51 protein-coding genes and 4 tRNA genes (2 of these 55 cut by a window edge) are annotated in these 57671 nt (G+C 64.3%); 37 read left to right on the forward strand and 18 right to left on the reverse strand.

Features of this window, described 5'->3' with window-relative positions; all coding sequences use genetic code 11:
- The 5 genes from BN3266_RS09830 to BN3266_RS09850 form a co-directional block, all read left to right on the forward strand.
- A protein-coding gene (locus BN3266_RS09830) for a response regulator transcription factor (RefSeq protein WP_059005015.1) crosses the window boundary here: on the forward strand, positions 1-157 show its end. 524 nt of this gene lie to the left of the window's left edge; the window shows 157 of its 681 coding nt (coding positions 525-681); its start codon lies off the left edge, out of view; it ends in the stop codon at positions 155-157.
- Complete coding sequence (locus BN3266_RS09835) at positions 145-1350, forward strand: HAMP domain-containing sensor histidine kinase (protein ID WP_059005016.1); 1206 nt, start codon at positions 145-147, stop codon at positions 1348-1350. The genes BN3266_RS09830 and BN3266_RS09835 overlap by 13 nt, the downstream gene beginning before the upstream one ends.
- A gap of 63 nt (positions 1351-1413) precedes the next feature.
- Positions 1414-2304, forward strand: a complete 891-nt coding sequence (locus BN3266_RS09840) for an ABC transporter ATP-binding protein (RefSeq protein WP_242861754.1) — start codon at positions 1414-1416, stop codon at positions 2302-2304.
- Entirely contained in the window at positions 2301-3587 is a 1287-nt protein-coding gene (locus BN3266_RS09845; RefSeq protein WP_059005018.1) for a hypothetical protein, read from the forward strand. The genes BN3266_RS09840 and BN3266_RS09845 overlap by 4 nt, the downstream gene beginning before the upstream one ends.
- Complete coding sequence (locus BN3266_RS09850) at positions 3532-4167, forward strand: hypothetical protein (RefSeq protein ID WP_059005019.1); 636 nt, start codon at positions 3532-3534, stop codon at positions 4165-4167. The genes BN3266_RS09845 and BN3266_RS09850 overlap by 56 nt, the downstream gene beginning before the upstream one ends.
- 60 nt (positions 4168-4227) lie before the next feature.
- Here the strand turns inward: BN3266_RS09850 and feoB are convergent, their stop codons facing one another.
- Positions 4228-6351, reverse strand: a complete 2124-nt coding sequence (gene feoB, locus BN3266_RS09855) for a ferrous iron transport protein B (protein ID WP_059005020.1) — start codon at positions 6349-6351, stop codon at positions 4228-4230.
- A 110-nt stretch (positions 6352-6461) separates the two neighbouring features.
- Positions 6462-6740, reverse strand: a complete 279-nt coding sequence (locus BN3266_RS09860; protein ID WP_021659743.1) for a FeoA family protein — start codon at positions 6738-6740, stop codon at positions 6462-6464.
- Between the two features lie 143 nt (positions 6741-6883).
- On the opposite strand from BN3266_RS09860, the gene BN3266_RS09865 reads away from it, so the two are divergent.
- Positions 6884-7324 (forward strand): metal-dependent transcriptional regulator, encoded by a 441-nt coding sequence (locus BN3266_RS09865; protein WP_059005021.1) that lies wholly within the window; start codon positions 6884-6886, stop codon positions 7322-7324.
- 70 nt (positions 7325-7394) lie between these two features.
- Here BN3266_RS09865 and BN3266_RS14085 read toward each other — a convergent pair whose 3' ends face one another.
- On the reverse strand, positions 7395-7952 hold the full coding sequence (locus BN3266_RS14085) for a DUF4364 family protein (RefSeq protein ID WP_059005022.1): 558 nt from the start codon (positions 7950-7952) through the stop codon (positions 7395-7397).
- A gap of 754 nt (positions 7953-8706) precedes the next feature.
- On the opposite strand from BN3266_RS14085, the gene BN3266_RS09875 reads away from it, so the two are divergent.
- On the forward strand, positions 8707-9696 hold the full coding sequence (locus tag BN3266_RS09875; protein WP_059005023.1) for a Gfo/Idh/MocA family protein: 990 nt from the start codon (positions 8707-8709) through the stop codon (positions 9694-9696).
- Between the two features lie 56 nt (positions 9697-9752).
- On the opposite strand, the gene BN3266_RS09880 is transcribed toward BN3266_RS09875, so the two are convergent.
- Positions 9753-10697, reverse strand: a complete 945-nt coding sequence (locus tag BN3266_RS09880) for a S1 RNA-binding domain-containing protein (protein WP_242861755.1) — start codon at positions 10695-10697, stop codon at positions 9753-9755.
- 230 nt (positions 10698-10927) lie between these two features.
- On the opposite strand from BN3266_RS09880, the gene BN3266_RS09885 reads away from it, so the two are divergent.
- The 8 genes from BN3266_RS09885 (at position 10928) to BN3266_RS09920 (ending at position 17195) form a co-directional block, all read left to right on the forward strand.
- Entirely contained in the window at positions 10928-11137 is a 210-nt protein-coding gene (locus BN3266_RS09885; protein WP_059005025.1) for a DUF951 domain-containing protein, read from the forward strand.
- A gap of 80 nt (positions 11138-11217) precedes the next feature.
- Positions 11218-12288 carry a peptide chain release factor 1 gene (gene prfA / locus BN3266_RS09890; RefSeq protein ID WP_044992721.1) on the forward strand — a complete coding sequence of 357 codons (1071 nt, stop codon included), beginning with the start codon at positions 11218-11220 and terminating at the stop codon, positions 12286-12288.
- A gap of 2 nt (positions 12289-12290) precedes the next feature.
- Positions 12291-13334 (forward strand): L-threonylcarbamoyladenylate synthase, encoded by a 1044-nt coding sequence (locus tag BN3266_RS09895; RefSeq protein WP_059005026.1) that lies wholly within the window; start codon positions 12291-12293, stop codon positions 13332-13334.
- Positions 13327-13926 (forward strand): dephospho-CoA kinase, encoded by a 600-nt coding sequence (gene coaE / locus BN3266_RS09900; protein WP_059005027.1) that lies wholly within the window; start codon positions 13327-13329, stop codon positions 13924-13926. The genes BN3266_RS09895 and coaE overlap by 8 nt, the downstream gene beginning before the upstream one ends.
- Complete coding sequence (locus BN3266_RS09905) at positions 13908-15323, forward strand: aminopeptidase (protein WP_353590444.1); 1416 nt, start codon at positions 13908-13910, stop codon at positions 15321-15323. The genes coaE and BN3266_RS09905 overlap by 19 nt, the downstream gene beginning before the upstream one ends.
- A 137-nt stretch (positions 15324-15460) precedes the next feature.
- Positions 15461-16687 (forward strand): MFS transporter, encoded by a 1227-nt coding sequence (locus tag BN3266_RS09910; protein ID WP_059005028.1) that lies wholly within the window; start codon positions 15461-15463, stop codon positions 16685-16687.
- 85 nt (positions 16688-16772) lie between these two features.
- A tRNA-Ala gene (locus tag BN3266_RS09915) sits at positions 16773-16848 on the forward strand.
- 271 nt (positions 16849-17119) lie between these two features.
- Positions 17120-17195, forward strand: a tRNA-Ala gene (locus BN3266_RS09920).
- Between the two features lie 109 nt (positions 17196-17304).
- On the opposite strand, the gene BN3266_RS09925 is transcribed toward BN3266_RS09920, so the two are convergent.
- The 4 genes from BN3266_RS09925 to BN3266_RS09940 form a co-directional block, all read right to left on the reverse strand.
- Entirely contained in the window at positions 17305-18171 is an 867-nt protein-coding gene (locus BN3266_RS09925) for an MBL fold metallo-hydrolase (protein ID WP_059005029.1), read from the reverse strand.
- 88 nt (positions 18172-18259) lie between these two features.
- Entirely contained in the window at positions 18260-18727 is a 468-nt protein-coding gene (locus BN3266_RS14450; protein ID WP_059005030.1) for a hypothetical protein, read from the reverse strand.
- A 929-nt stretch (positions 18728-19656) separates the two neighbouring features.
- On the reverse strand, positions 19657-20823 hold the full coding sequence (locus BN3266_RS09935; RefSeq protein ID WP_059005031.1) for an NAD(P)-dependent malic enzyme: 1167 nt from the start codon (positions 20821-20823) through the stop codon (positions 19657-19659).
- Positions 20824-20923: 100 nt separating this feature from the next.
- Complete coding sequence (locus BN3266_RS09940; RefSeq protein WP_059005032.1) at positions 20924-22312, reverse strand: aspartate ammonia-lyase; 1389 nt, start codon at positions 22310-22312, stop codon at positions 20924-20926.
- A 342-nt stretch (positions 22313-22654) separates the two neighbouring features.
- On the opposite strand from BN3266_RS09940, the gene BN3266_RS09950 reads away from it, so the two are divergent.
- From BN3266_RS09950 to BN3266_RS10010, 12 genes are all read left to right on the forward strand, one after another.
- Positions 22655-23092, forward strand: coding sequence for an Lrp/AsnC family transcriptional regulator (locus BN3266_RS09950; RefSeq protein ID WP_021659938.1), 438 nt, complete (start codon positions 22655-22657; stop codon positions 23090-23092).
- A 125-nt stretch (positions 23093-23217) separates the two neighbouring features.
- Positions 23218-23293, forward strand: a tRNA-Ala gene (locus BN3266_RS09955).
- A gap of 47 nt (positions 23294-23340) precedes the next feature.
- Positions 23341-23417: transfer RNA gene (locus tag BN3266_RS09960), tRNA-Val, on the forward strand.
- A gap of 587 nt (positions 23418-24004) precedes the next feature.
- Entirely contained in the window at positions 24005-24613 is a 609-nt protein-coding gene (locus tag BN3266_RS09965; RefSeq protein ID WP_021659937.1) for a TetR/AcrR family transcriptional regulator, read from the forward strand.
- 23 nt (positions 24614-24636) lie between these two features.
- A complete protein-coding gene (locus tag BN3266_RS09970; RefSeq protein WP_059005034.1) occupies positions 24637-26751 on the forward strand; it encodes an efflux RND transporter permease subunit in 2115 nt (704 codons plus the stop codon).
- A 16-nt stretch (positions 26752-26767) separates the two neighbouring features.
- Entirely contained in the window at positions 26768-28807 is a 2040-nt protein-coding gene (locus BN3266_RS09975; RefSeq protein WP_154669055.1) for a hypothetical protein, read from the forward strand.
- Positions 28808-29142: 335 nt separating this feature from the next.
- Positions 29143-30159, forward strand: a complete 1017-nt coding sequence (gene aroF / locus BN3266_RS09985; protein WP_059005037.1) for a 3-deoxy-7-phosphoheptulonate synthase — start codon at positions 29143-29145, stop codon at positions 30157-30159.
- Positions 30156-31166: a prephenate dehydratase gene (locus BN3266_RS09990; protein ID WP_059005038.1), complete on the forward strand. Its 1011-nt coding sequence runs from the start codon at positions 30156-30158 to the stop codon at positions 31164-31166. Before aroF ends, BN3266_RS09990 begins: the two co-directional genes overlap by 4 nt.
- A gap of 389 nt (positions 31167-31555) precedes the next feature.
- Positions 31556-32488, forward strand: coding sequence for an alpha/beta hydrolase (locus BN3266_RS09995; protein WP_059005039.1), 933 nt, complete (start codon positions 31556-31558; stop codon positions 32486-32488).
- Entirely contained in the window at positions 32488-33765 is a 1278-nt protein-coding gene (locus BN3266_RS10000; protein WP_059005040.1) for a hypothetical protein, read from the forward strand. The genes BN3266_RS09995 and BN3266_RS10000 overlap by 1 nt, the downstream gene beginning before the upstream one ends.
- Positions 33762-34427 carry a DUF6320 domain-containing protein gene (locus BN3266_RS10005; RefSeq protein ID WP_021659927.1) on the forward strand — a complete coding sequence of 222 codons (666 nt, stop codon included), beginning with the start codon at positions 33762-33764 and terminating at the stop codon, positions 34425-34427. The genes BN3266_RS10000 and BN3266_RS10005 overlap by 4 nt, the downstream gene beginning before the upstream one ends.
- A 224-nt stretch (positions 34428-34651) precedes the next feature.
- Positions 34652-34975, forward strand: a complete 324-nt coding sequence (locus BN3266_RS10010) for a hypothetical protein (protein WP_021659926.1) — start codon at positions 34652-34654, stop codon at positions 34973-34975.
- 67 nt (positions 34976-35042) lie between these two features.
- Here BN3266_RS10010 and BN3266_RS10015 read toward each other — a convergent pair whose 3' ends face one another.
- The 5 genes from BN3266_RS10015 to BN3266_RS10035 all read right to left on the reverse strand — a co-directional run bounded on the left by BN3266_RS10015 (position 35043) and on the right by BN3266_RS10035 (position 40361).
- Complete coding sequence (locus BN3266_RS10015) at positions 35043-35750, reverse strand: putative ABC transporter permease (RefSeq protein ID WP_052537660.1); 708 nt, start codon at positions 35748-35750, stop codon at positions 35043-35045.
- A 157-nt stretch (positions 35751-35907) separates the two neighbouring features.
- Positions 35908-37227, reverse strand: coding sequence for a magnesium transporter (gene mgtE / locus BN3266_RS10020; RefSeq protein ID WP_242861791.1), 1320 nt, complete (start codon positions 37225-37227; stop codon positions 35908-35910).
- A 426-nt stretch (positions 37228-37653) separates the two neighbouring features.
- Positions 37654-38559 carry a DMT family transporter gene (locus tag BN3266_RS10025; RefSeq protein WP_059005042.1) on the reverse strand — a complete coding sequence of 302 codons (906 nt, stop codon included), beginning with the start codon at positions 38557-38559 and terminating at the stop codon, positions 37654-37656.
- 6 nt (positions 38560-38565) lie between these two features.
- Positions 38566-39189 (reverse strand): trimeric intracellular cation channel family protein, encoded by a 624-nt coding sequence (locus BN3266_RS10030; RefSeq protein WP_059005043.1) that lies wholly within the window; start codon positions 39187-39189, stop codon positions 38566-38568.
- Between the two features lie 17 nt (positions 39190-39206).
- A complete protein-coding gene (locus tag BN3266_RS10035) occupies positions 39207-40361 on the reverse strand; it encodes a CapA family protein (RefSeq protein ID WP_044992824.1) in 1155 nt (384 codons plus the stop codon).
- A 192-nt stretch (positions 40362-40553) separates the two neighbouring features.
- Between BN3266_RS10035 and BN3266_RS10040 the strand changes: the two genes are divergently transcribed.
- The 4 genes from BN3266_RS10040 to BN3266_RS10055 all read left to right on the forward strand — a co-directional run bounded on the left by BN3266_RS10040 (position 40554) and on the right by BN3266_RS10055 (position 43752).
- A complete protein-coding gene (locus BN3266_RS10040; RefSeq protein ID WP_059005044.1) occupies positions 40554-41192 on the forward strand; it encodes a Crp/Fnr family transcriptional regulator in 639 nt (212 codons plus the stop codon).
- 111 nt (positions 41193-41303) lie between these two features.
- The gene (locus tag BN3266_RS10045) at positions 41304-42317 is read left to right on the forward strand and encodes an ABC transporter substrate-binding protein (protein ID WP_059005045.1); all 1014 of its coding nucleotides are present in this window, start codon (positions 41304-41306) and stop codon (positions 42315-42317) included.
- Between the two features lie 85 nt (positions 42318-42402).
- Positions 42403-43086: an ABC transporter permease gene (locus tag BN3266_RS10050; protein ID WP_195891618.1), complete on the forward strand. Its 684-nt coding sequence runs from the start codon at positions 42403-42405 to the stop codon at positions 43084-43086.
- Positions 43087-43752 (forward strand): ATP-binding cassette domain-containing protein, encoded by a 666-nt coding sequence (locus BN3266_RS10055; protein ID WP_021659916.1) that lies wholly within the window; start codon positions 43087-43089, stop codon positions 43750-43752. It begins immediately after the preceding gene.
- Between the two features lie 68 nt (positions 43753-43820).
- Here BN3266_RS10055 and BN3266_RS10060 read toward each other — a convergent pair whose 3' ends face one another.
- Positions 43821-45269: a M20 family metallopeptidase gene (locus BN3266_RS10060; RefSeq protein ID WP_059005047.1), complete on the reverse strand. Its 1449-nt coding sequence runs from the start codon at positions 45267-45269 to the stop codon at positions 43821-43823.
- Positions 45270-45427: 158 nt separating this feature from the next.
- Between BN3266_RS10060 and BN3266_RS10065 the strand changes: the two genes are divergently transcribed.
- The gene (locus BN3266_RS10065) at positions 45428-45976 is read left to right on the forward strand and encodes a flavodoxin family protein (protein ID WP_059005048.1); all 549 of its coding nucleotides are present in this window, start codon (positions 45428-45430) and stop codon (positions 45974-45976) included.
- A 59-nt stretch (positions 45977-46035) separates the two neighbouring features.
- On the opposite strand, the gene pap is transcribed toward BN3266_RS10065, so the two are convergent.
- Positions 46036-47529 (reverse strand): polyphosphate:AMP phosphotransferase, encoded by a 1494-nt coding sequence (pap, locus tag BN3266_RS10070; protein ID WP_059005049.1) that lies wholly within the window; start codon positions 47527-47529, stop codon positions 46036-46038.
- Between the two features lie 271 nt (positions 47530-47800).
- On the opposite strand from pap, the gene deoD reads away from it, so the two are divergent.
- Positions 47801-48511, forward strand: a complete 711-nt coding sequence (deoD, locus tag BN3266_RS10075) for a purine-nucleoside phosphorylase (RefSeq protein WP_059005050.1) — start codon at positions 47801-47803, stop codon at positions 48509-48511.
- Between the two features lie 74 nt (positions 48512-48585).
- Here deoD and BN3266_RS10080 read toward each other — a convergent pair whose 3' ends face one another.
- The 3 genes from BN3266_RS10080 to BN3266_RS10090 are packed head-to-tail and all read right to left on the reverse strand — an operon-like array spanning position 48586 to position 52366.
- Positions 48586-49242 carry a redox-sensing transcriptional repressor Rex gene (locus BN3266_RS10080; protein ID WP_021659909.1) on the reverse strand — a complete coding sequence of 219 codons (657 nt, stop codon included), beginning with the start codon at positions 49240-49242 and terminating at the stop codon, positions 48586-48588.
- Positions 49243-49256: 14 nt separating this feature from the next.
- Positions 49257-50420 (reverse strand): isocitrate/isopropylmalate family dehydrogenase, encoded by a 1164-nt coding sequence (locus BN3266_RS10085; protein ID WP_021659908.1) that lies wholly within the window; start codon positions 50418-50420, stop codon positions 49257-49259.
- The gene (locus BN3266_RS10090; protein ID WP_059005051.1) at positions 50417-52366 is read right to left on the reverse strand and encodes an aconitate hydratase; all 1950 of its coding nucleotides are present in this window, start codon (positions 52364-52366) and stop codon (positions 50417-50419) included. Before BN3266_RS10090 ends, BN3266_RS10085 begins: the two co-directional genes overlap by 4 nt.
- 270 nt (positions 52367-52636) lie before the next feature.
- Between BN3266_RS10090 and BN3266_RS10095 the strand changes: the two genes are divergently transcribed.
- The 4 genes from BN3266_RS10095 to BN3266_RS10110 all read left to right on the forward strand — a co-directional run.
- Positions 52637-53485, forward strand: coding sequence for a ClpP family protease (locus BN3266_RS10095; protein WP_242861756.1), 849 nt, complete (start codon positions 52637-52639; stop codon positions 53483-53485).
- On the forward strand, positions 53482-53679 hold the full coding sequence (locus BN3266_RS10100; RefSeq protein WP_059005052.1) for a YlzJ-like family protein: 198 nt from the start codon (positions 53482-53484) through the stop codon (positions 53677-53679). The genes BN3266_RS10095 and BN3266_RS10100 overlap by 4 nt, the downstream gene beginning before the upstream one ends.
- A gap of 186 nt (positions 53680-53865) precedes the next feature.
- Positions 53866-56331 carry an FtsK/SpoIIIE family DNA translocase gene (locus BN3266_RS10105; protein WP_059005053.1) on the forward strand — a complete coding sequence of 822 codons (2466 nt, stop codon included), beginning with the start codon at positions 53866-53868 and terminating at the stop codon, positions 56329-56331.
- An 82-nt stretch (positions 56332-56413) separates the two neighbouring features.
- On the forward strand, positions 56414-57671 hold the 5' portion of the coding sequence (locus BN3266_RS10110) for a YgiQ family radical SAM protein (protein WP_059005054.1). 689 nt of this gene lie beyond the right edge of the window; 1258 of the gene's 1947 nt are visible here — the first part of the coding sequence; it begins with the start codon at positions 56414-56416; its stop codon lies off the right edge, out of view.

The raw sequence follows: 57671 nt of genomic DNA on the forward strand, positions 1-57671 counted from the left end.
CATCTATGAGCGCATCTGGGGCTACGAGGGGGAGGGGGACAGCGCGGTGGTGACCGAGCACATCCGCCGGCTGCGGGCCAAGCTGGCCGCCGCCTCTCCCGGGCTGGAAAAGGGGCTGGAGACGGTCTGGGGGGTGGGGTACAAATGGGTCGGCTGAAGCGGGCGCTGCAAAAGACCTCCATCCGCCGGGCGTTTGTCCTCTACACGGTGGGGGCGCTGCTGGTGGCGGGGGTCCTCTCCTTGGGCATCGGCTGGTCCACCGAGGCGGCCAAGGACGCCATCTACCGCAAGTACCAGCCCCCGTCCGGCCAGGTGGTGTCGGAGGGGGTGACCCTCCTTTTTGGGGCGGGCGGCAGGGTCTTGACCCCGGAGGACCGGCGGGCGGTCTCGGCGCTGACCGGGCTGCAAAACGCGGGGGTCGGGGCCGCCTTTGCCCTCTCGGTGATCGGGGCGGCGGCCCTCTTTTACCGGCGGCGGCTGGCCCGGCCCATCGCCCAGCTCAAGGACGCCTCGGCGCAGATCGCCGAGGGGAATTTGGACTTTGTGCTGACGCCGGTCAAGATGGACGAGCTGGGGGAGCTGGCCGTCTCCTTTGAGACCATGCGGGCGGCGCTGGAGCGGGCCGAGCGGGAGAACTGGCGGGCGCTGGAAGACCGCAAACAGCTCAACGGGGCCTTCTCCCACGACCTGAGGACCCCGCTGACCGTGCTGCGGGGCTATGCCGACATGCTCGCCGCCTATCTGCCCACCGACCGTCTCCCCCGCGAAAAGCTGTTGGAGGTGACCCAGTCCATGTCCCGGCAGATCGGCCGCCTGGAACAGTACACGGCGGGGATGAACGACCTGCAGCGGCTGGAGGACACCCCGGCCCGGCCCCAGCTGCTCGACCTGGAGGAGTGGGGCCGGGAACAGGGGGATACCGGCAGCCTGCTCTGCCGCCGGCGGGAGCGGTGCTGGCACTTCTCGCTGGCGGCCGGGGGCAGGGCCATGCTGGACGGGGCCCTGGCGGCGCGGGTCTTTGAAAACCTGCTGCAAAACGCCGTCTCCCACGCCTCGCGCCAGGTCTGGGCCGCGGTGGAGCGGGAGGGGGACTGGCTCCTCTTACAGGTGGAGGACGACGGCCCCGGCTTCTCGCCCGAGGCCCTGCAGCGGGCGGCCGACCCCTTTTACAGGGAGGAGAGAGAGGGCCACTTCGGCCTGGGGCTGAGCATCTGCCGCGCCCTCTGCCGAAACCACGGCGGCTCCCTCTCGTGGGGCAACCGCCCCGCCGGAGGCGCCCGGGTCACCGCCCGGTTCCAGCTAAAGCCCCTGGTGGAGGAAAAAGAAGAGACAAAAATGGGGGACAATTGAGAAAAAGTTGAGGATCGGCTGGTACACTCTCCTTCGATGAGATATGAAGGAGGGTGTATTTTGTTGGAAGAGAACACAGTGGAAATACGGGACCTGTCGGTCACCTACGGAAAAAAGGAGGCCCTGTCCCACCTGGACCTGACGGTCCGCCCCGGGCTGTTCGGCCTTCTGGGCCGCAACGGGGCGGGAAAGACCACCCTGATGCGCACCTTGGCGGGGCTGTTGACCCCTTCGGGGGGAAAGGCGATCGTCTGCGGGGTGCCCCTGCAGATGCGCGCCCAGATCCGGCAGATGACCGGGTACCTGCCCCAGGACTTTAACGTCTACCCCTCGATGCGGGTAGAGGAGGCGCTGGACTACCTGGGGGTCCTCTCGGGCCTTCCCCGGCGGGTGCGGCGGGAAAGGGTCCCCGCCCTGCTGCGGCGGGTCAACCTGGAGGAGCAGGCCGGGGCCCGGGTGCGCGCCCTCTCGGGGGGGATGCGCCGCCGCCTGGGCATCGCCCAGGCGCTGCTGCACGACCCCCGGGTGCTGATCGTGGATGAGCCCACCGCCGGGCTGGACCCGGAGGAGCGCATCCGCTTTCGCAACCTGCTGGGGGAGGTGGCCAGCGACCGGGTGGTCCTCCTCTCCACCCACATCGTGGGGGACATCGAGGCCGTCTGCGAAAACCTCGCCGTGTTGGAGCGGGGGCGGCTGCTGTACAGCGGCTCGGTCGAGGGGTTGGCCGAGCGGGCCCAGGGGCAGGTCTACCAGGTCTCGGTGAGCCGCGCCCAGTTGGAAGCGCTCAAGGAGCGGTTTTCGGTGACCGCCGCCCTGCAGGAGGGCAGCGGCTTTGTCGCCCGGGTGCTTGGCGATCGGCCGCCCCTGCCCGCGGCCACCCCCTGCATGCCCGGGTTGGAGGACGGCTATCTCGCCCTCCTCGCCGAGGAGGAGAGAGGGGGTGAGGGGAGATGAGCGGGTGGTCCCTCTTTACAAAGGAGTGCAGGCGGGTGGTCACCGGACTCCCCTTCTGGCTGCTGGTGGCGGCGCTGCTGGCCTTTCTCTCCACCCAGTTCATGGCCGGGCTGAAGCCGCTGGAAGAGCCCCAGCCCGGCCTGGCGAGTTACGGCGCGTCCGACCGGGTGGACTGGGAGAAGGCCGTCCCCGCGGCCCTGCAGTCCCTGGCGGGGGAGTACGGGGAGAACCGGTACAAGACCTACCCCTTTGGCTTTGTCAAAACCGTCCGCCTCAAGGAGGAGGGGCGAGAGCGGATGGGGGAGCTCCTCTCCGAGCTGACCGGCAGGAGCGAGGAGGAGTTGGCCGCGGCCGCCCAGCCCGCCGGTTTCGCTGTCGGCGGGGGGGAACGGCAGCCGGACGGCTCCTTTGCCGTGCAGGTCCCGCAGGGGGAGGAGACGGCCCCCTCCCTTACCCTGGCCCCTGGCCTTGCCAGGGAGGACTTTGTGCGGCTGATGGGAGAGGCCGACGAGCTGTTGGGGGGCGGCTCCTCCTACGCGGCCGAAAAGCTGGCCGGCTTTGGCAGGGAGCCCCTGCGCTATGAAGAGGCGCTGGAACAGTACCGCCAGATGGTGGAGGAGGACCGGGTGACGGGGGCCTATGCCCGGCTGTTTTGCGACTACATGGGCATCCCCCTGGCGGTGCTCCCCGCCTTTGTGGCGGCGGCCCTCTGGCTGAAAGATCGGCGCGCCGGTGCGCGGGAGGCCGTCTGGTCGCGCCGGGTCTCCTCCCTCGCCCTGACGGCGGCCCGCTTTGGGGCCGTGATCGCCGCGGTGATGGGGGCGGTGCTGGTGCTGGCCGGGTGGATGACGGCGGTGGTGCTGGCCAAAAACGGCGACCTATCCGGCAGCCTCACCGCCTTTTTCAGCTACTCCCTGGGCTGGCTCCTGCCGGGGGTGCTGGTCTCCGCCGGGGTGGGGGCCTTCCTCACCGAGTGCACCGACACCCCGATCGCCATCTTCGTGCAGGGGGCGTGGTGGTACCTCTCCCTCTTTGCCGGGGCGGGCGATCTGGTGGGGGGCTACGGCTGGTCCCTGCTCATCCGCCACAACCGGTTGGGGGGGTACGCCGAGTACCGGGCGGGGCTGGTGCAGATCGCGGCCAACCGCCTGGTATACGCCCTGGCGGGGCTGTTGCTGATGCTGCTGACGGGCCTTGTTTTAGAGCAAAAGAGAAGGGGGAGATTTGGTGGAATGGGGAAAGCGCTACGCGTCCATCGCCGCTGTCAACGGGCGGCGGTATAGCCTGCCGTCCCTGCTGCTGGCCCTGGTGTTGCTGGCCCTGCTGCCGGTGCTCTTTGGAATGGCGGAACTGGATGCGGCCGCGGCCGCCCAGCCGCTGGAGATGGGGGCCGTTTTGATCGGGGTGGTGCTGCTGGTGCCGGTCTGCGCGCCGGAACTGGACAGCGGCGTGCGGGAGACGGCCGATGCCCGCCGCACCCCGGCCGTCGGGGTCTGCCTGGTGCGCACTCTGCTGGGCGCGGCCGCCGCCGCGGTGCTGCTGGCGGCGCTGGTGGGCTGGATGGGGCAAAACGGCTGTCAGGTGAGCGCCCTGCACTGGTTTGACGCCTTTGCCGGGGCCCTCTTTCTGGGGGGGCTGGGGATGCTGGCCCTCGCCCTGGCAAAAAACCAGGTGGTGGGGTACATGGTCCCGCTGCTCTACTACTCGGTCAGCCTGGTGTCCAAAAAGGGGCTGCTGGGGCTGCCCTCGCTGCTGGCCATGAGCAGGGGCGAGCCCAGCGGCGCCCCCGTTTTGGCGGCCGCCGGCGTGGGGGCGGTTGCCCTTGCCCTGCTGGCGCGCAGCCGCTGGAAGGCGGGGAGATAGCAAAAAGGGGGAGCGCCCCGGGCAGATCTTGGTGCCCGGGGCGCTCCTTTGGCGTGTCGGTCAGGCCAGCCCCAGCAGCCGGGCGGCGGTGGCCACGGTGAAGCAGACGAGCATCCCCACCAGGGTGGGGACGGCGAAGGAGATGGCCGTCCACTTGAGGCTTTTGGTCTCCTTGCCGATGGTGAGACAGGTGGTGGAGCAGGGCCAGTGCATCAGACAAAAGAGCATGGTGCAGACGGCGGTGAGCCAGGTCCACCCGTTTTGCACCAGCAGGTCTTTGAGGGCGAAGAGGTTTGACATGTCGGTGAGGCTGCCGGTGGCCATGTAGGCCATGATGATGATGGGCACCACGATCTCGTTGGCCGGGAAGCCCAGGATGAAGGCCATGAGGATGACCCCGTCCATCCCCAACAGGTGGGCGAAGGGGTCCAGGAAGTGGGCGCAGTGGAGGAGGACGCTGGCGTCCCCCACCTGGATGTTGGCCATCAGCCAGATGAGGAGGCCCGCCGGAGCGGCCACCGCCACGGCCCGGCCCAGCACGAAGAGGGTGCGGTCGAGGACCGAGCGCACCAGCACCTTGCCGATCTGGGGGCGGCGGTAGGGGGGCAGTTCCAGGGTGAAGGAGGAGGGCACCCCCTTGAGGATGGTGTGGGAGAGGAGCCGGGAGATCCAGAAGGTCATGACCACCCCCAGGACGATGACCCCCAGCAGGACCACCGCCGACAGCCCGGTGGAGAGGGCGCCTCCGGCGGCCCCCACGAAGAACATGGTGATGATGGAGATCAGGGTGGGGAAGCGGCCGTTGCAGGGAACGAAGTTGTTGGTGATGATGGCGATGAGCCGCTCCCGCGGGGAGTCGATGATGCGGCAGCCCACGATCCCGGCGGCGTTGCAGCCAAAGCCCATGCACATGGTCAGGGCCTGTTTGCCGCAGGCGCAGGCCTTTTTGAACTGGTGGTCCAGGTTGAAGGCCACCCGGGGGAGGTAGCCGAAGTCCTCCAGCAGGGTGAAGAGGGGGAAGAAGATGGCCATGGGCGGCAGCATCACCGAGACCACCCAGGCCAGCACCCGGTAGACCCCCAGCACCAGCGCGCCGTGCAGCCAGTCGGGGGCGTGCAGGTAGACAAAGAGGTCGGTCAGCCGGTCCTGCACCCAGAACAGGGCGTCCGAGAGCCACTGGGAGGGGTAGTTGGCCCCGGTGATGGTGAGCCAGAATACCGCCGCCAACAGGGCCAGCATGATGGGGATACCGGTCCACTTGTTGGTGAGGACCGCGTCGATTTTGCGGTCCCGATCCCGGCTCTCGGCCCGGCGCAGGGTGACGCTGTCGGCGCAGGCGCCCTCGGCGGCGAGGACGATGGCGCTCTTATACGCTGCTAGAGGTGGAGAAGGGCCAGCCCCCTCCAGCGCCGCGGCGACGGCGGGGTCGGCCAGGGGGTCAAAGCCCAGGTGGGTGCGCAGGGAGGCGGTGAGGCTATCGTCTTGGTCCAGCAGTTTGAGGGCCACCCAGCGGGAGGAGAGTTTGCCCGCCAGCCTCCCCTCCAGCAGGGGCTGCAGGGAGGCGATGGCCGCCTCGATGGGGGCGGTGTAGCGGATGGGGTCGGGCGGGGTGGGACGCCCCTCGTGGGTGACCGACGAGAGGGCCTCCATCAGCTCCCGCAGCCCCTTGCCGCTGCGGGCGGCGGCCCCCACCACCGGGACCCCCAGGTTGCGCGAGAGCTGCTCCAGGTCGATGTCGATCTGCTTTTTCTTGGCCTCGTCCATCAAGTTGACGCAGACCACCACGTTGGGGGTGATCTCGATGGTCTGTAAAACCAGGTTGAGGTTTCGCTCCAGGCAGGTGGCGTCGCAGACCACGGCCACCCCGTCGGCCCCGCCAAAGCAGATGAAGTCGCGGGCCACCTCCTCCTCGGCCGAGTGGGCCAGCAGGGAGTAGGTGCCGGGCAGGTCGACCAGGATGTAGTCGACCCCCTTATATGTATGGGTGCCCTGGGCGGTGGCCACCGTCTTGCCCGGCCAGTTGCCGGTGTGCTGGTTGAGGCCGGTCAGTTCGTTGAAGACGGTGCTCTTGCCCACGTTGGGGTTGCCTGCCAGGGCGATCACCCGGTCGCCGGGGACGCGGCGGGCGATCTGCAGCCCCTGGTCCACGGCCCCCATGCCGGTGGAGTGCGCGGTTAATCCCATGAAATATCAGCTCCTCTTTTGCGGTTTGCAGGAAAAGGCGGCGGGCAAAAAGGGCTTCTGGCCGCCGCATCTATGTACCCCGGCGCCCCGATCGGGGCCGGGGAGGGGGGCTAGCTCTTGAGCCCCTCTGTGCCGCGGTGAAGGCCGACGGTCTCCACCAAAATCTGGTCGCTGTCCTCCTCCCGCAGGGCGATGACCGCGCCCCGGATGAGGTAGGCCACCGGGTCGCCCCAGAAGCTCTTTTGCAGGCACTTGATGCGGGTGCCCTCGATGATGCCGATGTCCTGTAAGCGGCGGCGCATGGTGCCCTCTTGCAGGATGTCTTTGACGCGGGCGGTCTGCCCCTCTTTCAGGGCGCCCAGACGGGCTATGTCTTGAATGGAGTTCATGGTGCTCTCTCCTTTGACAAGGCGGGCGGCATAATTGTGGCCGCCGGCCGAATAGGTATAAGTTGGTTTGAGGAAACTCTCTTTCCTGCCCCTATCTTATTGGCTGGCGGGAAAAAAGGTGACAGGGACCGGGAGGTGCGCCGATGGACAGCGACATCGATTTTTACACCCTCAGCGGCTATGCGCTCAAAAATCCCCCTGCGCTCTCCGCTTCTATGGAGGATTACCTGGAAATGATTGCCCGCCTCTGCGCGGCGGAGGGGTTTGCGCGGGTGGGGGCCCTGGCCGAACGGCTGAATGTCAAGCCCTCCTCTGCCTCCAAGATGGTGGGGCGGCTGCGGGGGGCGGGGCTGGTGGCCTTTGAGCGATACGGGGTGGTCACCCTCACCCCCAAGGGGGAGGAGGAGGGGCACTATCTCCTGCAGCGCCACCAGCTGCTGGCCCGCTTTTTCTGCCTTCTCAACCGCTCGCCGCACCAGTTGGAACAGGTGGAGCGGGTGGAGCACTTTCTCTCCCGGGAGACGGTGGCCAACCTAAAACCCCTTGTCGAGCGGATGGAGGGGGAGTGGGGCTACACCGAATAACGCCCCCTCTGCGCGCCAAAAAGGGCCCGGCGGTCAAAACCGCCGGGCCCTTTTGAAAGGAAAGTCCCGTCTATTCGGTGTAGTCCTCCCCGGTGAGGAGAAAGAGGTTGTACTGGTAGAGCCGCCCCGGGTCCTGCAGGAAGTGGTCCCGGATCCCCTCGGCCTGCTCCCGGGTGGGGGCGAAGAGGGAGACGGAAAAGAGGTCGGTGCCGATGTCCAGCACGCTGCAGCGGACGACGTAGCCGTCGCTGACCTTGACGATCTGCACGTCGGTCTCGCTCTTGTTCTTGGCCAGGTCCACCATCCGGTCGAGGGCGGCGGCGGCCTTTTCCCGCACGGCGGGGGGGATCTCGTCCCCCAGCAGGGCGGCGGCGCGGCGGCCCTCCCCGTCCAGCTTGACGCAGTCGTCTTCGAGGACGACCTGGCCGTTTTCCAGCAGGGCGGAGATGGCGGCGGTGATTTCAAAGTAGTTGGCCAACCCTTCGAGGGTCAGGCTGTCAATGAGGAGATTTTGGGGCACCCCCTCCGGCTGGCGGGAGGCCAGCCAGCAGACCAGCACCCGAATCTCATTGGTGGTGGTGAGCCCGCCGGGGATGATGCCGTGGATGAATGCGTTGTTCTTGTTCATGGGGGGACCTCCGGAATGCCGTTTTGGAAAGAAGGGCTTGATGGCGTTTGAATGCGGCCGGACGGCCGCGGGACGAGAGGGATGAGGACTGCGCGTCCGACCGGGTGGGGAGATGGCCGCTCGGCGGCGCCGCAGGAAAGAGGGTGCGGGAAAGGGGGGGCACGGGGCGGGGAGTAGGGCATCTGCACATCGGCCCGGCCGCCTCGCCCTCGCCGTCGTTTTGCGGCCATGACGCCGCAAGCGCCGAGCGCACGGTGGGGTTTGGCCGTGAAACGGGGAGGAAAGGGCATCTGCGCATCTGCCCGGCCATCCCCAGCAGGACGTCGCTTCGTGGCTGTTCTGCCGCAAGCGCCGAGCGCGCGGTGGGGTTTGGCCGTGCAACAGGGGGGAAGGGCGTCTGCGCATCTTGCCCGGCCATCCCCAGCAGGACGTCGCTTCGTGGCTGTTCTGCCGCAAGCGCCGAGCGCGCGGCGGGGTTTGGCCGTGAAACAGGGAGGAAAGGGCGTCTGCGCATCTTGCCCGGCCATCCCCAGCAGGACGTCGCTTCATAGCTGTTCTGCCGCAAGGGGAGCGCACGCGGTGGGGTTTGGCCGTGAAATAAGGGGCAAAAAGCCGTTTGCGCATCTTGTCCGGCCATCCCCAGCAAAACGGTCACTTTGTGGTTATTATACCACAAAACCCGAAAATAGAAAGCGGGCGATTGTTTTCTCTGCGCCGATGCCCTACAATGGAGGAAAAGAGAGGGGGAGTTACAGTGAACGAGAGAGAAATCTGCATCGTCGGCGCGGGCCGGCATGCCCGGGCCAACATCTACCCGTCCATTTTGCTGGCGGGGGGAGAGGTGGCGGCGGTGGCCACCCGCAACGCCGGGCGCTCCCGCCAGACCCTGGAGCGGTGGGGCTTTCCGGAAGGGCGGGCCTACGGCGACTACCGGGAGATGCTCGCCCAGGAGGGATGCTCGCGGGTGGCGGTCATCACCCAGGGGGAGAGCGCGCCGGCCATCGTCCGCGACTGCCTGCGGGCGGGCAAGTCGGTGCTGGTGGAAAAGCCCCTGGGCTTTGGCGAGGAGGAGGCCCGCCAGATCGAGGCGGAGAGGCGGGGGGACCGGCAGCTGATGGTGGCCTTTATGAAGCGCTACGCCCCGGTCTACCGCCGGCTGAAAGACTGCCTCTCGCGGGGGGAGCTGGGCGGCCCCTGCTCGGTGCAGGCGGCTTTTGCGGTGGACGCCTCGGCCTTTTGCAGGACCGACCGCGACTTCTTCTTTGCCGTGGCCATCCACTATTTGGACCTGCTGCGCTACCTGATGGGGGAGGTGGAGGAGGTCTCGGCCGTCTGCTCGGGCGGAAAGGGGCGTTCCTACGCCCTGACCCTCCGCTTTGCCAGCGGCGCGGTGGGGAGCCTCTCCCTGGAAAACCGGAGCGCCTGGACCCGGGAGACGGAGTGGGTCTGCGTCACCTGTGAGGAGGGGTTTGTGGCGGCCAGGGACCTCTGCGAACTGCGCCTCCACCGGAGCGCCGCCTCTCCCCGCCCCTGGGCGGATGTGAGCGAGGGGGACTGCCTCTGGACGCCGGGCATGGGCCCGGCCTCGGGGACCGAGCGGGACCTCTGGCTGCGGGGATTTGCCGGGGAGGTGGAGCACTTCTTTCGCTGCTGCGAGGCGGGGGAGGAGCCCCTCACCAGCGGCCGGGACAACATCCTGACCGCCCGGCTCTGCGAGCAGGCGCTGGCCGCCCTGGAGGGGTAAAAAGAGAGAGGGCCGCGGGGAGTGTTCCCTGGCGGCCCTCCTTTTTTGGCGGCGCGCTAGCAGCCGGATGGGGGGGTGAAGACGGTGGCGATCTCCCGCGGACAGCCGGGCGGGGAGTAGTAAAAGGCGTCGATGTGATCGCCCTCCCAGTAGTAGTGCAGGGGCGGGCGGGACTGGTGGCAGGACCCGGCGGGGAAGTCGTCGATGATGATGAGTTTGATCTTCATCTTCTCCGGCAGGATGCTCTTGATGTAGACCGAGACGGTGTCCCCGGGGTGGATGCCCTCCCGCACCTCCGCCAGGCCCGCTAAATTGGGCAGCAGTTCGATGAAGATACCGTAGCTCTCCACCGAGCGCACCACCCCCGGCACCGTGTCCCCCGGGGAGAAGGAGGCGGCGTTTTCCAGCCAGGTGCCCAGCAGCTCTTTGTGGGTGAGGGTGATCCGGCCCAGGCCGTCCCGCCCGGAGACCACCGCCCGCAGCCACTGGCCGGGGGTGAAGCGGTCGCGAGGATGGGCGATGCGGGAGACGGAGATGCAGTCGATGGGGAGGAGGGAGACGATGCCGCAGCCGATGTCCACAAAGACGCCAAAGGGCTCGAAATGGGTGATGGCCGCGTCGATGATGTCCCCCGGGGCGAGGCGGTCCAGGTAGTCGCGCTGACAGGCCTCCTGCACCAGCCGGCGGGAGAGGTCGGCCACCGGCCTGCCGTCGGCCCCCTCGCGCAGCCCGGTGATGCAGAAGCAGACCGGCTTGTTGACCTTGGAGATGACCGAGATCTCCCGCACCTTCCCCAAATCGGCGCCGACGGCGCTCTCGCGAAAGGGCAGCACCCCCATGGCGGCCCCCAGATCTATGTAGAGATTGTAGCTGTTGTCGCATTTTTGGGCAATGCCTTCCAGCACGGCCCCCGACTCGATGGCTTCGGAAATGTTGGCAGTGCAGTCAAAGTGGGCAGGCTGCCTGCCCGAGGGCATGCCTTCCGGTGCATAACAATTCAACGTGAAACCCTCCTTTTTTCTTACTGTATCAGTATATGAGCGCCCGGGCGGGAAATATGCGCCGGGAGCCGCGGGAAAGCCGCCCGCCCAATTTGCTGGAAGCGGTGATAAAGATTGCCAAAACGGGGAAAACCCTTTATAATAGGGAAGGCAATTCGGCCTTTTTGTCCCACGGCGGCAAAAGGGCTTTTCGGCTGTTATTGATTTGGGAAAGGGGCGTGTGGCGAGAGATGGACATTCGGGTCGGAGACAGGTTGCAGATGAAGAAAAAGCACCCCTGCGGCTCCTTTGAGTTCGTTGTGCTGCGCGCGGGGATGGACTTCAAGATCCAGTGCACCGGCTGCGGCCGGGTGGTGGAGCTGCCCCGCTCCAAGTGCGAAAAGAACATCAAGAAGCTCTTCCTCCTGCCGCGGGAAGAGGGACCGCAGGGGGGATCGTAGCGACTGCACTCTAACATGCTATGTTCCCACACAGGTAAAAATACAAAACAGAGAGTTGGAGAAGAAGAGATATGGCAGATATGTTTGACCGGCTGCGCTCGGCGGAAGAGCGCTTTGAGCAGCTCAACGAGCTGCTGATGGACCCGGCGGTGGTCACCGACCAGAACCGCTATCGGGACTTGATGAGGGAGCACAAACAGCTGACCCCCATTGTGGAGAAATACCGCGAGCACATGGCCGCCCGGCAGGAGCGGGACGAGGCCAAGGCCATGCTCGACGAGGGCGGGCTGGACAAGGACTTTAAAGAGATGGTCCTCGAACAGCTCGACGAGAGCGGCAAAAAATTGGAGCAGACCTCGGAAGAGCTGCGCATCCTGCTGCTGCCCCAGGACCCCAACGACGACAAGAACGTCATCATTGAGATCCGCGGCGGCGCCGGCGGCGACGAGGCGGCCCTCTTTGCCAACACCCTCTACCGGATGTACAGCATGTACGCCGAGCAGAAGGGCTGGAAGAGCGAGATCATGTACGCCAGCGAGACCGAGCTGGGCGGCTTTAAGGAAATCAGCTTTGCCATCAACGGCGACGGGGCGTACAGCCGCCTGAAGTTTGAGAGCGGGGTGCACCGGGTGCAGCGGGTGCCCGAGACCGAGGCCGCCGGCCGCATCCACACCTCGACGGTGACGGTGGCGGTGCTGCCCGAGGCCGAAGAGGTGGACGTGGACATCAACCCCACCGACCTGCAGATCGACACCTACCGCTCCGGCGGCGCGGGCGGCCAGCACGTCAACAAGACCGAGTCGGCCATCCGCATCACCCACCTGCCCACCGGCATTGTGGTGGAGTGCCAGGACGAGCGCAGCCAGTACAAGAACAAGGACAAGGCCATGAAGGTGCTGCGCTCCCGCATCCTCGAGGGGGAGATGCGCCGCCAGCAGGAGGAGATCGCCGCCGAGCGCCGCAGCCAGGTGGGCACCGGCGACCGCTCCGAGCGCATCCGCACCTACAACTACCCCCAGGGGCGGGTCACCGACCACCGCATCGGGCTGACCCTGTACAAGTTGGAGGCCATCCTCAACGGCGCGCTGGACGAGATCATCGACGCCCTGATCACCGCCGACCAGGCGGAGAAGCTCAAGGCGCAGGATTAGGGGTGAGTGAGATCGACACCAAGCTGTTTGTCATAGACGACGTCGCCCGCGACGACGCCAAGCTGGCCGAGGCCGCCGCCATGCTGCGGGCGGGGAAGGTGGTGGCCATCCCCACCGAGACGGTCTACGGGCTGGGGGCCAGCATCGACTGCGACGAGGCCATCAAAAACGTCTTTTTGGCCAAGGGCCGCCCCCAGGACAACCCCCTCATCGTCCACGTGGACCGGGTGGAGATGGCAAAGGAGCTCTACGCCGATTTCCCGCCGGAAGCGCAGGCGCTGACCGACGCCTTCTGGCCGGGGCCGCTGACCATCATCCTCCCCAAGACCGAGCGGGTCTCCGCCACCGTGTCGGGGGGGCTCGACACGGTGGCCGTCCGGATGCCCTCCGACCCCATCGCCCACCGGCTCATCGAGCTGGCGGGGGTGCCCATCGCCGCCCCTTCGGCCAACCTGTCGGGCTATCCCAGCCCCACCACCGCCCGCCACGTGCAGCGGGACCTGACGGGCAAGATCGACGGTATCGTCTGCGGGCCCGACTGCCAGGTGGGGGTGGAGTCCACCGTGATCTCCCTGGCCGGCCCAGTGCCGGAGCTGCTGCGCCCCGGCGCCGTGACCCTGGAACAGTTGCGGGGGGTGCTGGGCCGCTGTGAGGCGTCCCCGGCCATCCTCCACATGCTGAGAGAGGGGGAGGTGGCTGCCTCCCCGGGGATGAAGTACAAGCACTACTCCCCCAAGGCGAACGTGGTGATTTTAAAGGGGGACTTTCCCGCCTACTGTGCCTACCTGAAAGACCACGCCGGGCCGGGCGTCTACGCCATGTGCTTTGACGGCGAGGAGGGGGCGCTCCCGGTGCCGGCGGTGCCCTATGGGCACCGGGAGTCGGACGAGGAGCAGGCCAGACACCTCTTTGCGGTGCTGCGGGACTTTGACGATCTGGGGGCCAAGACGGTCTACGCCCGCTCCCCCAAAGAGGAGGGGGTGGCCCTGGCCGTCTACAACCGGCTGCTGCGGGCCGCCGCCTTCGAGGTGATCGACCTTGGATAGGGCCCGGGTCATCGGCGTCACCGGCCAGACCGGGGCGGGCAAGTCCCTGATCACCGGTTGGCTGCGGGAGGCTGGGTGCCCCGCCATCGACTGCGACGCCTTTGCCAAAGAGGTGATGGACGGGGACCCCGCCTGCATAGGAGAGATCGGCGACGCCTTTCCCGGCTGCGTCAGGGACGGGGTCATCGACCGCGGGAAGCTGGGGCCGCTGGTCTTTTCCGATCCGGAAAAGCTGGCCGCCCTCAACGAGATCGTCAACCCCCGCATCCTGCGGGCCTTAAAGGAGACCATCGACGGCTGGCCAGAGGGGGAGATGCCCCTGATCGTGGACGGGGCGACCCTCATCGAGACGGGGGCCGCCGACCTCTGCGGCTTTTTGGTGGCCGTCACCTGCAGTGCCGCCGAGCGGATAAAGCGGATCGTCGCGAGGGACAATATATCGGAAAACCAGGCCAGGGATCGGGTGGCGAGCCAGCGGGAGGACCGCTTTTACGCCGCCCGTGTAGATTGGGTGATCGACAACAGCGCGGGCCCCCAGGCGGCCAAGGAGGCGGCAGGAGAGGCGCTGCGCAGATGGAAGGAGCGATTGTGATGAACGAGCTGTCCCAGGGCCAAGAGCTGGCCAAACAGCTTTTAATGGACGACAGAAACGGCGTGGAAAAGGTGGGCGCGGAGGAAATCTACCAGGCCGACCTGTTCTGCGAAAACTACAAGCAGTTTCTCGACTGCGGCAAGACCGAGCGGGAGGTGGCCGCCCAGGTCACCGCCATGCTGCAGCAAAACGGCTACCGCCCCTTTGTGCCCCAGACGGCCTACCAGCCGGGGGACAAGGTGTTTCTCAACAACCGGGGTAAGGCCATCATCGCCTGCACCATCGGCCGCCAGCCGGTGAGCGCGGGGGTGCACATCGCCGCCGCCCACATCGACTCCCCCCGGCTGGACCTGAAGCAGCGCCCCCTCTACGAGGAAAAGGACCTGGCCCTCTTCAAGACCCACTACTACGGCGGCATCAAGAAGTACCAGTGGACCGCCATCCCCCTGGCCCTGCACGGCGTCATCGTCAAGCAGAGCGGGGAAGTGGTGCCGGTCTGCGTGGGCGAGTCGGCCGACGACCCGGTGTTCTGCGTCACCGACCTGCTGCCCCACCTGGCCGCCGAGCAGATGAAGCGGACGCTGGGCGACGGCGTCAAGGGGGAGGAGCTGAACATCCTCATCGGCAGCCGCCCCTTCTTGGACGACAAGGTGTCCGAGAAGGTCAAGCTGAACATCATGCAGATCCTGGCCCAGAAATACGGCATCACCGAGCGGGACTTCCTCTCGGCCGAGCTGGAGATGGTGCCCGCCTTCAAGGCGCAGGACGTGGGCTTTGACCGCAGCATGATTGGCGCCTACGGCCACGACGACCGGGTCTGCGCCTACACCGCCCTCATGGCCGAGATGGCCGCTCAGTCCCCCGAGTACACCACCGTCACCATCCTGGCGGACAAGGAGGAGACCGGCAGCGACGGCAACACCGGCCTGAACTCCTCCTACCTGAAATACTTTGTGGCCGACTTGGCGGCCTGCTTTGGCGCCAACGGGCGGGACGTCCTCTCCCATTCCCGCTGCCTCTCGGCCGACGTGAACGCGGCCTATGACCCCACTTTCCCCGACGTGACCGAGCCGATGAACACCGCCTACCTCAACCGGGGCGTGGTGGTCACCAAATTCACCGGTTCCCGCGGCAAGGGCGGCACCTCCGACGCATCGGCCGAGTATGTGGGCTATGTGCGGCGGCTGCTGGAGCAGGAGAACGTGCTCTGGCAGACCGGCGAATTGGGCAAGGTCGACGCCGGCGGCGGCGGGACGGTGGCCCTTTACATCGCCAACCTCAACGTGGACGTCATCGACGTGGGGGTGCCGGTGCTCTCGATGCACGCGCCCTTCGAGGTGGTGTCCAAACTGGACGTCTACATGGCCTACCGGGCCTTCCGGGCGTTTTACAAGTAAGTGATTTTGCCTCCCTGAGGGGGAGGCGCCAAAAAGCGGGGGTGCTGCCCCCGCTTTTTGAGGGCATGGGCGAGCGGGCTCCCAGCGGCGGCTCTGCCGCCCGCCTGTGCCGCGACAACAAGAGGAGGATTTGACCCTTGAAAAAGAAAAAGAGCATCGCCCTGCTATTTGCCCTGTATGCTGTGCAGGTGACCCTCTCCAACTTCATCCACCCCATCACCCCCACCCTGTTTAAGGATCTGGGGTTCCCCGACTACATGTTCGGGGTGGCCTTTGCCGCCATGAGTTTTTCCAACTTTCTCTTCTGCCCCATCTGGGGGGTGGTGGGCGACAAGATCGGCCACCTGAAGATGTTCGGCATCACCGCCTTTGGCTACGGGCTGGGCCAGCTCTTCTTCGGCCTCGCCACCACCCCGGCCATGACCCTGCTGGCCCGGTTTTTCGGCGGCGCTTTTGCCGGCGGCTTTATGGTGGCCATCATGGCCTACCTGACCAACAACAGCGAGCCCGAAAAGCTGGCCTCCCGGATGAGCTATCTGGCGGCCCTCACCTCGGTCTTTACCGCCATCGGCTACCTGCTGGGCGGGGTGATCGGCGAGCGCTCGGTCTTTTGGGACTTTGCCCTGCAGGTGGGCGGCATCACCCTGGTCGCCATTTTGATGCCCCTGCTGGTGGCCGAGGAGCTGCCCGAGGTAGCGCCGAACGCCCCCAAGCAGAGCCTCAACCCCCTGAAGGCATTCATCTCCATGGGGAAGGGGATGTCCGCCCCGCTGGGCCTCTTTTTGGCGGCGGTCTTCTTCGCCAACTTTGCCACCATCGACTACGACAACGCCTTCAACTACTACATTAAGGCGGAGCTGGGCTTCCCCCCCTCCTACAACGGCATCATCAAGGCGGCCATCGGCATCATCGGCCTGCTCATCAACCTGACGGTCAACGTCTGGCTGGCGAGAAAGACCGACATGCGCCGCAGCATCGTCCCGGTCTTTGGCCTCTGCACGGCGACCCTGGTGGCCGTCTGCCTGGTGCCGGGGACCGCCCCCTTCATCGCCGCCAACGTCATCTTCTACCTCTTTAACGTGATGTACATCCCCATGCAGCAGACCCTGGTCACCAGCGACACCACCACCGGCAAGACCAGCGGCGAGCTCTCGGGTATCTTCAACGCCGTCAAGGCGGTGGGGATGATCGGCGGCTCCCTCTTTGCGGGGCTGATCTACACCGTCGGCGCCAAGCTGCCCTTCTGGTTTGGGGCCCTCTCCTTTGGGCTGGCGGCGGTGACCAGTGTTTTCAGCTTCCGCGCCTACCAGAAAAAGGGGCTTTTGAAGAAGGAGGAGACCCCTTCGTCCGCCGGGAAAAATTGAGTGAAATTTCTTGTAAAAAGGTGTTGACACAGACAATTCCCATTTGCTATAATAGCTACTGCCGGGTCAAACCGGCAGAGTGTCTGGGGCATTAGCGCAGCTGGGAGCGCGCCACACTGGCAGTGTGGAGGTCAGGAGTTCGATCCTCCTATGCTCCACCAGATGGAAACCGCACAACAAAAACATTTGTTGTGCGGTTTTGTTTTTGTATGACCCACTTTGTAACCCGTTTGAGAGGGGGTGAGAAGGGCGTCTTTCGCTCCCCCCTCGAAAAGGGCCGGTGTGTAAGTTGCCTTCTTGCGCGCAGTCCATTTGGCGGCCGGGTGCGGGGAGGGGAGGAGGGCCGCACTTCTGCAAAAAAGGCAAAAAAACGGTTGACAGAAATCGCTCGGTTTGGTATACTATAAAAGTCGAAAAAAGCAGTAGACATCTGGGGCATTAGCGCAGCTGGGAGCGCGCCACACTGGCAGTGTGGAGGTCAGGAGTTCGATCCTCCTATGCTCCACCAGAAAAAATGGCTTGGCAACATCGGTTGCCGGGCCATTTTGCTTTTGCAGGACAGAGGAAAAAGGGAAAGAGAAGGGGCGCACCATCTGGTGCGCCCCTTCTCTTTATTGCTAGATGGCTTTTTTGGCCGCCTGCTGCTTGCGGTTGCCGTGGACAAAGGAGAGGAGGTCCCCCTCCGCCTCCTCGTCCGGGTCGCACCCGTGGGCGCGGCGATAGCGGCCGAGGACGTCGGCTGGGTCGGTGCTTTCGCCCGCCAGCTCGCCGAGGGCGATGAGCCGCCGGTAATAGGCGGTGAATTCGCCGGCGTCCTGCACGTCCCAGTGGGAGTTGACGTAAAAGTGGCAGGGCAGGTCCTTGATTTTGTCGATCCGGGCGCGATAGTCGGCCAGGTCATAGCTCCACTCCCCGTGAAACATCTCCTGGCAGAGGCCGTCCCCGAGAAAGAGGACCCCCTCCTGGGGGCAGTAGACAACGGTGCTGTCCTCGCTGTGCTCCCCGCCCAGGTGGATCAGTTGGCAGGTGAGGCCGCCCAGCTCCACCGTCAGGGTCTGGTCAAACAGGATGTCGGCCCCCTGCACGGCGATGGCGCGCTGCGCGCCAAATTCCTTTTTGATGTTCTCGGCGCAGAAGGCGATCTCCTCGCCCTGGGCGACGCGGCGCGCCAGGGCGTCGTCGTCCCAGGCATAGCCGGCCATTTGCAGAAGGTGGGGCTGGGTGCGCTGGTTGGCCAGGGTGGTGAGGCCCATCTCCGGCGCGCCGAAGACGTGATCCCAGTGCCAGTGGGTGAGGGCCAGATAGCGCGGGGCCGCCACGCCAAGGGCCGAAATGCCCTGTAAAAAGGCGCGGGCGTGGGCGGGGGAGTTGCCGCCGTCCACCACCAGAGAGGCGGTTTTCCCGGCAATGAGCCCCAGGGCGGGGCGGTCGGTGTCGTGGTTGTGTTTCATCACAAAGACGTGGGGGGTGAGCTGACGCAGCATGGCGGACATCCTTTCTGTTTGGCCCGTTTTGGCCGATTTGGAAGGTCTACTGCCATTATAGCACGAAAGGACGCCCGGCGGCAGGGGATCATTCCACCTGGTGGATGATCAGGGTGGCGAGGGTATCGTCAGGGGAGGTGGAGGAGATGGTAAAGGCGGAAGAGGAGGAGAGGCGGAAGCTGGAGGCGCTCTCCAGTCGGATGAGCGCCTGCGCCGCGTAGAAGCCCGGTTCGCCGGTCTCCTTTTCAATGCGCAGGAAGGTGCCGGGCAGGTCGTTTCCGTTGACTTGCAGGGTAAAACGGGTGCTCAGCGCAGAGGCGCGCGGGAGGTTGAGGTCGAAATTGAGCCAGTAGACGCCTGGGCGGAGGATGTGAAAGATCCCATAGTCGGAGATGATGTCATCTGTCCGGGGCCCCTCTCCCTCGATCGGCAGCCCGCCGAACAGGCCACTGATGTGAAGGGTGCCGTTTTGGTAGAAGAAGGCGTAAGAGCAGTCGGGCGCAGAGCCGGTTGCCCCGGTTGGTCCAGTGGGGCCGGTATTCCCCTGTATCCCCATAGGCCCCTGGGGGCCGGCGGGGCCGGTCGCGCCTCTCGGCCCGGCGGGCCCGGTGTCTCCCGGCCAGCCCATGGGTCCGGTAGGCCCTTGTATCCCCATGGCCCCTTGCGGGCCGGTGGGACCGGTCGTACCGGGGAGGCCTTGCATCCCTCTCGGGCCGGTTGGCCCAGTATCGCCGGGCCAACCCATGGGTCCCTGTGGCCCGGTAGCACCCTGAGGCCCGGTGGGCCCGGGGCATCCCCGCGGACCCTGTGGGCCGGTGGCGCCAGTTGAGCCCGGCAAGCCCATGGGGCCGGTATCGCCGGGCCAACCCATGGGCCCCTCTGGGCCGGTGGGTCCGGGGCATCCCCGTGGACCTTGTGGCCCGGTGGGTCCAGGACATCCCCATGGGCCCCGCGGTCCGGTGGCCCCGGTAACTCCTCTCGGTCCGGCGGGCCCAGGGCATCCTCGCGGCCCCTGTGGCCCGGTGGCTCCAGGTTTGCCGGGCAGCCCCATGGGTCCGGTGTCACCAGGCCAACCCATGGGCCCTTGCGGCCCGGTGGCCCCGGTGGAACCTTTCGGTCCAGTGGGCCCGGGACACCCTCGCGGCCCCTGCGGGCCGGTGGCTCCGGGTCTGCCCGGCGCTCCCATAGGCCCGGTGTCGCCGGGCCAGCCCATGGGCCCTTCTGGGCCGGTGGGTCCGGGACATCCCCGCGGGCCTGTGGGCCCGGTAGGCCCGGGACAGCAGCAGGTCTGCCGGGGCGGCGGACAGCTGGAACAGGGCGATGAACAGTTGCGGTTGCACATAAATAATACCTCGCTTTCACAGATGTGGTCGCGGTATCCTATGTGCCGGCAAAAGGAAAGGTTGCCCGCCAGCGGGACAGAAAAATGCCCGGGCTGGCGGCCCAGGCATAAAAGGGAGGGGGTCCTTTCAAAAAGAGAGAAAATCAGCGGTTTTCTTTTTCCCATGCTTCCCGCACGGCTTTGGCGACGGCGGGGGCCACCTCCTTGCAGAAGGGGCTGGGGATGATGTTCTCCTCCCCCCGCTCATCTTCGGGGATCAGGGAGGCGATGGCGAAGGCGGCGGCCACCTTCATCCCCTCGGTGATGCGGGCGGCGCGGGCGTCCAGCGCCCCCCGGAAGAGGCCGGGGAAGGCCAGCACGTTGTTGATCTGATTGGGGTAGTCGCTGCGCCCGGTGCCGACGATTCGCGCGCCGCCGGCCTTGGCCTCGTCGGGGGTGATTTCGGGGTTGGGGTTGGCCATGGGGAAGACGATGGCGTCTTTGGCCATGGAAGTCACCATCTCCCGGCTGACGATGCCGGGGGCGGAGACCCCCACAAAGACGTCGGCCCCCTTCAGGGCGTCGGCCAGGGTGCCGCTCAGGCACTCCTCATTGGTCAGCTGGGCCAGCGCCAGCATGCTGGGGTTGAGTTTTTCCGGCTCCTGCCGGTTGAGGATGCCGAAGCGGTCGCAGACGGTCAGGTGGCGGATGCCGATGTCCATCAGCATCCGAGAGATGGCGGTGCCGGCAGCGCCCGCGCCGTTGACCACCACCTTGACCTCCCCCAGCTCCTTCCCCACCACCTTGAGGGCGTTGATGAGGGCCGAGCAGACGACGATGGCGGTGCCGTGCTGATCGTCGTGGAAGACGGGGATGTCCAGCTCCTCCTGCAGCCGCTTTTCGATGGCAAAGCAGCGGGGGGCGGCAATGTCCTCCAGATTGATGCCGCCCAGGGTGGGGGCGATGTGGCGGACCGTCTCCACGATCACGTCGTCGTCCTGGCTGTCGATGCAGATGGGGATGGCGTCGACGTCGGCAAACTCTTTGAAGAGGGCGCACTTTCCCTCCATCACCGGGATGGCGGCGGACGCGCCGATGTTGCCCAGCCCCAGCACGGCCGAACCGTCGGTGACCACGGCCACAAAGTTGCCCTTGCTGGTGTAGCGGTAGACGTTTTCCGGGTTTTTGTGGATCTCGATGCAGGGCTGGGCGACGCCGGGGGTGTAGGCGATGCTTAGATCGTCCTTGTTCTCGATTTTCATCTTGGACACCACCGACAGTTTGCCCCCGCATCTCTCGTGGGCTTTCAGCGACTCTTCAAAGTAATTCACCGCTTGTCTCCTCCTCTGTATGCGCCCCAAAAGCAGGGCGGCTCGTTTTCTCTTCTTCAAGTATACCGTACTCTCGCGCGGGATGCATCTTCTTTTCCCATCAGTCCCCAGGGGTGGTCATGGAGAGGGGGTCGAGCAGCTCTTCCAGGGACTTTTCGTCCAGCAGGTGTTCCTCCACGGCCAGTTTGCGCACCGGCTGGTGGACCTTGAGGGCCTCTTTGGCGAGGCTGGCGGCCCGCTGGTAGCCGATGGCGGGGCAGAGGGCAGTGACGATGCCCACGCTCTCCTCCACCAACTGGCGGCAGCGCTCGCGGTTGGCGGTGATGCCGCTGACACAGTTGTCGGTGAAGGTGCGCACGGCTTCCCGCAGGGAATCCAGCTCCAAAAAGAGGGTGAAAAAGACCACCGGCTCAAAGGCGTTGAGTTCCAACTGGCCGGCCTCGGCGGCCATGGTGATGGTGCCGTCCCCCCCAGCGATGAGGAAGGCCACCTGGGTCACCACCTCGGGGATGACCGGGTTGACCTTTCCCGGCATGATGGAGGAGCCGTTTTGCTTGGCGGGGAGGGAGATCTCCCCCAGCCCGGTGCAGGGCCCGCTGGAGAGGAGCCGCAGGTCGTTTGCCATCTTCGAGAGGGTGACGGCGCAGGCCTTGAGGGCGCCCGAGACGGCCACGAAGCAGTCGATGTTCTGGGTGCCGTCGATCAGGTCCTCTGCCTGGGTCAGGCGCAGGCCGCTGACCTCCGCCAGGGTGGGGACGATGTGCTCGCGGTAGTAGCGGGTGGTGTTGACGGCGGTGCCGATGGCGGTGGCGGCCATGTTGATGGTCTCCAGTTCCGACTCGGCCCGGCGCAGCCGGGCGGCCGCCCGCTCCACCGCGCTGGCGTAGGCCCCAAAGGACTGACCCAGGCGGATGGGCACCGCGTCCTGCAGCTGGGTGCGGCCCATCTTCACCACGTCGTCGTATTCCCTGGCCTTGCTCCGCAGGGTGGCGGCCAGCCGGTCGAGCTCGCCCAGCACCTCGGGCAGCAGGGCGAGGGCGGTCATCTTGCCGGCGGTGGGGTAGACGTCGTTGGTGGACTGGGCCATGTTGACGTGGTCGTTGGGGTGGACCACCGAGTAGTCGCCCTTGGTCCCGCCCAGCAGCTCGATGGCCCGGTTGGCGATGACCTCGTTGGCGTTCATGTTGGCGGAGGTGCCGGCGCCGCCCTGGATGGGGTCGACGATGAAGCTGTCCATCAGCCGGTCGGCCAACACGTCGTCACAGGCGCGGCAGATGGCGTCGCAGCGGCGCTGGTCCAGTTTGCCGGCGGCGAGGTTGGTCAGGGCGGCGGCCTTTTTGATCTGCGCCAGGCTGTGGATAAAGCGGGTGTGCATCCGCTGGCCGGTGATGGGGAAATTCTGCCTGGCCCGCAGGGACTGCACGCCGTAGTAGGCGTCGGCGGGCACCTGCAGGGTGCCGATGGAATCGGATTCGGTGCGGGTATTCATAAGGGCTTCCTCCTTATAAAAGGCGGCGGGCGGCGCTTGGCGGCTCGCTTCGGCCTTGCTGCTGCGGGGCGTTGGCCCCTCACTTCGCCTTCAGTATACGGCGGGGTCGGGCGGGGGTAAAGGGTTTGCGGGCAATGGAAAACAAAGCCATCAAAAAGGGGGGCGCGGCGAAAAAAAGAAAAGGCAAAGGGGGCTTCGACCTTCTTTTCTTCACCTTTGTGAAGGAGTTGTCAGCCGCTGTTTTTTTCACTTGCCAAAGGGCGGGGGAGGCCGGTATAATAAGAGAGAAAAAGCCCCTCTTCCGCGGCTGCTGGGAGGGGGCGAGTGGGGGAGGCGCAACCGGTGGACACCATTGACAGACAGATCTTGGAGATTTTGGAGAGAGACGCCCGCACCCCCCTCAAAAAAATCGCGGCGGCGGTCTTCCTCTCCCCGCCGGCGGTGTCGGCCCGCATCGAGCGGATGGAGCAGCGGGGGGTCATCACCGGCTATCGGGCGCTGCTGGACCCCCAGCGGTTGGGCTATGCCATCACCGCCCTCATCAACATCGCCATCCTCCCCAAGCACCAGCCCGCCTTTGCCCAGTTTGTCAAGGGCTGTTCCAACGTGACCGAGTGCTACCATGTGGCGGGCACCTACTCGATGCTCCTCAAGGCCTGTTTTGCCACCACCGGCCAGGTGGATTCCTTTGTCGAGTCGCTGCAGCGCTACGGAAAGACCCAGACCCAGATCGTCCTCTCCACCGTGGTGGAGCCGCGGGAGGTAGAGCCCCTTTTGTAGGGGAGGATTTTTTGCGCAAAAGGGAAAAAAGGGGTTGCATTTTTATCCCATTGTGATATAATATCTCTTGCAGTCGCGGTGCTGCCGGGTTGCTTCCCGTGCTTTGCCGCCTTTCAAATCCATTTGGGGGCATAGCTCAGTTGGTAGAGCGATACGTTCGCAACGTATAGGTCATGGGTTCGATTCCCACTGTCTCCACCACCTGGATCAGCCGCAATTTGCCGCTTGATTCTTTTACAAAAAAATATGGAGGCGTAGCTCAGCTGGTTAGAGTGTTCGGTTCACATCCGAAAGGTCGTGGGTTCGAGTCCCTCCGTCTCCACCATTTTTGTACAGTCCGTTTCGACGGGCTGTTTTTTTCTGCCTCTTTTTGGTTCACCCCCGCGCCAACGGCGCAGGAGTGTTTTTGCCGTGCTGGTAGAGGTGGAGAGGGGTGGGGCGGAGGAAGCGGGAGTTGCCATTTCACTGCCGTGTGGGAAGGGGAGGTGGGAGAGGGAGGCGCTTCTCAGCAATATAGAATTGCCACCATCCCCTGTTGTGGGTGGGCGGACCTGACTACCCCGCCTGACCGATTGCTGCCAAACGGCGTTCCGGCGTGTTTTGAAAGGGCGGCTCTCCGCTCGCCCTAGGGGGATGTGGATTGAAATGTGGGAGATGCTTTCTAGGACTACTGCTTCTCGAAGTCGTCCCCCATGCGGGGGAGGATGGCTAAAATCCGAAAAGCGGCCATTTTGCAGAGAAATCTGCACAAAAGAGGCGCGATAAAATAGGGCATAGCTGATAAAATGATGAAAATGACCAATCGTCAATTTATAAGGTTGACTTTTGGTCAGTTCATGCATACAATAGCAACTGTAAGAAAAGTGACCAATCGTCATTTTTGATTCGGCGGCAGAAAGAGAGGCGAAAGAAGTGCTGGTAGACAAGATCCAGGACAAGAAAAAGCAGAAAAAAGAGAGGTTGGAGCAGGCGGCCTACGACCTGTTCAGCGAACAGGGGTTCAGCGAGACCTCCATCGACCAGATCGCCCGCCGGGCGGGGGTCGCCAAGGGGACGTTTTACCTCTATTTTCCCGACAAAGAGGCCCTGCTCAACCAGGTGATCTTCAAGTGCAGCAGCCGGATCTTTAAAGAGGCGATGCAGGAGAGCCGGTTCAAACAGCTCGACGACTGGGTCGAGCGGGTAATCGTTCTCATCGACTACGTCATCGAGCTGTTCAAAGAGCGGCCCAACGACCTGAAGGTCATCAACAAAAACCTCTCCTGGAGCATGGTGGGTGACCAGGTGGAAAAGGGCGACGGCGAGGGCGTCGACCAGGAGTTCGCCGAGCTGTTGAGCTACTACCTGGAGCAGTTGGAGGGCCGCGGGTATGAGCGCAAGGCCGCCTTTCAGCTGATTTTCATGGTGGTTGAACTGGTGGGGGCCGTCTGCTACTCCTCCCTTGTCCTGGGTCAGTTGGGGCCGATCGACGAACTCAAGCCCATGCTCTTTGAGACGGTCCGGAAGATGATCCGAAACTAAACTTTGCAATTGGGGATGAAAGTATGAAGGAGAAAGCGGCTCGCTTTGTCGTCAAAAAGCGAATTGCCATTTTGATCGTGGCCGTGGCCCTGCTCATTCCGTCGGCCATCGGCTTTGTCAAGACCTTTGTCAACTACGACATACTCACCTACCTCCCGGCCGACCTGGATTCGATGATCGGCCAGAACATGCTGGAAGACGACTTTCACATGGCCTCCACCGCCATGCTGGTGGTGGACGGGATGGAGGACTACCAGGTGTCGCAGCTCAAGGAGAAGGTGGCTGCGGTCCCGGGGGTGCGCCAGGTCCTCTGGGCCGACGACATCTTCGACAACGGGGTGCCCCGGGAGATGCTGCCGGAGGATGTGAGGAGCGTCTTTTACAGCGACAGCGGCACCATGATGATCATCAGCTTTGACGAGCCCATGGCCGCGGAGGGGACCCTGAAGGCCATTGAGCAGATCAAATCGGTGACCGGGGAGCAGTGCTTTTTGGGCGGCATGGCCGCCATTGTGCAGGACACCAAGGCCTTGGCCGACCAGGAGACCCCCCTCTACGTTCTGGTGGCGGTGCTTTTGTGCATGGCGGTCCTCTGGCTGGGGCTGGAATCCACCGTGGTGCCCTTCATCTTCCTGCTGGGCATCCTTTTCCCCATCCTCTACAACTTCGGCACCAACATCTTTTTGGGGCAGATCTCCTACATCACCAAGGCCCTGGCGGCGGTGCTGCAGCTGGGGGTGACCATGGACTTCTCCATCTTCCTCCTCCACCGCTTTGAGGAGGAGAAGCAGCGCTGTCCCGACAAGGAGGAGGCCATGGTCAAGGCCATCAGCGCCACCCTCACCTCCATCGCGGGCAGCTCCATCACCACCATCGCCGGCTTTCTGGCGCTGTGCACCATGCGCCTGACGTTGGGGCGGGACATCGGCATCGTCATGGCCAAGGGGGTGCTGCTGGGGGTCATCTGCACCGTCACCATCCTGCCCGCCCTCATCCTCTTTTTCGACAGGGCGATCGACAGGCACACCCACCCGGTGCTCATCCACGAGTTGGAGCGGGTGCCCTCGTTCATCTGCAAGCACTACAAGGGCATTTTGGTGGCCTTTGTGGCCCTCTTTATCCCCTTTGCCATCGCCCAGGCCAACACCGACCAGTACTACGCCCTGGACGAGACCCTGCCCCAGGACCTGCCCTCCATCGTGGGCACCAACAAGCTCAAAAATGACTTCAACATGACCACCACCCACTTTGTGCTGGTGGACGACAAACTGGACAGCTACCGCCTCAAGGAGATCAGCGACCGCATCGAGGGGCTCGACGGGGTGGACCTGGTCATCTCCTACGACAAGTACGTGGGCGGGCGGATCCCCGACGACATCGTCCCCGACGAGCTGCGCGACCAGATCGACGCCGGGGGCAAAAAGCTGATGATGGTCAACTCGGTCTACAAGGCCGCCAGCGACGAGGAGAACCGCCAGATCGACCAAATCAACGAGATCATCAAGGCCTACGACCCCACCGCCGTGGTGGCGGGGGAGGGGGCCATGACCAAAGACCTCATCGAGGTGGCGGCGGTGGACTTTAAAAATGTCAACATCGCCTCCATTGTGGCCATCTTCATCATCATCGCTGTCTGCTTCCGCTCGGCGAGCATCCCCTTCCTGCTGGTGCTGGCCATCGAGTTTGCCATCTCCATCAACATGGGCATCCCCTTCTTCACCGGGACCACCCTCCCCTTTGTGGCGGGGATCGTCATCGGCACCATCCAGCTGGGGGCCACGGTGGACTACGCCATCCTCACCACCACCCGCTTTCGCGAGGAATTGCAGGCGGGGCGGGAGAAGATGGACGCCATCCGCGTCACGGTGCAGAAGTGTTCGCCCTCGATCATCACCAGCGGCCTGAGCTTCTTTGCCGCCAACATCGGCGTCGCCATCATCTCCAAGATGGACCTCATCAAGAGCCTCTGCGGGCTGATGGCCCGCGGCGCCATCATCAGCATGCTCTCCATCATCTTCGTGCTGCCGGCCCTCCTCATCCTCTGCGAGCCGCTGATCGCCAAGACGACCATCGGCTGGAGAAAGGCCGCCAAGCTGCTAAAAGGGCGCAAAAAAGAGCCCGAATATCAGGAATTGTAGTGGGAGGAATCACGGTATGAAAACGTCTCATGTGCTGAAAAAATCCGCTTGCATCGCCCTTTCGGCAGCGCTCCTGCTGCCCGCTGTCCCCGCCTTTGCCGCCGACGGCACCACCAAGGACGAGACGGTCTATGTCTTTTTGAATCCTGACGGCACCGTCACCAGCCAGACGGTGAGCAGTTGGGTCCACAGCGACGGGGGCATCCGCTCGGTGCGGGAGGAGGTCGCCCTGCAGAACATCCGCAACGTCAAGAATGCGGCCGCCCCCCAGCTCGACGGCGATGTCCTCACCTGGGATATGGACGGGAACGACGCCTACTACACCGGCACCAGCGACAAGACCCCGCCGGTCTCGGCTGTCATCAGCTACAAGCTGGACGGGGAGGAGATCTCCCCGCAGGAGCTGGCCGGGAAGAGCGGCCGGGTGGAGATCACCATCGCCCTGCAAAACAACCTCTCCCGCCAGGCCACCGTGGACGGGGAGAGCCGGACCATCTACACCCCCTTCATCGTCGCCGGGGTCGCCGACCTGCCCACCGACCACTTTTCAAACGTCACCTGCGAGGGGGGGAGTGTCCTCTCCGAGGGGCAAAACCAGATCGTCGCCTTTGTGGCCAGCCCGGGCCTAAAGGAGAGTTTGGGGCACAGCGCCTCCCTGGTGGAGGACACGGTGGGCTTTTCCATGCAGGAGCAGTTCACCATCCAGGCCGACGCCACCGACTTTGAGCTGGGCTCCATCATGCTGGGGGCCACCGGGGAACTGCCCCTGGAAAAATTGAAAGAGGCCAGCTCCGCCGGCGAGGTGAGCGAGGCGCTGGACTCGCTGAAAAGCGCCACCGACCAGCTTTTTGACGGCACCTCCCAACTGGCCGACGCCACTGGTCTCTTCGCCGACAAGATGGGGCAGTTCGACCAGGGGGTCGCCAAGTTGGGCAGCGGCGCTGGGGAGCTGAAAGGCGGCACCGGCCTGCTGGTGAGCGGGGTGCAGGAGCTGGGCGACAAGCTGGGCCTGGGGATGGGCCAGCTGCGCGAGGGCTCTGCCCAGCTCTCCGCCGGCAGCCAGGAACTGCTGGCGGGGGTGAACGGCTACACCACCCAAGTCGAGGGCAAGGTGGGCGAACTGGCCGAAAAACTCGACGGGATGGGCACCCAGCTCGACGGGGTCAAGACCCAGGTGGCCGCCGACAAGCAGGCCCTGATCGACGGGATGACCCAGGCGGGCACCGAGGTGAAGGTCACCCTGGGAGGCGACATGACCGCCCTGGGCCAGTCCATCGGCGCCTACGTGGCGGCGGTGAACGCCGACCCTGCCGCCACCCAGGCCGAAAAAGAGGCGGCGGCCCTGATGTGGCAGCAGTTTAGCCAGCTGAAGACCGACCTGGAGAGCCACGGCAAGACCCTGCAGTCCATCAGCACCGCCGCCCAGTCCCTGGGCAAGACGGTGGACGGGGTGTTCGCCACCGTCGGCAAGGAGTTTGGCGACGCCAAGACCGAGCTGGCCGCCACCCAGAAGGCCCTGGCCGAGTACGGCAAGAAGCTGCGGGACGGGGCCAAGGACGTCAGCGACGGCGCGGCCGCCCTTCAGGAGGGGGTCGACGCGGGCGCAAAAGATGCCAAAGACGGAGTTGGCCGGTTGCAGCAGGGCGCCGCTGATTTGAACGAGGGGGCCGCCGAGCTGCAGCAGGGCGCCGAGGACGCCCGCGCCGCCTCCTCCCAGTTGGCCGAGGCGGCCGACACCCTGCGGGACAAGACGGGGGAGCTCAACGAGGGGATGGAGGCCTACAAGATCACCGGCATCGACCCTATGTGCAGCGAGCTGGGCGACCTGACCGGCGACCTGGACGAACTGCTGGAGGTCAAGGACCTGCTCGTCGAGCAGTCAGAGGCCTTTACCAGCTATTCCGGCAGCCCGGAGGGCAGCGAAGTGAGCACCAAATTCCTGCTCAAGACCAGCGAGATCAAGGAGAAAGAAGAGGCAAAACCGGTGGTCCTCGCCACCGAGAACACCCAGAAAAAGGGCCTTTGGGAGCGCATCAAGGGCATCTTTGTCAAATAGTTATCGCAGAAAAAGGACGGGCCGAAATGGGGCCTGCCCTTTTTTGCGCCAAAAAAAGCGGAAGGTTTTGGTTGACAAAGCGGGGGGATGCGGGTATCATAAACCTACAGACCGAAAGGATGGACGGCAAAATGGCGCATCTGGAACACCGCTTTTTCCGCTTTAGCAGCTTGGGCTTCTTTTTTAGCTCGAGCTTTTTTGGCGTGGATCGGGCAGTGTGTCAGACGATGCGAACCGTTTAGAGGTCCCGGCTTTTCGGGCAATTTTAAACAGTGAACGCCTCTGGCAACCTGCCAGGGGCGTTTTTGTTTGCAGAAATAGGGAGGAAGAGAGAGATGGTCGTCATCTTGAAACAGGGGGTCACCAAGACCCAGATCGAGGAGTTCACCAACTGGATCCAGCAGCAGGCAGAGGTGCAGGTGAGCGCGGTGTACGGCGCGCAGACCACCATTTTGGGGCTGGTGGGGGACACCTCCGCCATCGACATCGATTTGGTCAGTTCCAAAGACGTGGTGGAGACGGTCAAGCGGGTGCAGGAGCCCTACAAAAACGCCAACCGCAAGTTCCACCCCGACGACACGGTGGTCACAGTGGCGGGGGACAGGACCATTGGCGGCACCCAGTTCTCGGTGATCGCCGGCCCCTGCTCGGTGGAGAGCGAGGAGCAGATCATCGAGGTGGCAAGGCGGGTCAAGGCCGCCGGGGCCACCGCCCTGCGGGGGGGCGCCTTCAAGCCCCGCACCTCGCCCTACTCCTTCCAGGGGCTCAAGGCCGAGGGGCTGGATCTGCTGCGCCGCGCCCGGCAGGTCACCGGGCTGCCCATCGTCACCGAGATCATGAGCCTGGCGCACCTGGACCTCTTTGCCGATGTGGACGTGATCCAGGTGGGGGCCCGCAACATGCAGAACTTCGAGCTGCTCAAGGAGCTGGGCCACTGCGACAAGCCCATCCTCCTCAAGCGGGGACTGGCCAACACCATCGAGGAACTGCTGATGAGCGCCGAGTACATCATGGCCGGGGGCAACCACAACGTCATCCTCTGCGAGCGGGGCATCCGCACCTTTGAGAGCTACACCCGAAACACCCTCGACATCTCGGCGGTCCCCATCCTCAAGCGGGTCTCCCACCTGCCGGTGGTGGTGGACCCCAGCCACGCCACCGGCATCACCTGGCTGGTGGAGCCCCTCTCCAAGGCCGCCATTGTGGCCGGGGCCGACGGCCTGATCATCGAGGTGCACAACGACCCCGGCCACGCCCTCTCGGACGGGGCGCAGTCCCTCACCCCCGACCAGTTTGACGGGGTGATGGGGGAGATCGGCCGCACGGTGGACTTCTGCGGCAAGACCCTGTGAGGCCGGCCGAGGAGGCCCTCGAGGCCCTGGCCCGGGCGGCGGCCGAAGAGACCGGCAGTTCCGCAGCCGCCGCCCGGGAGATGGCGGCAGCGCTCTACACCGCCCTGCTGGGCTGCTGCGGGCAGGGAGGGGCCGGTGGAGGAGAGCTGGCGCGGCTGATTGCCGCCGCCCCCCAGGCCCCCCGATGGGGGAGCGCGCCCCAGGTGGCCTGCCCCGGGGTGGAGGGGGCCTTTACCCACCAGGCCTGCCGGACCCTCTACCCCGGCGGCGAAGTCTCCTTCTACCCCGAATTTGCCGATGTCTTTGAGGCGGTGGAAGGGGGCCGGGTGGACGTGGGGGTCCTGCCCATCGAGAACTCCACCGCCGGCTCGGTGCTGGACGTCTACACCCTCTTGGGGGAACACCGGTTTTTCATCGTCAACGCCACCTCCCTCCCCATCGAGCACTGTCTGCTGGCCCCCCAGGGCGCGGCGCTCGACGGGGTGCGGCAGGTCTACTCCCACCCCCAGGCGCTGGGCCAGTGCCGGCACTACCTGGCGGCCCACCCCGGCTGGGAGAGCAGCTCCTTTTCCAACACGGCGGCCGCGGCCAAGTACGTGAAGGGGGAGGGGGACCGCGCCAAGGCGGCCATCGCCTCCGCCCTCTGCGCCCAGCTCTATGACCTGCAGGTTTTGGAGCAGGGGATCGAGGACGCCAGCGGCAACCGCACCCGCTTCATTGCCGTGGCCAAGGAGCCGGTGATCCTACCCCAGGCGGACCGGGTCAGCATCCTGGCCGTTCTCCCCCACCGAAAGGGGTCGCTCTTCTCCTTCCTGGCCCGGTTTGCGGCCGCGGGGCTCAACCTCTGCAAGATCGAGTCCCGCCCCATCCCCGGCCGGCGCTTTGAATTTGTCTTCTACCTGGACTTTGAGGGCAGCGTCCGCGGGGAGAAGACCCTGGCCCTCCTCTCCTCCCTGGAGGGGCAGGTGGAGCGGCTCGCCTTTTTGGGCAACTATCCCGACCGATAGATCGGCTTTTCCGCTGTTTTGCAGGGCCGCTCCAGCTCTTTATAGCTGGGGCGGCTTTTTTTGTCAAAGAGGGGAAGTTTGGGCGGGGGCATGGGAATCTGCCGTCCGGCGTGGTATAATAGCGGCAGAGCTCCTGTTGCGGCGGGGCCGTTCCCCCCTTTGACTGCGCGGGAAAAGGGGGCGGCACTCCAACGGATGACAACGGATAAAGGCGCCGTCCGCCGCCCTGCGCGGCTGTCGGCCGGCCGCCGCGACAGGGGACAGACAGGGGAAAGGGCCGCCGCGCCCTGCCCCTTGCCCCCCGCCGCCGGGCCGCGCATCCGGCCAGAGCGCCCTTGCACAGGACCCTGTGGAAGGGGCTATCACGAGAGAAAGAGGAGGGAATTTGTATGGCCATCAACCCCGTGGTGCGGGCGGCCCTCAAGGCCCTGTCCTACCCCGATATCAGCATCAAAAAGCACTACAAGCTGCAGCGGCGGCTGGTGGATGTGACCAACCTGCACCTGCTAAAACCCCTCTACACCAGCTTTGACCACCTGATCCAGGTGGGGGACCACCAGATCCCCGCCCGCATCTACACCCCGGAACTGCCCGGAAACGAGGGGGCGCTCCTCTTCTTCCACGGCGGCGGCTGGGTCACCGGCAACATCGACAGCTACGACCGGGTCTGCACCGACTTGGCGCGCAAGACCCACCGCCTGGTGATGTCGGTGGACTACCGGCTGGCCCCCGAGCACCGGTTCCCCGCCGCGCTGGAGGACTGCTACGCCGCGGCCAAAGAGGTGTTTTTGCACCCCGAGTGGGTCTTTGCCGAGAGGGCGGAGGACATCGCCCTCATCGGCGACAGCGCCGGGGGGAACCTGGCGGCGGCCGTCTCCCTGATGGCAAAGGACAGGGGGGAGTTCATGCCAACCCGGCAGATCCTCATCTACCCGGCCACCTATAACGACCACACCGAGAACTCGCCCTTCCCCTCCGTCCGGGAGAACGGCAGCGACTACCTGCTCACCTCCAGGCGGGTGCAGGAGTACATGGAGCTCTACCAGGGCAGCGAGGAGGATCTGCAAAACCCCTACTTCGCCCCCCTTCTGGCAGAGGATCTGAGCGGCCAGCCCGAGACCCTGCTCATCACTGCCCAGTACGACCCCCTGCGCGACGAGGGGGAGGAGTACGGCCGCCGCCTGGCCAAGGCGGGGGTGCGGGTGGAGGCGCACCGCGCCACCGACGGGCTGCACGGCTTTTTCTCCCTTCCCGCCAGCTTTGAGCAGGTGGCCGAGTGCCACCGCCTCATCGATCGCTTTTTGAAAGAAGGTCCGGCCTGATGACGGCAAGACAGCGCGACGCCGCGTGGGAGCCGCTGGACAATGCGGCCAAAATATTTCCCTCCATCAGCAGCAAGCGGGACACCAAGGTCTTTCGCTTTGCCTGTGAGCTGCGCGAAGGGGTGGACCCGGCGCTCTTGCAGCAGGCGCTGGACGAGACCATCGAGGATTTCCCCATCTTTCGCTCCACCCTGCGGGAGGGCTTTTTCTGGCACTACCTCAAAGAGAGCAGCCAGCGCCCCCTGGTGCAGCTGGAGAGCGAGCTGCCCTGCAGCAACCTCTACGACGCCAACAACCCCGGCCTTCTCTTTGAGGTGAGCTACTACGGCCGGCGGATCAATCTAGAGGTCTATCACGCCCTCACCGACGGGACCGGCGCCCTGCAATTTCTGCGCGCCCTGGTCTGCCGTTACCTCTACCTGCGCCACCCCGAGGGGTTTGCCGCCCCGCCCACCCCACTGCACGGGGCCTCTTTTTCCGAGATGGCGGAGGACAGCTTTCAGAAATACTACACCACCTCTTCCAAAAACAAGGTGCGCAGCGAGCCGGTCTACAAGCTGCGGGGGGTGCGCCTGCCCGAGGGGCGGATGCAGATCATCGAGGGGGTGCTGCCGGTGAAGGCGGTGCTGGCCGCCGCCCGGGAGCGGGGGGTGACCATGACCGTCCTCCTCACCGCCCTCTTCCTCTGCGCGGTGGACAAAAACGCCGTGCTGCGGCGCAAGCGCCACCCGGTGGTGGCGGCGGTGCCGGTCAACCTGCGCAACTACTTCCCCTCGGAGACGGCGCGCAACTTCTTCTGCACCATCAATGTGGGATACCACTTCGGCCGGGACCCGGGAGATTTAGAGAGCGTGATGGCCTCGGTCCGGCGCCAATTTGAAGAGTTGCTGACCCGCGAAAACCTGGCCAAACGGATGAACGGCTACTCGGCCCTCGAGCACAACGCCCTGGTGCGGGTGGTCCCCCTGGGGCTGAAAAACATCATCCTGCGCATTGCCGGCGCCATCGCCGAGCGCGACCACACCATTTCCATCTCCAACATCGGCAAGGTGAGCATGCCCGCGGGGTGTGAGCAGTACATCCGCCTCTTCGACGTCTTTGTGAGCACCAACATCCTGCAGCTGTGTCTCTGCTCCTTCGGGGAGGACCTGACCCTCAGCTTCTCCTCCGCCTTTCGCAACACCGATGTGCAAAAGGACTTTTTCCGCTCCCTCACGGGGATGGGGATCCCCGTCGAAATCACCACCAACCGTCCGGAAGAGGAGGTGCGCCCATGAAATACTGCGAACAGTGCAAGCTCACCGTCACCGGGCAGCGCTCCCGTTGCCCCCTCTGCCAGAGTGTCCTGCGGGACGAGGGGGAGCCCTATGAAGAGGTGTTCCCGGTCATCCCCACCGTCTACAACCGCTTTCAGTTCTTCTTCAAACTGCTGATTTTCGCCTCGGCGGTCCTGGGCATCGTCTCGGTGGTGATCAACCTCCTGCTGCCGCAGAGCGGGGTCTGGTCCCTCTTTGTGCTGGGGGGGATCGGCTGTCTCTGGGTCTTTCTCTTCATCGCCGTGAGAAAGCGCAACAACATCCCCAAAAACATCCTCTGGCAGGTGGCGGTCGCCATCCTCTTCTGCCTGCTGTGGGACCTCTTCACCGGCTGGCACGGCTGGTCGGTGGACTACGTGGTCCCCAGCATCTGCGTGGCGGCCATGGCGGCCCTCGCTGTCACCGCCAAGGTCTTTCGGCTGGTGGTGGGGGACTTCCTCTTCTACCTGCTCATCAGCGTTCTCTTCGGCATCCTGCCGGTCATCTCCATCCTGTTGGGGTGGGTGCAGGTGCTCTACCCGTCCCTCATCTGCGTGGGGTGCAGCCTGGTCTCCCTGGCGGCGGTCTTGATTTTTCAGGGGGAGAACATGAAGCGGGAGTGGCGGCGGCGGATGCACCTCTAGTTCGCCTTTTGGCCCCCCGATCGGGCAGGGGAAAGGCAGCTGGCTAAAAAGCACATAAAACGAAAAGAACTGCACTTGTAAAGACAGCCTTTTTCCAGAATAATGCTGTACTTTTTTGCGGTCAAATGCTATGATTAAATAGAAAAAAGAGCAAAGTATTCTCCAATACTTGCAATGAAAGCTGCACAAAATACAGAAAAACCGATCGAAGGGGGGGATCTCCCATGTTCCCAGAAATTGACCGCCAGGCAATTTTGGAAATTGTGGAGGATGAAGAAAAGACCGACAAAATCATGGCCCTGTTGGAAGAGGCGGCCAAGAGAGAGAAGCAGCGCCGTCTTGAGCTTCAGGCAAAGGGCATTGAGCGCGCCCGCCAGAAGGGAACGACCCTCGGCAGACCCAGATTGCCGCTCCCGAGAGATTTCCCCAACATCTACCGGCGCTACAAGAGCAAGGAAATCACGGCGCAGCACGCACAGAAGCTCTGCAACATGAGCGCCAACACCTTTTACCGGGTCATCCACGAGTTTGAAGAGAAGAGCAAGTAAAAAAACACCCCCCGAACGCTTCGGGGGGTGTTTTTACCTGTTGGCAAACGGCAGGGGAGGCGGGGCGCTATTTGTTGGGCACGACCTTCATGTTGGGGTAGATCTCCCGCATCCGCGCGTCGTCAAAGCGGCGGTCCAAAAACTGGCCGAAACTGGTCTGGGGCGGGAGCCCCTCGGAGCGGTCGGTCCCGCGCTTGATGGCCGCCACCGAGAGGAGGATGTCAAAGCAGAGGAAGACGGCCAGCGCCCCGGCGGCCCAGTTGCCGTACTTTCGGGGGAACCGCTCGATGGCGCCGCAGAGGAGGGGATAGCAAAGGCGGATGAAGACCAGCCCCAGTACCCCCCAGAAGAAGGCGTACTTTAAAGTGGTGCGGCCGCCGATGTTGTACTTGGCGTGGCTGTACTGCCAGGAGACGGTGCCCAGGGCCAGCTCTTGCAGCAGGCTGCACAGGTATTCAAAGGCCGCGCCGGCAAAGGCGCTGACGCCGAAGATGACCAGCGGATTTTTGTCCCGCAGCCGGTAGAGCAGCAGGGTGAGGAGGACCGCCCCAAAGCCGTACACCTGGGAGAAAGGGCCGTAGACAAGCCCCTTGCGGCTCTCGAAGTAGCCGTTGTGAAAATACCAAAACAACATCTCCAAAATGTAGCCGAGGACGCTGGCCACAACGAAGATCCAAAACAGGGTATAGACGCCGGGGCGGTCGTTGATAGGCGATCTGCCCGAACGCCGCTCGGCGTGGCTGGCGGACTTTGCCGCCGCAGAGATGCTCTGCAACTTCTCCACCCTCTCTCTTTAGTATATTAAAAAGTATAGCGAAAAGAGTCGCAAAAGTCCAATCTTCGCAGAAAATGTAAGAAGTTTGACAGAAAAAAGACCATCTCTTGAAGGAGATGGCCTTTTTTGAAGCAGTTTTGGATTTGATTGGGAAAATCTACCCGCCGATGTGGAGGATAGCGGTGGCCAGAACAAAGTAGATGGTCAGGGAGACGGCGTCCACAATGGTGGTGATGAGGGGGCTTGCCATGATGGCGGGGTCGACCTTGCACTTTTCGGCCAGGATGGGCAGCAGGCCGCCGCAGATCTTGGCGACGATCACCGTGCAAAAGAGGCTGATGCAGATGGTGACGGCCACCATCAGGGAGACCCGGTCTAACAGCAGCAGCTTGCCCAGGTTGACCACCGCCAGCACCGAACCCACCAGCAGGCTGATGGCGAACTCCTTGCGGATGATCTTGAAGGCGTCCCGGGTCTTGATCTCCCCCAGGGCGAGGCCGCGGATGATCATGGTGGCCGACTGGGAGCCGGCGTTGCCGCCGGTGTCCATCAGCATGGGGATGTAGGCGGCCAGCAGCACCATGGAGGAGAGGACCTCGTCAAAGCGGCGGATGATGAAGCCGGTGATGGAGGCGGAGATCATCAGCACCAGCAGCCAGAGGATGCGGTGTTTGGCCAGCTCAAAGACGCTGGATTTGAGATAGCTGTCCTCCGACGGGGTGACGGCGCCCATGATGTAGATGTCCTCGGAGTTCTCCTCCTCGATGACGTCCAGCACGTCGTCGATGGTGATGACCCCCACCAGGCGGTTTTCCGAGTCCACCACCGGCATGGAGAGCAGTTCGTACTTTTTGAAGAGGTCGGCCACCACCGACTGGTCTTCGGTGGTGCCCACCGAGAAGATGTCCTTGTCCACGATCTCCTGGATGGTGGTGTCGTCGCGGGAGGTGAGGATGTTTTGCAGGGTGACGGTCCCCTCGAGCACCCGGGTGGCGCTGGTGACAAAGCAGGTCTCGATGGTCTCTTTTTCCAGGCTGTTGCGGCGGATGTCCACGATGGCCTGGGCCACCGTCTCGTCCTTTTTCAGCTCCATAAACTCCAGGGTCATCAGGCTGCCAGCCGAGTCCTCGGGGTATTTGAGGACCTGGTTGATGAGGCGGCGGGTGGCGGGATCGGTGTTTTTGAGGACCCGCTTGACGAGGTTGGCGGGCATCTCCTCGATGAAATCGACGGTGTCATCAAAAAACAACTCGTCCAGGATGGTGGCGAGCTCTTTGTCGGTGACGCCCTCGACGATGCGCTGCTGCACATCGGAATCCAGGTGGGAGAACACCTCTGAAGCGGTCTCTTTGGGCATCAGCCGGAAGAGGAGCACCAGGGTGTTCTCGGGCATCTCCTCAAACAGTTCGGCGATGTCCACCGGGTTTTCGTCCAGCAGCAAGGTGCGGGCCTGGGAGAACTGTCTCTCCTCCACCATGCGGCCCAGGTCTTCTAAGGTCTTGTAAAAGTCTTTCACTTGCATACCCTCCTTTTCGATCGAGTGGGAAAAACGGGGGAGACGGCGCCGCGCCAAAGGCGGTTTGCGACGGCGCCAGTCCGGCTTTTGCGCCGGGGCTTTTTGCCGCCAGGGCAGCAAAAAAAGCCACTGGATTGAGTATGTCCATGGCTTTCGTTTCGGTATGCACTTTTAAGAGAGGGCAATTTTCCACAGCAAAAGAAAGGCTATCTGTTTTGCAGGGGTGAAAACAGATACCGCTTGAGAGCAGAAAAACGCGCGCCGCATCGCTTAACTGTGCAACTTCGACTACCGCCAGCGTCCATCTTGTTTTCACCTCCCAATTCGCTTCATTTGCGTTTTCATTGTAAAACGGATCGGCCCAAAAGTCAAGGAAAAGCGGGCGGCTTACCCCTTTTTTACCCTGTCTTTTCGCCGGAAGAGGGCCTTAAAATCCAGCTCCACCACCAGCACCGAGAGGAGGATGATCAGCCCGCCCCCTACCAAGTTCCAGCTGAACCGGTCATACCCCCACAGCACCGAAAAAATGGTGCCGAAGAGCGCCTCGGTGGACATGATGAGGGCCGCCTTGGAGGCGCTTGCCCGCTGCTGGGCGTGCAGCTGCAACAGGTAGCAGACGCAGGTGCTGAACACCCCCAGGTAGAGGACCCCCACCAGCGCCAGTTTGGGCTGGATGGGGGGGAGGGAACCCGCCTCGAAGAGGAGGAAGGAGAGCCCCGACACCAGGGTGACGGTGAGCATCTGTATAAAGTTAAAGACCTTTACTTCAATGCGGGTGGAGATGTGGCCGATATAGGCGATCTGCACGGCAAAGACCACCGCGCCCGCCAGGGAGAAGAGGTCCCCCGCCCCCAGGTGAAGGGCGCCGCCCCCGGTGAGGACCCAGACCCCCACCATACAGGCGGCCGCCCCCAGCAGCGCCTGCTTTTTGGGGGGATGGCGCTCTGCCAGCCAGACGAAAAAGGGGACGAACGCCACATTGGTGCTGGTGAGAAAGGCGTTGTTGGAGGGGGTGGTGTGGGCCATGCCGAAGGTCTGCAGCACAAAGCCGACAAAGAGGAGCAGCCCCGAGATCACCCCCAGCCGCAGTTGGAGGGCGGTGATCTGCAGCAGCTGCCGCCAGGCCAGCAGCGCCATGGCCACCGAGGCGATGAGGAAGCGGGCGAACACCACCAAAAAGGGGGTGAGGCCGCCCTCCAGCGCCTGGGCGCCGGCCACATAACCGTACCCCCAGAGAACAGCCAGCAAAACCAGCTCGCCGGTGGCCTCTGTCCGCCGCAGCCAACCGATCATGGAAAATCACCTCGATACCGATGTTCTGCGCTCCCGCTGCACGGTGGGGATGCGCATCTGAAAGCGGATGGAAATCAACCGCAGCACAAAGATGAAGCCGATGCTTATGTAGGCGGCCACCTCCAGGGGGATCCACTGCCGCAAAAACCAGAAGAAGGTGCTGCCGGCGATGGAGGCCACCGCGTAGACGTCCTGGCGGAGGATGCGGGGGATCTCCCGGGAAAAGACGTCGCGGATCACCCCGCCCCCCACGGCGGTGATGAGGGAGACAAAGCTGAAGGTGATGAAGTTGAGCCCCATGTTCAGGGCGGTCAGCCCGGCCTCGACGGTGAAGGTGGCCAACCCCAAGGCGTCGAAGAGGTCCAGGGCAAAGGCCCACTTCAACTGCCCTTTGGTGAGGATGACCAGGGCGGTGGTGGCGCAGATGAGCAGGGTGTACTCGTAGCGCAGAAAGAAGGTGGGCAGCCCGTCTTTGATGATGATGTCCCGGATGACCCCGCCGCCGATGGCCGTGACCATGGCCAGCACCAGGATGCCGAAGTAGTCCATCCGCTTTTTGATGGCGGTGACGGCGCCGGAGACGGCAAAGGCCACAACGCCGATGTAGTCCAGATAGTCGATGATCCCCATGGCAGCCTCCCCGGCGCTCAGGCGCCCGTCTTCAAGTAATTGCCGAAGGTGTTTTCCAGCTGTCGCTTGACGAATTGATAGCTAAAGCCGTTCCCGGCCAGCCCGTGGGCGGCGGCCTGGCTCTCGCTCCAGTCGGCGAAGGGGACGATGTGCAGGTTGGAAAAGCGGCTACCGAACTGGGTCACCGTGGGGATGAAGGAGAGCCCCTCCACCCGGGTCTCGCCGGTCTTCATGTCCAGGACCACGGTACAGTCCAAAAAGCCGCCGGCCATGTTGTAGTTGCCCTTCTGCGCCGAGACGAAGTTGCCCAGGGAGTAGATCACCGGCACCTGCCGCCCGTCGGCGGCCGTCAGCTCGGCGATGGGCTGCAGGACGTGGGGGTGGTGGCCCAGGATCAGGTCGGCCCCCCAGTCGGCCAGCTTCTGAGCCTCCTCTTTCTGGTAGGCGTTGGGGGTGTCCGACCCCTCGGCCCCCCAGTGGACGTTGACCACGATGAAGTCCGCCTGCTGGCGGGCCAGCTCCATCTGGCGGCGGATGGTCTCCTCGTCCTTGAGGTAGATGCCGCAGGTGTCGCCGCTGGAGCCCACGTTGGTCATCTCCATATAGCTCAAAAAGGCGAAGCGGATGCCGTTTTCCTCCCGGATGGGGATGTCGTCGTAGGACCCCCGCTCGTAGATGCCCGCCACCGTCACCGAGGGCAGGGCGTCAAAGACCCTTTTCGACTCGGCCAGCCCGGCGCTGCCCTTGTCGTACATGTGGTTGTTGGCGTAGCTGACCACGTTGAAGCCCAGCCCCTCCACCTGCCCAGCCAGCTCTTTGGGGGAGTTGAAGGCCGGGTAGCTGGAGAGGGGGTAGAGGTCGCTGGCCACCGGCACCTCCTGGTTGATGACGGCGATGTCCGCCTTGGCCACGATGGGGGCGATCTGCCGGTAGACCGGCCCGAAGTCGTGGTAGCCGCCGCTGCCCCGGGCGGCCGCCTGCTGGTAGATGACGTCGTGGATCAGGTTGTCCCCCACCGCCATCAGCCGCACCGAGAGGGTCATGTCCCGGCCGGCAAAGGCCTCCTCCATCGGGGTGGAGGGGGCGTTGGCGCTGGTGTCGCCGCCCCCGGCGCAGCCGGTGAACAAAAGGGCGCAGGCCAAGACCGCCGCCCAAATCCTGCCGTGTTTCATAGTGCTCCTCCCAAAAAGGGGAGGGCGGTTTTTGCCCGCGCGGCCGCCCTCCGGTATTTCCTCCCCAGTATAGGTCTTTTTGCGCCAAAATTCAACAATGCCCGCCATTTGCAGCTTGACTTTTTTCATCCAGAAGGGTACAATCAAAACTGTTTCAAATGAGACAATTCGCAGAGAGCAGGAGGGGAGCCAATGGAGGAGAGCATCCGCGCGGTCCTGCCGGGCTGCTTTCTCTTTGCCGGCGTGCCGGAGGGGGAGGCGATGGCCGCCCTCGCGGGCTGCGGCTCCATCAGGCGGTGCGAGCGGGGGGAGGTCGTCCTCTCGCCCCAGCGGTTCACCCCCATGCTGGGGGTGGTGCTGCAGGGCCGGTTGGAGGCCCGCAACGACCACGTCCTGCTGACGGTGTTGGGGCCCGGCCGCTGCTTTGGGGTGGCGGGGCTCTGGAGCGGGGCGGAGGAGTACGTCTCCACCGTGCGCGCCCAGAAAGAGAGCCTGCTCTACACCTTCAGCCGGGCGGACCTGACCGCCCTCTTCTCCCGCTGCCCCCAGACGCTGCAAAACTACCTGGCCTTTCTCTCCGACCGCATCGTCTTTCTCAACCAGAAAGTCGCCCTCTACTCCTGCCAGAGCGTAGAGGGGAAGGTCTATGCCTATTTTAAGCAGCAGGCGGCTGCGGGGTGCCCGCAGAAAATCAACTCCAGCGAGCTGGGAAGGCTGCTGGGGGTGGGGCGCGCCTCCCTCTACCGCGCCTTTGAGGCGCTGCAGGCCCGCGGCCTCATCCGCAAGGAGGGGAAGACGGTGACCGTCCTCCACGCCGAAGAGGTGCTGTGAGCGCCGCGGCGAACGGTGATTTTTACCGGCCCCCGCCCCGGGCGGGGCGACCGGCAAAATAGAGCATTTGCCCCCGGGCAAAGAAAAATATTTGTGTGAAGAGGTGCGAGTATGAAGAAACTGTTGGCACTCGCGCTGGCGTCCCTGCTCACCCTGAGCATGTTCGCCGGCTGCGGAAAAGAAAAGGGAGAGGCCGGCACCAGCGAGCCGAACGAGACCTACCAGTCGGTGGACATCAATGTGGCCGGGCTGAAAGGGCCCACCGGCATTGGCATGGTGCGGCTGATGGAGCAAAGCGCCGCCGGAGAGGCGGCGAACAAGTACACTTTTAGTCTGGCCAGCGCCCCCACCGAGATCGTCGGCAAGATCTCCTCGGGCGAGGTGGACATCGCCGCCGTCCCCACCAACCTGGCGGCCACCCTCTACCAGAAGACAAACGGCGGGGTCAAGCTGCTGGCGGTCAACACCCTGGGGGTCCTCTACCTGCTGGAGAAGGGCGACAGCATCCACTCCGTGGCCGACTTGAAGGGCAAGACCATCTACGCCTCCGGCCAGGGCTCCACCACCGAGTACGTCCTCAACTACCTGCTGGAGCAGGCGGGGATGACCGTCGGTGAGGACGTGAAGGTCGAGTACAAGGCCGACCACTCCGAACTGGCCGCCCTCATCGCCTCCGGCGAGGCCGACATCGCCCTGCTGCCCGAGCCCTTTGTCACCACCGTCACCTCGAAAAACGCCGACGTGCGGGTGGCCCTGGACATCACCGAGCAGTGGAAGAAGACCACCGGCGACAAGGAGCTGCCCATGGGCGGCATCATCGTCCGCACCGAATTTTTGGAGAAAAACCCCGCGGCGGTCGAGAAGTTCCTGGAGGAGTACAAGGCCTCGACCGAGTACACCGCCACCAACCTGGCGGAGACCGCCGCTCTGACCGAAAAGTACGACATCATGAAAGCCGACGTCGCCCAGAAGGCCATCCCCAACTGCAATATCGTCTACCTGGACGGCGCCGCCATGAAGGAGTCGGTCAAGAGTTTCTTCGACATCCTCTTGAAAGCCGACGCCAAATCCATAGGGGGAAAACTTCCCGATGACGCGCTCTACTACGAGAAAGCGGGCAACTAGCCCGCACCAAAAGAGAAGGGCCATCGCGAGCAAGGTCGGCGCCGTACTGGCGTGGGCCTTGCTCTGGTTTTTGGCCGCCCGCGCCGTGAACAAGCCGCTGCTGGTGGCCTCCCCCGGGGAGACGCTGCGGGAACTGCTCTCCCTGGCGAGGGACCCCGCCTTTTACCAGACGGTGCTGCGCTCGCTGGCGAGCATCCTGGGGGGCTTTTTCTCGGCGGTGGCCGCCGGCTGTCTGGTGGCCTGCCTCTCGCTGAAATCGACCTTTCTGCGGGCCTTTTTCGCCGTCCCCCTGGGGGTCGTCAAGGCCACGCCGGTGGCCTCCTTCATCATCCTGGCGCTGGTGTGGCTCAAGAGCAGCCACCTCTCCCTCTTCATCTCCTTTCTGATGGTCCTTCCCCTGGTGGCGGGCAACGTCTACCAGGGGCTGGTGGAGACCGACGGCAAGCTGCTGGAGATGGGGCGGACCTTTGGCTTTGGCCGGGTGGGCCTCTGGCGGCACATCTACCTGCCCTCCGCCATGCCCTATTTTCTGGCCGCCTGCAAGACCGGCCTGGGGATGGCCTGGAAGGCGGGGGTGGCGGCGGAGGTGTTGGGGATGGTCAGCGGCACCATCGGCCGGCAGCTCTACGACGCCAAAATCTACCTGGAGACCCCCAAGCTCTTTGCCTGGACGGCGGTGGTCATCCTCCTGAGCGTGGGGATGGAACGGCTGTTTTCCTGGCTGGTGGAGCGGTTGGGGGCGCACTGGCGGAAGAGGGAGGGCAGATAGATGTTGGTATCCTTTCAAAAGGTCTCCCTGCGGCTGGGGGAGAAGGAGGTCCTGCGGGACTTCTCACTGGATTTGCAGAACAAGGGCATCTACGGCGTTATCGGCCCCTCGGGCTGTGGCAAGACCACCCTCCTCAACCTGATACAGGGGTTTTTGCAGCCCGATGCGGGGGAGATCGCCCTCTTTTCTGACCGCATCAGCGCCGTCTTTCAGGAAAACCGGCTGCTGCCCTGGTACACCGTCTACCAAAACATCGCCCTGGCCGCCCGCCGCCCGGTGGGCCGGGAGGAGGTGGAGGCCCTTCTTCGCCGCCTCTGCATGCCGGGAGAACTGGACAGCCTGCCCGGCTCCCTCAGCGGGGGGATGGCCCGCCGGGTCGCCCTGGCGCGGGCCCTTCTCTCCGAAAGCGACATCCTCCTGCTGGACGAACCCTTCAAGGGGGTGGACATGGCCTGCAAGCGCCAGTGTGAAAAGACCCTGCAGGCCCTCAGCGGCGGCCGATTGACCCTGCTGGTCACCCACGACCCCGGCGAGGCGGCTGCCCTCTGCGACACCGCCATCCTGGTGGGGGGGAGCCCGCTGCGGCTGCGCCGGACCCTGCGCATCGACCCCCAGAGCCGGGGCCGCTCGGCCGAGGAGCTGCGCCGGCTGATGCTGGCGGAGTGAGCCCTGCCCCCCAAAGAAAAAAGGACCCGGGCCAGATGGCCCGGGCTCTTTTGTTGCGAATCTCGGTTTTAGCGCTTGGCGCTGGGGTCGATGACAGAGGGTTTGACCCCGGCGGGGATGGGGGGGATGTAGTGCCCGCCGTCCAGCCGGTCGCGCAGCTCCTCCTTGGCCGCCTCGATCCACTCGGGGTGGTGTATGAGGTCGACGGCCGTTCCGGCCAGCACCTTGCCGGCGTAGAGGGTCCCCTTGTGGGCGATCGAGCTCTTGCCCTGGGCGACCAACTGCCAGGAGTGACCCGGCGTGCCCGCGGCCATGGTGACTGCCGAAATTTGGGCGGTGGGGCAGACCCAGCTCACGTCCCCCACGTCGGTGGAGCCGGGCATGGCCGCCTCGACGTGGAAGTTGGGGACCACAAAGTCGTTGATGGGGCGGCCGCCGTGCTCCTTGGCAAAGGCGATCCCCTTGGCGCCCGCCGCCTGGGCCATGGCCATCAGGGTGTCGGACTTGCTCTCAAAACTCTTCTGCACGGCGGCGGCATAGGCGCGCTCCTCCTCGGTGTAGGAGGGGAGGGGGATCTCCCGCAGGTTGTCGTCCAGCTTTTCGGTGAGCAGGGTGTTGGGGACTAGGTTGGAACAGGCCTTGATGAACTGGGTCTCCAGCCGGGTGCCGGTCATCAGGGCCGCCCCCTTGGCGATGTCGCCCACCCGCTCGTAGATCTCCTGCACCTGCCCGGTCTTGGGGGCGCGGATGAGGTAGAGCACCTCGGAGTAGGGCTGCACCACGTTGGGGGAGTAGCCGCCGGTGTTGGTGATGGCGTAGTGGATGCGGGCCTCGGGGATGATGTGCTCGCGCAGGAACTGCACCCCGATGTTCATCAGCTCCACCGCGTCCAGGGCGCTGCGGCCCAGGTGGGGGCAGGCGGCGGCGTGGGCGCTGACCCCGTAGTAGCGGTAGCAGATCTGGTAGTTTGCCAGGGAGCTTGCGCTGTTGGCGGCGTTGGTGTCGCCGGGGTGCCAGGTCAGGGCGCAATCCAACTCGTCAAAGACCCCGTCCCGGGCCATGAAGGCCTTGCCGGAACCGCCCTCCTCCCCCGGGCAGCCGTAGTAGACGACAGTGCCGGGGAGGTGGCTTTCGGCCAGGTAGGCCTTGACGGCCGAGGCTGCGGCCAGGGAGCCGACCCCCAGCAGGTTGTGGCCGCAGCCGTGCCCGGGCGCGCCTTCGCACAGGGGGGTCTTTGCAAAGGTGTCGGGCTGCTGGCTGAGGCCGGAGAGGGCGTCGAATTCCCCCAGAAAGCCGATGACCGGCTTCCCCTCGCCCCAGCGGCCGAGAAAGGCGGTCTCGATGCCGGCGACCCCTCGCTCGACGGCGAACCCCTCCTCTTCCAGCGCCTGGCAGAGGACCTCGGCGGACCGGCGCTCCTGAAAGGCGGTCTCGGGGCAGTCCCAGACGGCGTCGCTCCAGGCGGCCAGCCGCTGGGCCATCCCGTCGATATGGGAACAGAGTGCGGATTTGTCCATGGTGGTGTTCCTCCTTCTCTCTTTCAATTGTCTCCATTATAGCACCAACGGCGGGCCCTGGGGGGAGGGGAGGCCGCCAAAAATCGACGGGGAGATATGGCGAACTTGCCAAGGCCCCCCCGGCGGGAGTAAGATAGGATACAGGAGGTGTATTGTCTGTGAAGATCTTGCTTTTGACCGGCAGTCCCCACAAGAAGGGGACCACCGCCGCCCTGGCGTCCGCCTTTGACCGGGGCGCTGCCGAGGCGGGCCACCAGCTGACCCGCTTTGACACCGCTTTTATGAAGATCGCCCCCTGTCTGGGCTGTGACCACTGCCGCAAAAACGGGGGCCGCTGTGTCCACGGGGACGGGATGGAGGAGATCCTGCCCGCCCTTCTGGAGGCCGACCTGGTCGTCCTGGTGACCCCCCTCTACTACTTTGGGATGAGCGCCCAGTTGAAGGCGGTCATCGACCGGTTTTACGCCGTCAACGCCGCCTTGCGGCAGAGCCCCAAAAAGGCGCTGCTGCTGGCTGCCAGCGGGGACGACGAGCCCGGGGTGATGGAGGCGCTGGTGCTGCACTACCAGGCGGTGCTCAGCTACCTGCACTGGGAGGATTGCGGCATGTTGCTCGCCCGGGGGATGTCCACCCCTGAGGACCTGGCAGGCACCCCCTACCTGTCGCAGGCGGAGGAGATGGGCCGCCGCCCCCTGGGGGAGCGGTAAGAGAAAAAAAGAGCGCGCCGCACCGGCTGTTCTGCCGGGGGCGGCGCGCTCTTTTTGCGCTATTTCAGCCGGTTTTCGATGGCGGCGATGAGGGTCTGCAGGGCCTTGATGCGGGCGAACTTCTTGTCGTTTGACTCCACCACCGTCCAGGGGGCGAAATCGGTGGAGGTGAACTGCAGCATGTCGTTGACCGCCGCCTCGTGCTGGTCCCACTTCTCCCGGTTGCGCCAGTCCTCGTCGGTGATCTTCCAGCGCTTTTCGGGGGTGTTCTGCCGGTCCTCGAACCGGCGCAGCTGCTCGTCCTTATCGATTTGCAGCCAGAACTTGACGATGACGGCGCCCCAGTCGGTGAGCTCCTTTTCAAACTCGTTGATCTCGTCGTAGGCCCGGGCCCAGTCGGCGGGGGTGCAGAAGCCCTCGACCCGCTCCACCATCACCCGCCCGTACCAGGTGCGGTCAAAGATGGTGATGTGCCCCCGCTTGGGCAGCCGGGTCCAGAACCGCCAGAGGAAGTGGCGGCCCAACTCCTCTTTGGAGGGGGCGGCGATGGGGACCACCTCGTACCCGCGGGGGTCGAGGGCGGCGGCCACCCGCTTGATGTTGCCCCCCTTGCCGGCCGCGTCCCACCCCTCGTAGGCGACGATGACCGGGATCTGCTCCTTGTAGAGGAGCCCGTGCAGCTTTTTCAGCTTGGCTTGGCACTTCTTCAGCTCTTCCTTGTAGATGGTGGGCTCCAGGGTGCGGTTGAGGTCGATGTCGCAGAGTTTTGGCGTCTCCACCAATGGAAAGCGGCTGGCGGGGATGCCGCCCTGGTAGGCGGTGGCCTGCGCGTCCCGCTCCGGCCGCTGGGCGATGGCCCGGCTGATCTCCTTGACCAGGGTCTGGTAGATGTCCGCCATGGCCACGTTGCGGTCCTCGCTGGCAATCACCCGCCAGGGGGCGCAGGGGGTGTCGGTCTGCTCCAACATCTCGTCGTAGATCTGGTAGAGGTCGTCGTAGCGGCGGTTTCTCTTCCAATCGGTCTTGGTGACACGCCAGCGGGTCGCCTTGCTCTCCTCCAGGGCGGAGAGCCGCTTTTTCTGCTCCTTCTGGCTGATGTGCAGGAAAAACTTGATGATCAGGTAGCCGTTGTCGGTGAGGGTGCGCTCGAAGTGGTTGATCTCCTCGATGCGGCGGGCCAGCTCTTTTTTGGGGAGGGCATTTTCCAGCCGGGCGGTGGACACCTCCTGGTACCAGCTGCGGTCGAAGATGGAGAACTCTCCGGCGATGGGGAGTTTCTGCCAAAACCGCCAGAGGAAGGGGTGGCGGGCCTCGGTCTCGTCTGGGTCGACGGTGGAGTAGACCTTGAAGCCGCGGGGGTCCAGGTTGAGGATGACGTCGGAAATCTTGCTGCCCTTGCCGGCGGCGCTCCACCCCTCAAAGAGGATGATGACCGGCACCTTGGCCTCCTTCATCTGCTGTTGCAGGGCGGAGAGGCGGGGCTTGAGCTGTCCCGCAATGGCCTTGTACTCCTCCTTCATCATGATCTTTTTTAGGTTGACCTTTTCCAGCATGACGGCACCTCCTGGCTGTTTGAAAAAGCGAATAATATTTTTTTGTATATTGGCTATATTTTAGCACTTTTGCCTCTTGGATACAAGGGAAATTGAGAGGGTGGGCCATTTTCGGCCGCCCCTGCAGAGGGAGGGGGGAATATACACAAATTTTCCAGTGAAAATGCACGGGAACGCCAAATCGCGGCAAGGCAGATTGCCACCGGCAAAAAAGAAGGGTATCATGGAAAAAAGCGCCGTGAGGCGCAGCCGAAAGGGGTTGTCTGTTGACATGAGCATGCACATTGCCGCAAAGGCGGGGGAGATCGCCCCCAACATCCTCCTTCCCGGGGACCCGATGCGGGCCAAGCACATTGCCGAGACCTATTTGAAGGATGCCGTCTGCTTCAACGAGATCCGGGGGATGTACGGCTACACCGGCACCTACAAGGGGCAGCGGGTGTCGGTCATGGGGACCGGCATGGGGATCCCCTCCATCCTCATCTACGCGACCGAGCTGGCCCGGGATTACGGCTGCAAAAAGATGATCCGCCTGGGGACCGCCGGCGCCTATTCCGAAAAACTGAAGGCCCTGGATCTGGTCCTCTCCCAGGCGACCAGCACCACCTCCGCCATCAACGACCACATCTTCCCCGGCCACTACGCCCCCTGCGCCGACTTTGAGCTGCTGGACAAGTGCTACCACATCGCCAGGGAGAGGGGACTGCCGGTCTATGTGGGCAACACCATCTGCAACGACCACCTCTACATCGACAACAAGGAGGAGTACAAGAAGGTCTGGGCCGACTACGGGGTCATCGCCTCGGAGATGGAGGGGGCGGGCCTTTACACCGTGGCCGCCCGCTATGGGGCCAAGGCCCTCACCGTCATGTCCATCGTCGAGACCTCCTTCAAGCCGGGGGCCAAGGGCGTCTCGGCAGAGGACAAGGAGAAAAACCTCAAGGACATGATCTTGCTGGCGCTGGACACCGCCATCGACTGACGGCAAAGAAAAAACAGGTGCGGATCCGTTCGCACCTGTTTTTTTGCGCCCTGCCGGCGGGGGAGGGAAGGGGCTTACTTTTCCCCCTCGTCCTCCTCCGGCCTGTTGTGGGTCACCTGGTAGCAGAGGGTCAGCAGGCTGTCCCCCAGATGGACGTTTTCCACCACCACATCACTGTGGTCGACCCGCAGGTCGTAGTGGCTGAAGTTCCAAAACCCGGTGATGCCCAGGTCCACCAGTTGGGGGGCCACCTTGGGGGCCGCCGTCTTGGGGATACAGAGGATGGCGATGGTGGGGTGGTTTTCCCGGCAGAAGGTCTCCAGCTCGCCGGTGGAGCGCACCGGCAGGCCGGCGATGATCTCGCCCGATTTCTGGGGGTCGGAGTCGAAGATCCCCACCAGGCGAAAGCCCCGCTTCTCAAAGTTCATGTGGGCGGCGATGGCGCTGCCCAGGTTGCCCGCGCCGATGAGGATGGTGTCGTGCATGGTGTCCACGCCGATGATCCGCCCGATTTCCCGGTGGAGCTGTTCGATGTTGTAGCCGTAGCCCTGCTGGCCGAAGCCCCCAAAACAGTTGAGGTCCTGGCGGATCTGCGACGCGGTGAGGTTCATCTTCTGGGACAGCTCCTTGGAGGAGATGCGCCCCACCCCGTTTTGCAGCAAGTCCCCCAGGAAGCGATAGTAGCGGGGGAGCCGCCGGATGACAGACAGGGAAACGCCGTTCTTTTTCACAAAAACACCCCGTTTTACAGCGACTGGATGGTGTCCATCACATAGTTGCCGAATTCTTCGCAGGTGCAGCCGGTATCGCGGCCGGTGCAGTGCATCTTCTTCTCTTCAAACATGCAGATGTCCAGCGCCCGCTCCAACTTGTCCGCCTCGGCCTGGTAGCCGATGTGGGAGAGCAGCAGCACGGCGGCCCGCAGCATGGAACAGGGGTCGGCGTAGATGTCCCGCCCCTCCTTCACCATCCGGGGGGCGGAGCCGTGAATGGCCTCGAACATGGCGTAGCGCTTGCCCAGGTTGGCGCTGCCGGCGGTGCCGACGCCGCCCTGGAACTCGGCCGCCTCGTCGGTGATGATGTCGCCGTAGAGGTTGGGGAGGACGAAGACCCGGAAGTCGCGGCGGCGCTTTTCGTCCACCAGCTTGGCGGTCATGATGTCGATGTACCAGTCGTCGGTGGCGATCTCAGGGTATTCCTGGGCCACCTTCTGGCAGATTTCCAAAAACTTGCCGTCGGTGGTCTTGATGACGTTTGCCTTGGTGACGATGGAGACCCGGCCCTTGCCGTTTTTGCGGGCGTAGTCGTAGGCCAGCCGGGCAATGCGCTCGGTCCCCTGGGTGGTGGTGACGGTGAAGTCCACCGCCAGGTCCTCGTCCACATTGACCCCCAGCGAGCCCAGGGTGTAGGCGCCCTCGGTGTTCTCGCGGAAGAAGGTCCAGTCGATGCCCTGTGCGGGCACCTTCACCGGGCGGACGTTGGCAAAGAGGTCGAGCTCTTTGCGCATGGCCACGTTGGCGCTTTCGATGTTGGGCCAGGGGTCGCCCTTGCGGGGGGTGGTGGTGGGCCCCTTGAGGATGACGTGGCAGGCCTTGAGTTCGGCCAGCACGTCGTCGGGGATGGCCTTGTTCTGGGCCACCCGGTTCTCGATGGTCAGCCCGTCGATCTCTTTAAAGACCACCCGGCCGGCCTTCACCTGGTCTTGCAGCAGGTAGGAGATGACCCGCTGGGCCTCGTGGGTGATGCGGGGGCCGATGCCGTCGCCGCCGCAGACGCCGATCACGATCTGGTCGAGGCCGCTGTAATCGACAAAGTCGCCCTGCTCCTTCATCCGCTGGATGCGCTCCAACTGGCCCTGTAAGACCTTGGCAAACTGTTCGGTTGCGGAGACCATTTTTTCTTCCATCATCTCATTGCCTGCCTTTCGCTCATTTTTTTGGTGTAGTCCAGCAGCCCGCCGCAGAGGAGCATCTCCACCTGCCGTTCGGACAGCTCCGCCCGCACCGCAAACTGGGTGCCGCGGGTGTTGTTTTTGACGGTGAGCCGGCCGCCCTCTTTCAGGGCGTCGATCAGCCCGGCGATCTCCAGCTCGTCGCCGAGGGAGAGGGCCTCGTAGTCCGCCGCCTCGGCAAACTCCAGGGGGAGGATGCCGGCGTTGACCAGGTTTGCCTTGTGGATGCGGGCAAAGCTCTGGGCGATGACCGCCTTGACGCCCAGGTAGAGGGGGGCGAGGGCGGCGTGCTCGCGGGAGGAGCCCTGACCGTAGTTCTGGCCGCCGACGATGATGCCGCCCTGTTTTTCCTTGCAGCGGGCGGGGAAGTCAGGGTCGCAGGCGGTGAAGCAGAACTCGCTGATTTTGGGGACGTTGGAGCGGTAGGGGAGGACCTTGGCCCCGGCGGGCATGATGTGGTCGGTGGTGATGTTGTCCCCCACCTTCAGCACCACCTCTTTTTTCAGGTGGTCGCAGAGGGGTTCGGTCTTGGGATAGGGCTTGATGTTGGGGCCGCGCACCACCTCCACCGCGCCGGCCTCTTCGGGGGCGGCGGGGGCGACCAACAGGTTGTCGTTGACCAAAAAGCGGGCGGGCATCTCGATCCCCCCCAGGTCGCCGATTTCGGTGGGGTCGCTGATGACCCCCTGCAGGGCCGACCAGGCGGCCGTCTCGGGGCTGACCAGGTAGACCTGGGCGTCGGCGGTGCCGCTGCGCCCCTCAAAGTTGCGGTTGAAGGTGCGCAGGGAGACCCCGCCCGACTTGGGGGACTGGCCCATCCCGATGCAGGGGCCACAGGCGCATTCCAGCACTCGGGCGCCGGCGGCGATCATATCGGCCAGGGCGCCGTTTTCCGCCAGCATGGTAAAGACCTGCTTGGACCCCGGGGAGATGGTGAGGCTGACGTTGGGGTGCACCGTCTTCCCCTTGAGGATGCGGGCCACCTTAAGCATGTCGTAGAGGGAGGAGTTGGTGCAGGAGCCGATGCAGACCTGGTCCACCGGGATGCCGCCCAGCTCCCCGACCGGCTTGACGTTGTCGGGGCTGTGGGGGCAGGCGGCCAGGGGCTCCAGCGCCCCCAGGTCGACGGTGAGCACCCGGTCGTAGCGGGCGTTGGCGTCGGGGGCGAGGGGGGTGAAGTCCCCCTCGCGGCCCTGGGCGGCCAAAAACTGGCGGGTGATCTCGTCGGAGGGGAAGATGGAGGTGGTGGCCCCCAGCTCGGCGCCCATGTTGGTGATGGTGGCCCGCTCGGGCACACTGAGGGTGGCGACCCCCTCGCCGGCATATTCGATCACCGCGCCGACGCCGCCCTTGACCGACAGTTCCCGCAAAACGGCGAGGATGATGTCCTTGGCGGAGACGCAGGGCCGCAGGGCCCCAGTGAGTTCCACCTTGATGACCCGGGGCATGGGGATGTAGTAGGCCCCGCCGCCCATGGCCACCGCCACGTCCAGCCCGCCGGCGCCGATGGCCAGCATGCCGATGCCGCCGCCGGTGGGGGTGTGGCTGTCCGAGCCGATGAGGGTCTTGCCCGGCACGCCGTAGCGCTCCAGGTGCACCTGGTGGCAGATGCCGTTGCCGGGGCGGGAGAAGTCCACCCCGATCTTTTTGGCCACCGTCTGGGTGTATTTGTGGTCGTCTGCGTTTTCAAAGCCCGACTGCAGGGTGTTGTGGTCGATGTAGGCGACCGATTTTTCGGTCTTGACCCGGGGGATGCCGATGGCCTCGAATTCCAAATAGGCCATGGTCCCGGTGGCGTCTTGGGTGAGGGTCTGGTCGATTTTCAGGCCGATCTCGCTGCCGGGCGCCATGTCGCCTGACAGCAGATGGGCGGAGATGATCTTTTCCGCGAGATTCTGTCCCACAAGCATCGTCCTTTCTGTGTTTTCCCCTATGTACTTTATAAAATAAGAAATCATGTACAAGTATAATCCCTCACCCCCTGTATTGTCAATTGGTTAACGATTACAAAATGAATTTCTGAAAATCAAATCCTGCAAAAATATCGGCCAACACATATCCCCAGCAAATCGGGAGAAAATAGATAAAAACAAGTGAGAATACCGACTTTGCGGACAGGACCGCCCAGCTGGCGGGTAAAAAATTTGCATAAAGTCAGAAAGGCGGAGGCATTTTTGAGCGAGAAAAACAAAAAACAGCAATCTTTGGTGAGCGGGGAGGAGCCGGCGGAGGAGGCGCAGGAGACCCAGGACGCCGCCCAGGCACAACAGGAACAGGCGCAGATCCTGAACATGGGGTCGGTGACGGTGCAAAAGGGCAGCTATACCATCCACTGTCTGACCATCATCGGCCAGATCGAGGGGCACTTCATCCTGCCGCCCCAGAACAAGACCACCAAATACGAACACGTCATCCCCCAACTGGTGGCCATTGAGGAGCGCGACGACATCGATGGGCTCATCGTCATCCTCAACACCGTGGGGGGCGACGTGGAGGCGGGCCTCGCCATTGCCGAATTGATTGCCGGGATGGAAAAGCCCACCGCCTCCCTGGTGCTCGGCGGCGGCCACTCCATCGGGGTGCCGCTGGCGGTGGCCGCCGGGCGCTCCTTCATCGCCCCCAGCGCCACCATGACCATCCACCCGGTGCGGATGAACGGGCTGGTGCTGGGGGTGCCCCAGACCTTTTCCTACTTCGAGCAGATGCAGGACCGCATCCTGAATTTTGTGGCCGGCAACTCCCGCATCGGCAAGGAGCGGTTCAAGGAGTTGATGATGACCACCGGCGAACTGGTGATGGACGTGGGGACGGTGCTGGACGGGGAGCGGGCCACCCAGGAAGGGCTCATCGACGAGCTGGGCGGCCTCAAAGAGGCCATGAACTACCTCTACCGGGAGATCGAATCCCGCCGCAAAGACGCGCCCGAGGGCGGGGAGGAGACCAAAAAAGAGCCGGCCACCCGCAAAAAGGGGAAAAAAGAGGAGAGCGCCCCCGCAAAAACAGGGAAGAAGGCGAACAAATGATTTTACACACCCCGGTCCCTTGTGGTATGATAATGGAGACTTTGGCCGCCGCCCCGCCGCCGGAATACTGCCGGTCGGGCGGCCAGCTCTGCCAGGTGTCGGGCGGCCGGGTGGAGCGGCTGATCTCCACCGACCCCAATGCCTTTTTAGAGCCTGGATTTCAGCCCGGCGTCCCCCTGGCGCCGGACCGTTGATTCGGTCTTTCCCGCCGCCCCGCCCGCCGGGAGCGGCCTACATAAAACGGGTTTTTGAAGGGCCGCCGGCCCCCTTTTTGGCCGGCTGGGTGGGACAGGCCCCCGCTTTTTGCGCGGGGCCCCAATAGCAAACGATTTGCCCCCTCTGCGCCAGCGCAGGGCAGGGGCTTGATTTGAGGAGTTTTCATGGCAACGAAGCGCACAACCGGAAAGCGGGCGGCCCCCAAGTCGGGCGCCGCCCAGAAAAACAAACTCTTTCGCCAGCAGATGGCGGCGGTCATCGCCTTTGCGGTGGGGCTGCTGCTGACCTTTTTGGCCCTGGTGGGCGGGCTGAATGTCTGGAATGCCCTGCACAAGTTCCTCTTCGGCCTCTTCGGGCTGGCGGCCTACCTGGTGGGGCCTTTGGTGGTCTACATATCCGGCTCCTCGGCGCTCAAAAAGCGCTCGATCGTCAAACCCATGCTGCTGGGGGCCCTCTTTCTGGCCTTTCTCTGCGGGGCCATCCAGCTCCTCTTTGCCCCCGAACTGCTGGGCAACAACTTCTTTGACAAATTTCTCAACCTCTACGCCATGGGGGCGGCCAAGCGGGGCGGCGGTCTCGCCTTCTGCCTGCTGGGCTGGCCGCTGCTGTCCATGTTCGGCAAGACCGGCGCCGTTCTCACCATGGGGATCGCCGCCTTCGTCATTTTGATGTTCATCAGCGGCAAGACTTTGCTGGACCTGCACCAGAGCGTGCAGAAGCCGGTCCGCCAGGCAAAGGAGATGGTGGCCGAGCGGATGCAGCGGGGCGCAGCCAACATCGATGTGGACATCGGCGGCCCCCGCCCCATCGACATCCCCCTGGGGCCCGACGAAGAGCGCCCCGCCCCCCGGCGCAAAAAGGAGAAGGCGGCCCCCGCCCTTCCCCCGCAGGAGCCGGAGGAGGCCCTGCCCCTGCCCGACCCCGCCCGCCGCCAGGAGGACGAGGACGCCCTTGACGCCCTGGTGCAAAAAATCGTAAACGGCGGCGCTCCCGCCCCCCAAAAGGAGGAGCTGGACCCCGCCGAGATCTTCACCTTTACCGCCCCCGACATCAAGCCCGCCTCGGCCGTCGTCCCCGGCGGGGAAGAAGAGTCGCCCGCTTCCGAAGGGGAGGGGGAGGAGGGAGAGCCCTTCGCCGCCCCCGAAGAGGAAGAGGAGGAGGCCCCCGCCTACAACTACCCCTCGGTGGGGCTGCTCGATCCGCCCCCCGCTGAAAACAACCGGGACATCTCCCGCGAGCTCAAGCAAAACGGGGAGCGGCTGGTGGACACCCTCAAGAGTTTTGGGGTGCAGACAAAAATCATCAACATCAGTCGGGGGCCGGCAGTGACCCGGTACGAATTGCAGCCCAATGCCGGCGTCAAGATCAGCAAGATCACCAACCTGGCCGACGACATCGCCCTCAACCTGGCGGCCTCCGGCGTCCGCATCGAGGCGCCCATCCCCAACAAGGCGGCGGTGGGCATTGAGGTGCCCAACAAGAACACCAGTGTGGTGGGCATCCGGGAGATGCTGGACTCCCCGGCCTTCCGGGATGCGGGCAGCGCCCTCTCGGTGGCCCTGGGCAAGGACATCGCCGGCAACGTCAAGGTGGCCGACATCGGCAAGATGCCCCACGTGCTGATTGCCGGCGCCACCGGTTCGGGCAAGTCCGTCTGCATCAACTCCATCATCCTGAGTTTGCTCTACAAGTCCTCCCCCGAGGAGGTGCGGCTGCTGATGGTCGACCCCAAGGTGGTGGAGCTGGGGGTCTACAACGGCATCCCCCACCTGCTGGTCCCGGTGGTCACCGACCCCCACAAGGCGGCCGGCGCCCTGGGGTGGGCGGTGACCGAGATGCTCAACCGCTACAAGCTCTTTGCGGCCAACAACGTCCGCGACCTGGGCGGTTACAACAAGCTCTGCGAGAGCCGGGGGGAGAAGCCCCTCTACCGCATCGTCATCATCATCGACGAGCTGGCCGACCTGATGATGGCCGCCCCCGGCGAGGTGGAGGACAGCATCTGCCGCCTGGCGCAGATGGCCCGCGCCGCGGGGATGCACCTGATCATCGCCACCCAGCGCCCCTCGGTGGACGTGATCACCGGCGTCATCAAGGCCAACATCCCCAGCCGCATCGCCTTTGCCGTATCCAGCCAGGTGGACTCCCGCACCATCCTCGACGGGGCGGGGGCCGAAAAGCTGCTGGGAAGGGGGGACATGCTCTACTTCCCGGTGGGGGCCTCCAAGCCCACCCGCATCCAGGGCTGCTTTGTCACCGACGAGGAGATAGAGCGGGTGGTCGAGGCCATCAAGCCCGACACCCCCAAGACCTATGACGAGCAGATCATCGAGGAGATCGACAAGCAGGCCGCCGCCGAAAAGGGCAAGGGCTCGAATGGCGGCAGCGGGGAAGAGGGGGACGACATGCTCCCCGACGCCATCGAGGTGGCGGTGGACGCCGGCCAGATCTCCACCTCCATGCTGCAGCGCAAGTTGAAATTGGGCTATGCCCGGGCCGCCCGCATCGTGGACGAGATGGAGGAGCGGGGGATCATCGGCCCCTTCGAGGGCTCCAAGCCCCGCAAGGTGCTCATCAGCCGGCAGCAGTGGCTGGAGATGTGCGCCAACCAGGACGCCCTCGAGCACTAGAGAAAAAGGACAGTACGGCAGGTAGGGGGCATCCCTCTGCCCGCCTTCTGCTGTGCGGCACCGCCCGCCGGAAAGGACACCCATGAACGATTTTCTGCCCATCAGCCGCGCCGAGATGGAGGAGCGGGGATGGACCCAGCCCGACTTTGTCTACATCTGCGGCGACAGCTATATCGACCACCCCAGTTTTGGCTGCGCCATCATCACCCGGGTGCTGGAGAGCGCCGGCTACAAGGTGGCGATCCTCTCCCAGCCGGATGTGGAGGAGGACGCCCCCTTCACCCAGTTCGGCCGGCCCCGCCTGGGCTTTCTCATCTCGGCGGGGAACGTGGACTCGATGGTCAACCACTACACCGTGGCCAAAAAGCGCCGCGCCACCGACTTTTACACCGCCGGCGGGGTGATGGGCAAGCGCCCCGACCGGGCCACTATCGTCTACTCCAACATCGTCCGCCGCCTCTATCCCGAGGCGCCCATCCTCATCGGCGGGGTGGAGGCATCCATGCGCCGCTTCGCTCACTACGACTACTGGGACAACGCCGTTCGCCCCAGCATCCTGCAGGACGCAAAGGCCGATCTGCTCCTCTACGGCATGGGGGAACACCAAATCGTCGAGGTGGCCGACCGCCTGGCGGCGGGGGAGCCGGTGACGGCCATCCGGGACGTGCGGGGCACCTGCTATTTTGCCGACCGGAGCGAGCTGCCCGACGGCTATGTGGAGTGCGCCAGCTTTGAAAAGGTGCGGGAGAACAAGCGCAGCTATGCCAAGGCCCAGGCCATTCAGTACAACGAGTGCGACTGCGCCACCGGCCACCTGCTGGTGCAAAAGCACGGCGACCGGGTGCTGGTGGCGACGCCTCCCTCCCGCCCCCTGGCGAGGGAGGAGCTGGACCGGGTCTATTCGCTGCCCTACCAGCGCACCTACCACCCCGTCTACGAGGCGCTTGGCGGGGTGCCCGCCATTGCGGAGGTGGAGTTCTCCATCATCCACAACCGGGGCTGCTTCGGCGGCTGCAACTTCTGCGCCATCGCCGTCCACCAGGGGCGGCACGTCACCAGCCGCTCGGCCGAGTCGGTGCTGGAGGAGGCGGAGCGGATGACCCACAACCCCCGCTTCAAGGGGTATATCCACGACGTGGGGGGACCCACCGCCAACTTCCGCGGCCCCTCCTGCGACGGGCAGCTGGAGCGGGGGATGTGCAAAAACGGCCGCAAGTGCCTGGCCCCCACCCCCTGCCCCAAACTCAAGGTCGACCACCGGGAGTACGACGACATCCTGGAGCGGATGCGCCGGATCCCCGGCATCAAAAAGGTGTTTGTCCGCTCGGGCATCCGCTTTG

Source organism: Bittarella massiliensis (ex Durand et al. 2017) (assembly GCF_001486165.1).
GTDB classification, from domain to species: Bacteria; Bacillota; Clostridia; order Oscillospirales; family Ruminococcaceae; genus Bittarella; species Bittarella massiliensis.

Bases quoted from the DNA above. Each gene is read 5' to 3' on its own strand.
- BN3266_RS09835 (WP_059005016.1), top strand. From the start codon at position 145: ATGGGTCGGCTGAAGCGGGCGCTGCAAAAGACCTCCATCCGCCGGGCG.
- BN3266_RS09845 (WP_059005018.1), top strand. From the start codon at position 2,301: ATGAGCGGGTGGTCCCTCTTTACAAAGGAGTGCAGGCGGGTGGTCACC.
- feoB (WP_059005020.1), bottom strand. From the start codon at position 6,351: ATGGGATTAACCGCGCACTCCACCGGCATGGGGGCCGTGGACCAGGGG.
- BN3266_RS09860 (WP_021659743.1), bottom strand. From the start codon at position 6,740: ATGAACTCCATTCAAGACATAGCCCGTCTGGGCGCCCTGAAAGAGGGG.
- BN3266_RS09865 (WP_059005021.1), top strand. From the start codon at position 6,884: ATGGACAGCGACATCGATTTTTACACCCTCAGCGGCTATGCGCTCAAA.
- BN3266_RS14085 (WP_059005022.1), bottom strand. From the start codon at position 7,952: ATGAACAAGAACAACGCATTCATCCACGGCATCATCCCCGGCGGGCTC.
- BN3266_RS09885 (WP_059005025.1), top strand. From the start codon at position 10,928: ATGGACATTCGGGTCGGAGACAGGTTGCAGATGAAGAAAAAGCACCCC.
- prfA (WP_044992721.1), top strand. From the start codon at position 11,218: ATGTTTGACCGGCTGCGCTCGGCGGAAGAGCGCTTTGAGCAGCTCAAC.
- BN3266_RS09905 (WP_353590444.1), top strand. From the start codon at position 13,908: ATGGAAGGAGCGATTGTGATGAACGAGCTGTCCCAGGGCCAAGAGCTG.
- BN3266_RS09925 (WP_059005029.1), bottom strand. From the start codon at position 18,171: ATGCTGCGTCAGCTCACCCCCCACGTCTTTGTGATGAAACACAACCAC.
- BN3266_RS14450 (WP_059005030.1), bottom strand. From the start codon at position 18,727: ATGGGGATACAGGGGAATACCGGCCCCACTGGACCAACCGGGGCAACC.
- BN3266_RS09940 (WP_059005032.1), bottom strand. From the start codon at position 22,312: ATGAATACCCGCACCGAATCCGATTCCATCGGCACCCTGCAGGTGCCC.
- BN3266_RS09970 (WP_059005034.1), top strand. From the start codon at position 24,637: ATGAAGGAGAAAGCGGCTCGCTTTGTCGTCAAAAAGCGAATTGCCATT.
- BN3266_RS09975 (WP_154669055.1), top strand. From the start codon at position 26,768: ATGAAAACGTCTCATGTGCTGAAAAAATCCGCTTGCATCGCCCTTTCG.
- aroF (WP_059005037.1), top strand. From the start codon at position 29,143: ATGGTCGTCATCTTGAAACAGGGGGTCACCAAGACCCAGATCGAGGAG.
- BN3266_RS09995 (WP_059005039.1), top strand. From the start codon at position 31,556: ATGGCCATCAACCCCGTGGTGCGGGCGGCCCTCAAGGCCCTGTCCTAC.
- BN3266_RS10000 (WP_059005040.1), top strand. From the start codon at position 32,488: ATGACGGCAAGACAGCGCGACGCCGCGTGGGAGCCGCTGGACAATGCG.
- BN3266_RS10005 (WP_021659927.1), top strand. From the start codon at position 33,762: ATGAAATACTGCGAACAGTGCAAGCTCACCGTCACCGGGCAGCGCTCC.
- BN3266_RS10010 (WP_021659926.1), top strand. From the start codon at position 34,652: ATGTTCCCAGAAATTGACCGCCAGGCAATTTTGGAAATTGTGGAGGAT.
- mgtE (WP_242861791.1), bottom strand. From the start codon at position 37,227: ATGGTGGAGGAGAGACAGTTCTCCCAGGCCCGCACCTTGCTGCTGGAC.
- BN3266_RS10025 (WP_059005042.1), bottom strand. From the start codon at position 38,559: ATGATCGGTTGGCTGCGGCGGACAGAGGCCACCGGCGAGCTGGTTTTG.
- BN3266_RS10030 (WP_059005043.1), bottom strand. From the start codon at position 39,189: ATGGGGATCATCGACTATCTGGACTACATCGGCGTTGTGGCCTTTGCC.
- BN3266_RS10035 (WP_044992824.1), bottom strand. From the start codon at position 40,361: ATGAAACACGGCAGGATTTGGGCGGCGGTCTTGGCCTGCGCCCTTTTG.
- BN3266_RS10040 (WP_059005044.1), top strand. From the start codon at position 40,554: ATGGAGGAGAGCATCCGCGCGGTCCTGCCGGGCTGCTTTCTCTTTGCC.
- BN3266_RS10045 (WP_059005045.1), top strand. From the start codon at position 41,304: ATGAAGAAACTGTTGGCACTCGCGCTGGCGTCCCTGCTCACCCTGAGC.
- BN3266_RS10055 (WP_021659916.1), top strand. From the start codon at position 43,087: ATGTTGGTATCCTTTCAAAAGGTCTCCCTGCGGCTGGGGGAGAAGGAG.
- BN3266_RS10060 (WP_059005047.1), bottom strand. From the start codon at position 45,269: ATGGACAAATCCGCACTCTGTTCCCATATCGACGGGATGGCCCAGCGG.
- pap (WP_059005049.1), bottom strand. From the start codon at position 47,529: ATGCTGGAAAAGGTCAACCTAAAAAAGATCATGATGAAGGAGGAGTAC.
- deoD (WP_059005050.1), top strand. From the start codon at position 47,801: ATGAGCATGCACATTGCCGCAAAGGCGGGGGAGATCGCCCCCAACATC.
- BN3266_RS10085 (WP_021659908.1), bottom strand. From the start codon at position 50,420: ATGATGGAAGAAAAAATGGTCTCCGCAACCGAACAGTTTGCCAAGGTC.
- BN3266_RS10100 (WP_059005052.1), top strand. From the start codon at position 53,482: ATGATTTTACACACCCCGGTCCCTTGTGGTATGATAATGGAGACTTTG.
- BN3266_RS10105 (WP_059005053.1), top strand. From the start codon at position 53,866: ATGGCAACGAAGCGCACAACCGGAAAGCGGGCGGCCCCCAAGTCGGGC.